The organism is Streptomyces sp. NPDC006140 (assembly GCF_040628815.1).
GTDB lineage: Bacteria > Actinomycetota > Actinomycetes > Streptomycetales > Streptomycetaceae > Streptomyces.
This window is the reverse complement of the sequence record NZ_JBEXTS010000006.1, coordinates 115151-172821: the sequence shown is the minus strand read 5'-3', so window position 1 is coordinate 172821 and position 57671 is coordinate 115151. Positions and strand designations below refer to the sequence as shown.

General features: G+C 72.2%; 46 protein-coding genes and 5 tRNA genes (2 of these 51 running past the window's edge). 21 read left to right on the top strand and 30 right to left on the bottom strand.

Annotation, left to right across the window (positions count from 1 at the left end):
* Positions 1-627: the 3' portion of an IclR family transcriptional regulator NdgR gene (gene ndgR, locus ABZ386_RS18235; RefSeq protein WP_010044585.1), read on the top strand. 90 nt of this gene lie to the left of the window's left edge; the window shows 627 of its 717 coding nt (coding positions 91-717); its start codon lies off the left edge, out of view; the stop codon is at positions 625-627.
* Between the two features lie 173 nt (positions 628-800).
* Here the strand turns inward: ndgR and ABZ386_RS18230 are convergent.
* The 10 genes from ABZ386_RS18230 to ABZ386_RS18185 form a co-directional block, all read right to left on the bottom strand.
* Positions 801-873 (bottom strand) — tRNA-Glu (locus ABZ386_RS18230).
* Between the two features lie 28 nt (positions 874-901).
* Positions 902-973 (bottom strand) — tRNA-Gln (locus ABZ386_RS18225).
* A gap of 20 nt (positions 974-993) precedes the next feature.
* Positions 994-1066 (bottom strand) — tRNA-Glu (locus ABZ386_RS18220).
* Between the two features lie 29 nt (positions 1067-1095).
* Positions 1096-1168 (bottom strand) — tRNA-Glu (locus tag ABZ386_RS18215).
* 21 nt (positions 1169-1189) lie between these two features.
* Positions 1190-1261, bottom strand: a tRNA-Gln gene (locus tag ABZ386_RS18210).
* Positions 1262-1352: 91 nt separating this feature from the next.
* On the bottom strand, positions 1353-2084 hold the full coding sequence (locus tag ABZ386_RS18205) for an HAD family hydrolase (RefSeq protein ID WP_358965089.1): 732 nt from the start codon (positions 2082-2084) through the stop codon (positions 1353-1355).
* Positions 2085-2113: 29 nt separating this feature from the next.
* Complete coding sequence (locus tag ABZ386_RS18200; protein ID WP_358965088.1) at positions 2114-4333, bottom strand: hypothetical protein; 2220 nt, start codon at positions 4331-4333, stop codon at positions 2114-2116.
* Between the two features lie 168 nt (positions 4334-4501).
* Positions 4502-5986 (bottom strand): glutamate--tRNA ligase, encoded by a 1485-nt coding sequence (gene gltX, locus ABZ386_RS18195; RefSeq protein ID WP_358965086.1) that lies wholly within the window; start codon positions 5984-5986, stop codon positions 4502-4504.
* Entirely contained in the window at positions 5970-6746 is a 777-nt protein-coding gene (locus tag ABZ386_RS18190) for a fumarylacetoacetate hydrolase family protein (RefSeq protein ID WP_351341171.1), read from the bottom strand. Before ABZ386_RS18190 ends, gltX begins: the two co-directional genes overlap by 17 nt.
* A 195-nt stretch (positions 6747-6941) precedes the next feature.
* The gene (locus ABZ386_RS18185; RefSeq protein WP_358965296.1) at positions 6942-7127 is read right to left on the bottom strand and encodes a hypothetical protein; all 186 of its coding nucleotides are present in this window, start codon (positions 7125-7127) and stop codon (positions 6942-6944) included.
* A gap of 607 nt (positions 7128-7734) precedes the next feature.
* On the opposite strand from ABZ386_RS18185, the gene ABZ386_RS18180 reads away from it, so the two are divergent.
* The 9 genes from ABZ386_RS18180 (at position 7735) to ABZ386_RS18140 (ending at position 21433) form a co-directional block, all read left to right on the top strand.
* Positions 7735-11496, top strand: coding sequence for a nitrate- and nitrite sensing domain-containing protein (locus tag ABZ386_RS18180; protein WP_356502117.1), 3762 nt, complete (start codon positions 7735-7737; stop codon positions 11494-11496).
* 9 nt (positions 11497-11505) lie between these two features.
* The gene (locus tag ABZ386_RS18175; protein ID WP_030851929.1) at positions 11506-11919 is read left to right on the top strand and encodes a roadblock/LC7 domain-containing protein; all 414 of its coding nucleotides are present in this window, start codon (positions 11506-11508) and stop codon (positions 11917-11919) included.
* A gap of 111 nt (positions 11920-12030) precedes the next feature.
* Positions 12031-12426 carry a DUF742 domain-containing protein gene (locus tag ABZ386_RS18170; protein ID WP_031121441.1) on the top strand — a complete coding sequence of 132 codons (396 nt, stop codon included), beginning with the start codon at positions 12031-12033 and terminating at the stop codon, positions 12424-12426.
* Positions 12407-12982: an ATP/GTP-binding protein gene (locus tag ABZ386_RS18165; protein WP_020271455.1), complete on the top strand. Its 576-nt coding sequence runs from the start codon at positions 12407-12409 to the stop codon at positions 12980-12982. Before ABZ386_RS18170 ends, ABZ386_RS18165 begins: the two co-directional genes overlap by 20 nt.
* Positions 12983-13360: 378 nt before the next feature.
* Positions 13361-16675, top strand: a complete 3315-nt coding sequence (locus tag ABZ386_RS18160; RefSeq protein WP_358965084.1) for a nitrate- and nitrite sensing domain-containing protein — start codon at positions 13361-13363, stop codon at positions 16673-16675.
* Positions 16676-16685: 10 nt separating this feature from the next.
* Entirely contained in the window at positions 16686-17099 is a 414-nt protein-coding gene (locus ABZ386_RS18155; RefSeq protein WP_004983065.1) for a roadblock/LC7 domain-containing protein, read from the top strand.
* A 94-nt stretch (positions 17100-17193) separates the two neighbouring features.
* A complete protein-coding gene (locus tag ABZ386_RS18150; RefSeq protein ID WP_114255510.1) occupies positions 17194-17772 on the top strand; it encodes a DUF742 domain-containing protein in 579 nt (192 codons plus the stop codon).
* Positions 17753-18334: an ATP/GTP-binding protein gene (locus ABZ386_RS18145; protein ID WP_114255509.1), complete on the top strand. Its 582-nt coding sequence runs from the start codon at positions 17753-17755 to the stop codon at positions 18332-18334. The genes ABZ386_RS18150 and ABZ386_RS18145 overlap by 20 nt, the downstream gene beginning before the upstream one ends.
* 78 nt (positions 18335-18412) lie before the next feature.
* Positions 18413-21433 (top strand): NACHT domain-containing protein, encoded by a 3021-nt coding sequence (locus tag ABZ386_RS18140; RefSeq protein ID WP_358965082.1) that lies wholly within the window; start codon positions 18413-18415, stop codon positions 21431-21433.
* A 55-nt stretch (positions 21434-21488) separates the two neighbouring features.
* Here ABZ386_RS18140 and ABZ386_RS18135 read toward each other — a convergent pair whose 3' ends face one another.
* The 4 genes from ABZ386_RS18135 to ABZ386_RS18120 all read right to left on the bottom strand — a co-directional run bounded on the left by ABZ386_RS18135 (position 21489) and on the right by ABZ386_RS18120 (position 27036).
* Positions 21489-21683: an acyl-CoA carboxylase epsilon subunit gene (locus ABZ386_RS18135; protein ID WP_114255508.1), complete on the bottom strand. Its 195-nt coding sequence runs from the start codon at positions 21681-21683 to the stop codon at positions 21489-21491.
* A gap of 35 nt (positions 21684-21718) precedes the next feature.
* Positions 21719-23302, bottom strand: a complete 1584-nt coding sequence (locus ABZ386_RS18130) for an acyl-CoA carboxylase subunit beta (protein ID WP_351341155.1) — start codon at positions 23300-23302, stop codon at positions 21719-21721.
* Positions 23303-23456: 154 nt separating this feature from the next.
* Complete coding sequence (locus ABZ386_RS18125) at positions 23457-25847, bottom strand: polysaccharide lyase 8 family protein (RefSeq protein ID WP_358965080.1); 2391 nt, start codon at positions 25845-25847, stop codon at positions 23457-23459.
* A 289-nt stretch (positions 25848-26136) separates the two neighbouring features.
* A complete protein-coding gene (locus ABZ386_RS18120; RefSeq protein ID WP_356502111.1) occupies positions 26137-27036 on the bottom strand; it encodes an SDR family NAD(P)-dependent oxidoreductase in 900 nt (299 codons plus the stop codon).
* A 330-nt stretch (positions 27037-27366) separates the two neighbouring features.
* Between ABZ386_RS18120 and hpnR the strand changes: the two genes are divergently transcribed.
* On the top strand, positions 27367-28866 hold the full coding sequence (gene hpnR / locus ABZ386_RS18115) for a hopanoid C-3 methylase HpnR (RefSeq protein ID WP_351341146.1): 1500 nt from the start codon (positions 27367-27369) through the stop codon (positions 28864-28866).
* A gap of 15 nt (positions 28867-28881) precedes the next feature.
* Positions 28882-29760 (top strand): DMT family transporter, encoded by an 879-nt coding sequence (locus ABZ386_RS18110; protein WP_358965079.1) that lies wholly within the window; start codon positions 28882-28884, stop codon positions 29758-29760.
* 330 nt (positions 29761-30090) lie between these two features.
* Here ABZ386_RS18110 and ABZ386_RS18105 read toward each other — a convergent pair whose 3' ends face one another.
* Positions 30091-31380, bottom strand: a complete 1290-nt coding sequence (locus ABZ386_RS18105) for a glycosyltransferase (protein ID WP_358965077.1) — start codon at positions 31378-31380, stop codon at positions 30091-30093.
* A 137-nt stretch (positions 31381-31517) separates the two neighbouring features.
* Between ABZ386_RS18105 and ABZ386_RS18100 the strand changes: the two genes are divergently transcribed.
* Together ABZ386_RS18100 and ABZ386_RS18095 are read left to right on the top strand one after the other, a co-directional pair.
* Complete coding sequence (locus ABZ386_RS18100) at positions 31518-32123, top strand: YceI family protein (protein WP_351341137.1); 606 nt, start codon at positions 31518-31520, stop codon at positions 32121-32123.
* Positions 32124-32259: 136 nt separating this feature from the next.
* Positions 32260-33045 (top strand): serine protease, encoded by a 786-nt coding sequence (locus tag ABZ386_RS18095; RefSeq protein WP_351341575.1) that lies wholly within the window; start codon positions 32260-32262, stop codon positions 33043-33045.
* Positions 33046-33129: 84 nt separating this feature from the next.
* Here ABZ386_RS18095 and ABZ386_RS18090 read toward each other — a convergent pair whose 3' ends face one another.
* Complete coding sequence (locus ABZ386_RS18090; RefSeq protein ID WP_356502107.1) at positions 33130-33708, bottom strand: YdeI/OmpD-associated family protein; 579 nt, start codon at positions 33706-33708, stop codon at positions 33130-33132.
* 39 nt (positions 33709-33747) lie between these two features.
* Positions 33748-34332: a TetR/AcrR family transcriptional regulator gene (locus tag ABZ386_RS18085; RefSeq protein ID WP_358965076.1), complete on the bottom strand. Its 585-nt coding sequence runs from the start codon at positions 34330-34332 to the stop codon at positions 33748-33750.
* 71 nt (positions 34333-34403) lie between these two features.
* Here ABZ386_RS18085 and ABZ386_RS18080 point away from each other — a divergent pair, with 71 nt between their 5' ends.
* The gene (locus ABZ386_RS18080) at positions 34404-35342 is read left to right on the top strand and encodes a DMT family transporter (RefSeq protein ID WP_358965074.1); all 939 of its coding nucleotides are present in this window, start codon (positions 34404-34406) and stop codon (positions 35340-35342) included.
* A gap of 174 nt (positions 35343-35516) precedes the next feature.
* Positions 35517-36692, top strand: coding sequence for a Cmx/CmrA family chloramphenicol efflux MFS transporter (locus ABZ386_RS18075; protein ID WP_358965072.1), 1176 nt, complete (start codon positions 35517-35519; stop codon positions 36690-36692).
* Positions 36693-36825: 133 nt separating this feature from the next.
* Here ABZ386_RS18075 and ABZ386_RS18070 read toward each other — a convergent pair whose 3' ends face one another.
* Entirely contained in the window at positions 36826-38184 is a 1359-nt protein-coding gene (locus tag ABZ386_RS18070; RefSeq protein WP_358965070.1) for a hypothetical protein, read from the bottom strand.
* Between the two features lie 149 nt (positions 38185-38333).
* Here ABZ386_RS18070 and ABZ386_RS18065 point away from each other — a divergent pair, with 149 nt between their 5' ends.
* Positions 38334-38993 carry an SLATT domain-containing protein gene (locus tag ABZ386_RS18065; protein ID WP_355718152.1) on the top strand — a complete coding sequence of 220 codons (660 nt, stop codon included), beginning with the start codon at positions 38334-38336 and terminating at the stop codon, positions 38991-38993.
* Between the two features lie 36 nt (positions 38994-39029).
* On the opposite strand, the gene cimA is transcribed toward ABZ386_RS18065, so the two are convergent.
* The 6 genes from cimA to ureA form a co-directional block, all read right to left on the bottom strand.
* On the bottom strand, positions 39030-40634 hold the full coding sequence (gene cimA, locus ABZ386_RS18060) for a citramalate synthase (RefSeq protein WP_351341116.1): 1605 nt from the start codon (positions 40632-40634) through the stop codon (positions 39030-39032).
* A 301-nt stretch (positions 40635-40935) separates the two neighbouring features.
* Positions 40936-42186: a hypothetical protein gene (locus tag ABZ386_RS18055; protein ID WP_358965069.1), complete on the bottom strand. Its 1251-nt coding sequence runs from the start codon at positions 42184-42186 to the stop codon at positions 40936-40938.
* A gap of 126 nt (positions 42187-42312) precedes the next feature.
* Positions 42313-42912, bottom strand: coding sequence for a TetR/AcrR family transcriptional regulator (locus ABZ386_RS18050; protein ID WP_356614691.1), 600 nt, complete (start codon positions 42910-42912; stop codon positions 42313-42315).
* Positions 42913-42920: 8 nt separating this feature from the next.
* Complete coding sequence (locus ABZ386_RS18045) at positions 42921-43997, bottom strand: agmatine deiminase family protein (protein WP_358965068.1); 1077 nt, start codon at positions 43995-43997, stop codon at positions 42921-42923.
* A gap of 9 nt (positions 43998-44006) precedes the next feature.
* Positions 44007-45719 carry an urease subunit alpha gene (locus ABZ386_RS18040; protein WP_351341104.1) on the bottom strand — a complete coding sequence of 571 codons (1713 nt, stop codon included), beginning with the start codon at positions 45717-45719 and terminating at the stop codon, positions 44007-44009.
* Positions 45716-46420, bottom strand: coding sequence for an urease subunit gamma (ureA, locus tag ABZ386_RS18035; protein WP_358965067.1), 705 nt, complete (start codon positions 46418-46420; stop codon positions 45716-45718). Before ureA ends, ABZ386_RS18040 begins: the two co-directional genes overlap by 4 nt.
* Before the next feature lie 115 nt (positions 46421-46535).
* Here ureA and ABZ386_RS18030 point away from each other — a divergent pair, with 115 nt between their 5' ends.
* Positions 46536-47987, top strand: a complete 1452-nt coding sequence (locus tag ABZ386_RS18030; RefSeq protein WP_358965066.1) for a cytosine permease — start codon at positions 46536-46538, stop codon at positions 47985-47987.
* A 41-nt stretch (positions 47988-48028) separates the two neighbouring features.
* Here the strand turns inward: ABZ386_RS18030 and ABZ386_RS18025 are convergent, their stop codons facing one another.
* The gene (locus ABZ386_RS18025) at positions 48029-49117 is read right to left on the bottom strand and encodes a branched-chain amino acid aminotransferase (RefSeq protein WP_351341095.1); all 1089 of its coding nucleotides are present in this window, start codon (positions 49115-49117) and stop codon (positions 48029-48031) included.
* A 240-nt stretch (positions 49118-49357) separates the two neighbouring features.
* Positions 49358-50401 carry a 3-isopropylmalate dehydrogenase gene (locus ABZ386_RS18020; protein ID WP_351341092.1) on the bottom strand — a complete coding sequence of 348 codons (1044 nt, stop codon included), beginning with the start codon at positions 50399-50401 and terminating at the stop codon, positions 49358-49360.
* A 143-nt stretch (positions 50402-50544) separates the two neighbouring features.
* Between ABZ386_RS18020 and ABZ386_RS18015 the strand changes: the two genes are divergently transcribed.
* Positions 50545-52122 (top strand): metallophosphoesterase family protein, encoded by a 1578-nt coding sequence (locus tag ABZ386_RS18015; RefSeq protein ID WP_358965065.1) that lies wholly within the window; start codon positions 50545-50547, stop codon positions 52120-52122.
* A 71-nt stretch (positions 52123-52193) separates the two neighbouring features.
* Here ABZ386_RS18015 and ABZ386_RS18010 read toward each other — a convergent pair whose 3' ends face one another.
* Both ABZ386_RS18010 and ABZ386_RS18005 read right to left on the bottom strand, forming a co-directional pair.
* On the bottom strand, positions 52194-52325 hold the full coding sequence (locus ABZ386_RS18010; protein ID WP_010048656.1) for a hypothetical protein: 132 nt from the start codon (positions 52323-52325) through the stop codon (positions 52194-52196).
* A 283-nt stretch (positions 52326-52608) separates the two neighbouring features.
* Entirely contained in the window at positions 52609-53151 is a 543-nt protein-coding gene (locus ABZ386_RS18005; protein WP_356614683.1) for a GNAT family N-acetyltransferase, read from the bottom strand.
* A gap of 84 nt (positions 53152-53235) precedes the next feature.
* Here ABZ386_RS18005 and ABZ386_RS18000 point away from each other — a divergent pair, with 84 nt between their 5' ends.
* Positions 53236-54183 carry an NADP-dependent oxidoreductase gene (locus tag ABZ386_RS18000; protein WP_355718122.1) on the top strand — a complete coding sequence of 316 codons (948 nt, stop codon included), beginning with the start codon at positions 53236-53238 and terminating at the stop codon, positions 54181-54183.
* 58 nt (positions 54184-54241) lie between these two features.
* Here ABZ386_RS18000 and pruA read toward each other — a convergent pair whose 3' ends face one another.
* Together pruA and ABZ386_RS17990 are read right to left on the bottom strand one after the other, a co-directional pair.
* Entirely contained in the window at positions 54242-55873 is a 1632-nt protein-coding gene (gene pruA / locus ABZ386_RS17995; RefSeq protein ID WP_358965064.1) for an L-glutamate gamma-semialdehyde dehydrogenase, read from the bottom strand.
* 53 nt (positions 55874-55926) lie between these two features.
* The gene (locus ABZ386_RS17990) at positions 55927-56853 is read right to left on the bottom strand and encodes a proline dehydrogenase family protein (RefSeq protein ID WP_356502089.1); all 927 of its coding nucleotides are present in this window, start codon (positions 56851-56853) and stop codon (positions 55927-55929) included.
* A 190-nt stretch (positions 56854-57043) separates the two neighbouring features.
* On the opposite strand from ABZ386_RS17990, the gene ABZ386_RS17985 reads away from it, so the two are divergent.
* Positions 57044-57671, top strand: partial view of a helix-turn-helix domain-containing protein gene (locus ABZ386_RS17985; protein WP_358965063.1) — the 5' end (the start) only. 1052 nt of this gene lie beyond the right edge of the window; 628 of the gene's 1680 nt are visible here — the first part of the coding sequence; its start codon is at positions 57044-57046; its stop codon lies beyond the right edge, outside the window.

Genomic DNA, 57671 nt, shown 5'->3' with positions numbered 1-57671 from the left:
GTCGGTGCCACCGGACTGGCACGACCCACGGCCCACCGCCTGGCCGTGGCGCTGGAACACCACCGCATGGTGGCGCGCGACATGCAGGGCCGTTTCATTCTCGGCCCGCGTCTGGCCGAGCTGGCCGCGGCCGCGGGTGAGGACCGTCTCCTCGCCACCGCGGGCCCGGTGCTCACGCATCTCCGTGACGTCACGGGCGAGAGCGCGCAGCTCTACCGCCGCCAGGGCGACATGCGCATCTGCGTCGCCGCGGCGGAGCGCCTGTCCGGTCTGCGGGACACGGTCCCGGTCGGCTCGACGCTCACGATGAAGGCCGGCTCCTCGGCGCAGATCCTGCTGGCCTGGGAGGAGCCGGAGCGGCTGCACCGCGGCCTGCAGGGGGCGCGCTTCACGGCGACGGCCCTGTCGGGCGTACGGCGCCGGGGCTGGGCCCAGTCGATCGGTGAGCGGGAGCCGGGCGTCGCGTCCGTCTCGGCGCCGGTGCGGGGTCCTTCCAACCGTGTGGTGGCCGCGGTGTCGGTGTCCGGGCCGATCGAGCGGCTGACGCGGCACCCTGGCCGGATGCATGCGCAGGCTGTGATCGATGCCGCGGGGCGCCTCTCCGAGGCACTTCGGCGTACGGGCTGAGCGTTTCGGGGGAGGTCGGTCTCAACGCCGCGGCAGGCCTTCCCCGACCAGGCGCCCCAGCCGGACCGGTTTCGTGTTGAGTGCCGGCCCGCCTGTGGCTGGTCGCGCAGTTCCCCGCGCCCCCAGCGCATACAGAAGAGGCCCTCCACCGAAGTGGAGGGCCTTTCACTGTGTACCCCCGACCGGATTCGAACCGGCGCTACCGCCTTGAGAGGGCGGCGTGCTAGGCCGCTACACAACGGGGGCGTGGACTCTGCGTTTCCGCAGGTCCGAGCTGGTCTACCTGGACTCGAACCAAGACTAACTGAACCAGAATCAGTCGTGCTGCCAATTACACCATAGACCAATGTGGTTTAGACCAGTCAGTACCCCCGACCGGATTCGAACCGGCGCTACCGCCTTGAGAGGGCGGCGTGCTAGGCCGCTACACAACGGGGGCCCTAGCGATCCCGACAAGATCGGAACCAGTACCCCCGACCGGATTCGAACCGGCGCTACTGCCTTGAGAGGGCAGCGTGCTAGGCCGCTACACAACGGGGGCTTTGCAGATGAGCTCTGCGAGCTGGCCTACCTGGACTCGAACCAAGACTAACTGAACCAGAATCAGTCGTGCTGCCAATTACACCATAGGCCACTGGAACGCAAGCCCCCGAGGGGGTTTTGTTCTAGTTCGCTCCCCCGGGCTCCGGCCTTTCGGCCCGCTCCCCGGCGGCGCAGGAAGAACATTACCCGAAGGTGGACGGGGCTCCAAAACGAGTATCCGCGCCGAGGAGCGAGGGCAGTTCGGCGAGGGAGGCGATGCGGTGCGGCCCGACGGGCGCCTCGATCGTGGCGTACAGGCCGCCGCGGTCGATCCACACCGACAGCAGCCCGGCGTCGGCGGCGCCCCGCCCGTCGATCTCCGGGTGGTCACCGACGTACGCGACCTGGTGCGGAGCGAGGGCGAGGGCCTCGCAGACGGCGTGGAAGGCTCCGGCCTCGGGTTTGGAGACGCCGAGTTCCGCCGCGCACAGGATGGTCTCGAAGCGGTCGTGGACGCCGAGGACGCGCAGTTTGCGGTCCTGGACGTGGAGGCTGGAGTTGGAGAGCACCGCGTGCCGGTGGCTGGCGGCGAGGGCGTCGAGGACGGGCAGGACGTCCGGGAACAGCGCCCAGACCGCCTCGTAGTGGGCGACGTACCGCTGGAACCAGGCGTCGGCCTCGGCGTCGGTCAGCTCCTGCCCGACGAACATCCGTACGCGGTCGCGGCGCTGGGCCTCGAAGGTGGCCTCTCCGGCGGCGAAGCGGGCCCACTGCAGGTCGGTGATCTCCCGCCAGCGGGTGATGGCCTGCTCGACGGTGCCGAAGTCGTCGAGCAGGCCCTCGGCCGCCAGGTGGGCGCGCATGCCGAGGCGGTCGGCGGTGGTGTAGTCGAAGAGGGTGTCGTCGACGTCCCAGACCACGGCTTGGATGCTCATGGTCCGACCGTACCCACCGCTGTCCGCTCTCAGCCCAGCGTCATGGTGCCGGAGAGGGTGAGGTCCGGGCCCTGGTCGTCGCGCGGGTGGGCGGTGAGCTTCCAGGTGTAGGTGCCGCCCGTGACGCCGCCGCCGTTGTCGGTGGTGCCGTCCCAGGCGGGGCGGACGGCGGCTCCGGTGGAGGCGCCAGTCAGGGTGCGCAGGACCGTGCCGGAGGCGGTGGCGAGGGTCAGGGTCCAGGTGGACGGCTTGTTCAGCTGCCACACCGGCGACCAGGGGAACGACCTGCCGATCACGGTCGGCGAGTAGACCTGGGCCTCCATCTGCGCGAGGGGCGAGGCGGGGACGCCGCTGGGGACGATCGACACCTCGCCGTAGGTGCCGTTGAGGTAGGCGATGTGTCCGCCGAAGCGGTCGACGGCCCAGCGGCCGTTGCTGCCGCCGGTGTTCTGGTCCGTGGCCGGCAGCTTCACCAGGGCGCGGGTGGTGGCGGTGCCGGTGTGGAAGTCGGTGAGCAGCAGGTCGTGGGTGGTGCGGTTCTCGCGGAGCAGGAAGCCGTCGGCGAGGCGGGCCGGGCCGTGGTCGGCCGGGACCGTGATCTTGCGGTGGGTGGCGCGGTCGTAGACGCCCGCGGTGCTGCCGCAGGACCAGTACAGCCAGGTGTTGACGGCCTGGATGTCGGTGGGAGTGCAGGGGGCGCCGGTGGCGATGGTGGTGGTCGTGCCGGTCTTGAGGTTGCGGCCGGTGACCGCGCCCTGGGTGCTGCCCGGGGCCCACAGGGTCTGGCCCCAGACGGCGGCGGCGGTGCGGTCGCGGGTGAGGGTGGCCGTGCCGCTCGTGGCGCCGCGCGGGAAGTCGATGATCCGCTGCTTGCCGGAGGCGCCGTTGTAGAGCACGTAGCGGCCGGTGCTGCCGGCGATGCGGCCGCCGGAGTCGCCGTCCGTGCGGCCGCTGACGGTGGTGGTGGCGTCGAGGCCGACGCCGAGGACGGATTCCTGGCCCGCGGAGTCGGTCCACAGGTGGGCGACCCGGCCGTCGCCCAGGGCCTCCAGCTGGGGGCAGGCGGCGTCGCCGGTGAGGCAGGTGGTCGGGCTCTGCGCGGGGCTGCGGCGCGTCTGGGGGCCGGCGGGCCGGCCCGTGGCGTCCAGCTGGAAGCCGCTGTAGCGGTACGAGGCGCCCGGCGTCGCGCCGTAGAGGAACAGCTCGCCGCCGGAGACGGCCAGTCCCTGCACCTGGGTCGCCGCGGCGGGGATGCGGGCCACCTTCTCGGTGGTGAGGCCGCCGGCGTCGTCGGGGGTGATCCGGTGGACGTTCCAGTCGAGGCTGGAGGCACCGGCCGTGGCCAGGGCACCGCCGTCCAGGGTCGGGCCGATCCCGCCGAACGACGAGGGGAGCACGGTGCTGACGGCGCCGGTGACCAGGGAGCGCGCGGACAGTGCGGCTTCGGTGCCGACCTGGACGAATCCCGGGTTGCCGATCAGGAGTTGATCACCGACGACGGCTTCCAGCCGGGCGTCGTGCCTGCTGAGCGCGGTGGGCTCGGTGCCGGGCTCGGCGTCCACCCGGATCGCCTGCCAGTCGGCGACGAGCCAGCGGTCGTTGAAGGCGACCTGCGGGACCGCGGTGTCCCCGGTGACGTAGCTGCGGAAGGTGCCGTCCGCGAGGTCGATCAGGCCGACGGACGTCTTGCCGTCCAGGGCGTAGACGACCGCGAGGCGGCGGACCGAGCCGCCGGTGAGGTACGCGGTGGGGCGGGCGCCGGCCGGCAGGCCGGTGACGGGGATGTCGGTGGCGAGGCCGTCGGCGACGGAGCGCAGGACGTGCAGGGCGCCGGTGCCGTCCATGGTCAGCACGCTCCAGCCCACGGCCCCCCGGAAGGTCTGGCCGGTGGGGATCGGCACGGTGGCGGTCGCGCCCGTGGAGCGGTGCTTCTGGGTGACCTTCTGGCCGTCGCGGGTGTTCACGACGTCGGTGCCGGTGGCCAGGTCGTCGGGGCCGGCGTGCGCGGGCGGGACGGTGTCCGGGTAGTCGACCGTGGTGACGGTGCCGCCGGTCGCCGGGCGCCACTGGAAGCCGGAGGCGCCGGCCCACGGGTAGTCGACCGTCACTCGCTGCTCCGTGACCAGCCGTACCGTGCCCACCGGCTCGTCGGCCTCCGGCGCCGCCTGCGCGGGTGCGGTCAGCACGCTGCAGGACAGGGCCACCACCCCGCCGACGGCCGCGTGGACGAGTCTTCGTGAACGGCTCATGTTTCCTCCCCCGGTACCGGGCGCACACGCGCACCGTGTGCAACAGGGGTATCCAACGTCTCCGCGGGAAGCGGCAGTTGGCCGGAAGGGTGAACTCCGGGTGACGGCTGGGCGGACACGGCGAGGGCGGCGCCCGAACCGGACGCCGCCCTCACGGGAACCGCGTCGTTACGCGGCCAGCTTCGCCAGCGCCGCGTCGATCCGGGCCAGGGTCTTCTCCTTGCCCAGGATCTCCAGGGACTCGAACAGCGGCAGGCCGACCGTGCGGCCGGTGACCGCGACGCGGACCGGGGCCTGGGCCTTGCCGAGCTTGAGGCCGTGGGCCTCGCCGGCGGCCAGGACGGCCTCCTTGAGCGACTCGGCGGAGGTCCAGTCGGCCGCCTGAAGCTTCTCGCGGGCCGTGCGCAGCAGGGCGTCGGAGCCCTCCTTCATGGCCTTGTTCCAGGAGGCCTCGTCCTCCACCGGCTCCGGCAGGAAGAGGAAGTCGACGTTGTCGGTGATCTCGGAGAGGACCTTGAGGCGGGTCTGCGCGTGCGGGGCGATGGCCTGCCACTTGGCCTCGTCGAAGGCCTCCGGGGCCCAGGGGGCGAAGGGCGCCTGGAGCCACGGGCGGCAGCGCTCCGTGAAGTCCTTCACGTCCAGCAGGCGGATGTGGTCGCCGTTGATGGCCTCGCACTTCTTGAGGTCGAAGCGGGCCGGGTTCGGGTTCACGTCGGAGATGTCGAACGCCGCGATCATCTCGTCGATCCCGAAGACGTCCTGGTCGGCCGAGAGGGACCAGCCGAGCAGCGAGAGGTAGTTGAGCAGGCCCTCGGGGAGGAAGCCGCGCTCCCGGTACAGGTTGAGCGAGGACTGCGGGTCGCGCTTGGAGAGCTTCTTGTTGCCCTCGCCCATCACGTACGGCAGGTGGCCGAACTCGGGGATGCCCTTGGCGATGCCCAGCTCGATCAGCGCCTTGTACAGGGCGATCTGGCGGGGGGTGGAGGAGAGCAGGTCCTCGCCGCGCAGGACGTGGGTGATCTCCATCAGGGCGTCGTCGACCGGGTTGACCAGCGTGTACAGCGGGGCGCCGTTGGCGCGGACGATGCCGTAGTCCGGGACGTTCTCCGGGGTGAAGGTCAGCTCGCCGCGGACCAGGTCGGTGAAGGTGATCGTCTCGTCGGGCATGCGGAAGCGGACGATCGGCTCGCGCCCCTGGGCCTGGTACTCCTCGACCTGGGCGGCGGTCAGCTCGCGGCAGTGGCCGTCGTAGCCGGAGGGCTTGCCGGCGGCGCGGGCGGCCTCGCGGCGGGTGTCCAGCTCCTCCTGGGAGCAGTAGCAGCGGTAGGCGTAGCCGCCGTCCAGGAGCTTCTGCGCGACGTCCTTGTACAGGTCCATGCGCTGCGACTGGCGGTACGGCGCGTGCGGGCCGCCGACCTCGGGGCCCTCGTCCCAGTCGAAGCCCAGCCAGCGCATCGAGTCGAGCAGCTGGGTGTAGGACTCCTCGGAGTCGCGGGCCGCGTCGGTGTCCTCGATGCGGAAGACCAGGGTGCCCTGGTGGTGCTTGGCGAACGCCCAGTTGAACAGGGCGGTGCGCACCAGGCCCACATGGGGGTTACCGGTGGGCGACGGGCAGAAACGAACGCGTACGGGTGCGCTAGCCACGCTTGACAACCTTGTTGGTGAGAGTGCCGATGCCTTCGATGGTGACGGCGACCTCGTCGCCGACGTTGAGGGGGCCGACCCCAGCCGGGGTGCCCGTGAGGATCACGTCGCCGGGGAGCAGCGTCATGGCCTCGGAGATGTTGACGATCAGGTCCTCGATGGAGTGGATCATCTCGCTGGTGCGGCCGAGCTGGCGCTGCTGGCCGTTGACCGTGAGCTGGATGGTCAGGTCGGAGGGGTCGAGGTCGGTCTCCACCCAGGGGCCGAGCGGGCAGGAGCTGTCGAAGCCCTTGGCCCGGGCCCACTGCTTCTCGCGCTTCTGGACGTCGCGGGCGGTGATGTCGTTGGCGCAGGTGTAGCCGAAGATCACGTCCTTGACGCGCTCGCGCGGGACCTCGCGGCACATCCGGCCGATGACCACGGCCAGCTCGGCCTCGTGGTGCACCTCGGAGGAGAAGGAGGGGTACTGGATGTCGTCGCCGGGGCCGATCACCGAGGTGGACGGCTTGAAGAAGGCGAAGGGGGCCTCGGGGACCTCGTTGCCCAGCTCCCGGGCGTGGTCGGCGTAGTTGCGGCCGAAGGCCACGACCTTGTTGGGCAGCACCGGGGGCAGCAGCCTGACCTTGGCGACCGGCACCTTCGTGCCGGAGAGCTCGTAGTCCGCGAACGGGATGCCCTTGATGATGTCCAGGACGAGCTCGTCCTGCTTCTCGCCCTCGATGGCGCCGAAGGCGACGTTCCCGTCGATGGAGAATCTGGCGATGCGCACGGGATGCTTGGCCCCTTGACTGAAGCGGCTGGAGTCTGACGCTCCAGGCTAACGCGGGGAGGGGTCCCGGCCGCGCGCATGACGAAGTGCCCGCCGCGCGCATGACGAAGGGGCGCCCCGTCGCCGGGGGCGCCCCTCGAAGTTCGTATCCCGCCGCCGTGAGCATTCGGCGGCCGGCACGCGTACTGCCTGGTGTCACTCCGCGGCCGCGGTGGCCGCGACGGGGATCTCCATGAGGACGGTGCGCTTGGGGTTGGCGGTCTGGGCCGGAAGTTCGACGGGGTGCTCCGGCAGTTCCGGCGTCTGCAGTTCGTCGGCGCCGTCGAGGTGCGCCAGCGTCGTGCGTCGCGGGTTGGCGATCTTGTGGAACATCGTCGTCATCTTCACTGTTTACTTGACCCTGTCCTGTGACGGGCGCCCCGAGGGTGCGAGACCCCCGCGGGGGCGCGGGTTGTCGGTTTTGCCATCTCTGTAAAGCGTCAGGCTAAACACGGGATTCCCGGCGCAGTCGGCAAGGGTCCATGATCAGCATGTGAGTTTTGTCACGGATCAGGGGTCGAATCGGTCAATCCGGACTCGCGAGTAGCCCCAACGAAACGGACATTGGCTCACTGAAGCCCTCATTCCGCTCCTGATCATGGCGACTGGGACACCCGTCACGGCTCGGCGACTCGCGGGCATACGCCCGAAATGGACGAACTCACCTTCTACGTCCGGTGATTCCCCACTCACGCGGTGTCACCTATGTCACGGCCTGGCCTACGGGCCTTGTTGGAGATCCTGTGCTGTGCTGGAATCTCACGGACCGCCGCAGGATCGAGCCGGCGCACAGGGGGCGCACAGACGCGCCGAGTGGCGGCGAGAAGGGGGAGCCAGCGCCGGTCACCCAACGACCACCACGGGGGCGTACTCAGGGCGTCCCCAGAACGCCGACACCGTGCTCCGCCGTTCTGACGACGGGGTGCCTGGTCCAGAGGTTGCGACGCTAGTGCAGGGACGTTTCAAGAGGGATGGCAACGCTTCGGCGGAGCCGGAGCCGCACGGCGGGACTGGCCCCATGAATGGCGGCCCCTCGCCCCAGCACGCCCAGAACCCGGGCCCGGCCGGTGACGGCGGTGAGCGCCCGGGGCGCCCCGGTGCGTCGGCCCCCTCCGGGCCCGCGGGCCCGGCCCCGGCCCTGAAGCCGCCGGCCGGTCCGACCGGCCCCGGGCCGCGAATAGCCCTGCGCAACTGGCGCATCTCCACCCGACTGGTGTCGCTGCTCGCGCTCCCGGTGGTCGCGGCCACCTCGCTGGGCGCGCTGCGCATCAACCAGTCCATGGACGACATCCAGCAGCTCGACAACATGAAGCTGCTGACGGACATGACCAAGCAGGCCACCGAGCTGTCCGCCGCCCTCCAGGAGGAGCGCGACCAGTCGGCGGGCCCGCTCGCGCACGGCGGCAAGGCGACCGACTTCACGGTCAAAGGTCTTCGGGAAAAGACCGACCGGGCGCGCAAGAACTTCCTCGACGCGTCCGAGGAGATCGACACCGCCAGCAAGGACGGCAACCTCAAGGGCGTCCGCGAGTACCTCATCCAGATCGCCGGTGAGCTGGGCGACCTGGAGCAGATCCGCAAGGGCGCCTACGCCTCCGAGGGCAACTCCACGCAGACGATCGAGGCGTACCACCGTCTGATCGAGAGCCTGATCGACCTCTCCCAGGACATGGCCGAGGCGACCAGCAACCCGGACATGATCCAGCGCACGCGTGCGCTGGCCGCGTTCTCCTCCGCCAAGGAGTACTCGTCGATCCAGCGCGCGGCCCTCGCCGCGGCGCTGCCCGCGAGCAACACCACCACCGGCAGGCTCTCCCCGAACGACCGGCTCTACGCCCAGTCGGCCCTGGAGAGCCAGAAGTCCGAGATCCGCAGCTTCAAGAGCATCTACGGCGAGGACGCCGCCGCCGAGCTGCTGAAGCCGATCGAGGACGGCGGCAACTCCACGATCAAGGCGACCGACACCTACGCGGGCCGCGCCCTGGTCTCCGCGAGCGGTCTCGCCCAGCAGGACAAGCGGTCCTACCGCGACTGGCTGGACGACAGCTCCACCAAGATCCAGCAGATGAAGAACATCGAGCACACCCTGCTCGAGCAGATGGAACAGAAGGCCCGCGAGCTGCGCAGCGCCACCGAGCGCGACGCGATCATCTCCGGTGCGCTGATCCTGCTCGTGCTCGGTGTGTCGCTGGTCGGCGCCTTCGTCGTGGCCCGCTCCATGATCCGCTCGCTGCGCCGCCTGGAGGAGACCGCGACCAAGGTCGCCTCCGACCGGCTGCCCGAGCTGGTCAAGCAGCTGTCCGAGTCCGACCCGCAGGACGTCGACACGTCCGTGGAGTCGGTCGGTGTGCACTCCCGGGACGAGATCGGCCGGGTGGCCGCGGCCTTCGACGACGTGCACCGCGAGGCGGTCCGCCTCGCCGCCGAGCAGGCCCTGCTGCGGGGCAACGTCAACGCGATGTTCACCAACCTCTCGCGCCGCTCCCAGGGCCTCATCCAGCGTCAGCTGTCGCTCATCTCCGAACTGGAGTCCCGCGAGGCCGACCCGGACCAGCTGTCCTCGCTGTTCAAGCTCGACCACCTCGCGACGCGTATGCGCCGTAACGGTGAGAACCTGCTGGTTCTCGCGGGTGAGGAGCCCGGTCGCCGGTGGACCCGCCCGGTCCCGCTGGTCGACGTGCTCCGCGCCGCCGCCTCCGAGGTGGAGCAGTACGAGCGCATCGAGCTGGCCTCCGTGCCGACCACCGAAGTGGCCGGCCGGGTCGTCAACGACCTCGTGCACCTGCTCGCCGAGCTGCTGGAGAACGCGACCTCGTTCTCCTCGCCGCAGACCAAGGTCAAGGTCACCGGTCACGCCCTGCCCGACGGCCGGGTGCTGATCGAGATCCACGACACCGGCATCGGCCTCTCCCCCGAGGACCTCGCGGCGATCAACGAGCGGCTCGCCTCTCCCCCGACGGTGGACGTCTCCGTCTCCCGCCGCATGGGTCTGTTCGTGGTCGGCCGCCTGTCCCAGCGCCACGGCATCCGCATCCAGCTCCGCCCGTCCGACTCCGGTGGTACGACCGCGCTGGTCATGCTGCCCGTCGACGTCGCCCAGGGCGGCAAGAAGCCCCAGCCCAAGCAGGGCGGCCAGCCGCCGGTCGGCGGTGGCGGTCCGGCCGCCGCGCAGGCCGCCGCGGGTGCGGCCGCGGCCCGGCGGGCCGCCGGTGCCGGCCAGGGCGGCGGTGCCCTCGGGGCCGGCCCGTCCGGTGGCGGTGCCTTCGGCGGCGGTGGCCGGCTCGGCCAGGGCCAGGGCCCGCGCGCCGCACTGCCCGGCCGCGACGGAGACGGTGGCCGTCCGGGAGCCCCGGGCGGAGCGCGCGGACCCCAGGGCCCCGGCAACTCGTCCTTCGAACAGGGCGGTCCCGCGCAGGGCCGGCCCGCTCCGGCCGGCGCCGGGTTCGGGCAGGCGCCGGGTGCGCCGCAGGGCCTTCAGGCCGCGGGCACCAACGGGCCGCAGGGCCAGGACGCCTTCGGCGGTGGCCGGGGCCGGCAGCAGGGCGGCAACACCGAGCAGGGCCAGGGCCGTCGGCCGCAGCTGCCGCCGCGCGGTGGCCCGCGCGCCGAGCTGCCCGGCGGCGACCCGCAGCCGCGCGTGCCGAGCTGGAGCGACGAGAACGCCCAGCCGCCGGTGCCGCGTGCCTCGCTGGACACCCCGCGCGGGCATGAGGAGCCGGACGTCTCCCGTACGTCGGCCATGCCGCGGATCGACGACCGCCAGGGCCCCGGCTCGACGGCGGAGATCCCGGCCGTGCCGGGCGAGGACTTCGGCGGCCCGCAGCAGTCGGACCCGTTCGCCGACCCCGGCGCGAACGGCCAGCAGGGCTCGTTCGTCCGCCCGGACGTCTTCGGCGCCCCGAACGGCCGCCGGGACACCTCGCCCACGACCGGCCAGTACCCGGCACCGCAGAGCCCGCAGTCCTACGACAACGGCTCCACGGGCCAGTACCCGGCGCCCCGCCAGGACAACGGCTCGACCGGCCAGTACCCGGCGCCCCGCCAGGACGGCAACTCCACCGGCTACGCCCCGCCGCGTCAGGACAACGGCTCCGGCCGGCCCACCCTGCCCGGTCCGGCCACCCCGGCCGACCCGGCGGGCACGGGCCGGTTCGAGCGGCCGCAGACGGGCGGCACCCGGGGCGGGTCCGACTTCGGCGCCCCGCGCCCGCCCGCCCCGCAGGCCCGGCCCGCCCGGCAGGAGCCCGAGGCCCTGCCGCCGGCGTCCGGCCCGGGCGACGGTCGTACGCCGCTGTACGACACGCTCGAGACCAACTGGTTCCACGGCCAGCAGGAGCAGCAGCAGCCGCAGAGCAACGGCTCGGCTCCGGCCCCGCAGCAGCCGCAGGGACCCACCGGTCCCCAGCGGTCCGCCCCCGCAGGCTGGCGTACCTCGCCGAACGACGACCTCGTCCGCCAGGCCGAGCGCGTCCGCCAGCCCGCCGCGGGCGGTGTCACCACCTCCGGCCTGCCTCGCCGGGTGCCCCGGGCGAACCTCGTTCCGGGCACGGCTCAGCAGCAATCGCACCAGAGCGGTCCTCAGGTCTCGCGCGCCCCCGATGACGTGCGCGGCCGGCTGACCAATCTCCGTCGGGGTATCGCACAGGGTCGTCAGGCCGGCTCCACCCAGACCGGCAGCTTCCCACGGCCCACTCACCAGCAGGAGCGTTAGTTGAGTCCGATGAGCCAGGCGGCACAGAACCTCAACTGGTTGATCACCAACTTCGTGGACAACACCCCCGGGGTGTCCCACACCGTCGTCGTGTCCGCCGACGGCCTCCTCCTGGCGATGTCGGAGGGCTTCCCGCGCGACCGTGCGGACCAGCTCGCGGCCGTCGCCTCGGGCCTGACGTCCCTGACGGCGGGCGCCTCCCGGATCTTCGAGGGCGGTGAGGTGGCGCAGACGGTCGTGGAGATGGAGCGGGGATTCCTCTTCCTGATGTCCGTCTCGGACGGCTCGTCCCTCGCGGTTCTCGCCCATCCCGAGTGCGACATCGGCCTCGTCGGCTACGAGATGGCTCTCCTGGTCGACCGCGCGGGCGCGGTCCTGACCCCCGACCTGCGAGCTGAGCTCCAAGGCAGTCTGCTCCATTGATCGGCCCCGGCACCACCCGTCTCACCACATCACCGTCCGGCCGCCACACACCCCACACAGGCCTCGTCAGACGGCTCGACTGACCGACTTGCTGTCCCGCCCGGAGGACTCATGACCCCGCCCACCGCCTCTCATGATCCGTACGCGGAGCCGTACGAGGACGAGGGCGACCAGCCGCTGGTACGGCCGTATGCCATGACCGGCGGCCGGACCCGGCCGCGCTACCAGCTGGCCATCGAGGCACTGATCAGTACGACCGCCGACCCGGCGGCGCTCATGGGACTGCTCCCGGAGCACCAGCGCATCTGCCACCTGTGCCGTGAGGTGAAGTCGGTGGCCGAGGTCTCGGCGCTGCTCAACATGCCGCTCGGTGTGGCCCGGATCCTGGTCGCGGACCTCGCCGAGGCCGGTCTCGTCGCGATCCACCAGCCGGGCGGCGACGAGGCCACCGGTGCGCCGGACGTGACACTGCTCGAAAGGGTGCTCAGTGGACTTCGCAAGCTCTGACGCGGGTCGTTCCACCACCTCCGCGAAGATCGTGGTGGCGGGCGGCTTCGGCGTGGGCAAGACCACGTTCGTCGGCGCCGTCTCGGAGATCAACCCGCTGCGGACCGAGGCCGTGATGACCTCGGCGAGCGCGGGCATCGACGACCTGACGCACACCGGGGACAAGACCACCACCACGGTGGCCATGGACTTCGGCCGTATCACCCTGGACCAGGACCTGATCCTGTACCTGTTCGGTACGCCGGGTCAGGACCGGTTCTGGTTCATGTGGGACGACCTGGTGCGCGGCGCCATCGGTGCCGTGGTCCTGGTGGACACCCGCCGTCTGGCCGACTGCTTCCCCGCCGTCGACTACTTCGAGAACAGCGGCCTGCCGTTCGTCATCGCCCTCAACGGCTTCGACGGGCAGCAGCCGTACACGCCGGACGAGGTGCGCGAGGCGCTGCAGATCGGCCCCGACACCCCGATCATCACGACGGACGCCCGGCATCGGGCCGATGCGAAGAGCGCCCTGATCACGCTGGTCGAGCACGCTTTGATGGCACGGCTGAGGTAGCACCCAATTCAGAAGCGCCATACGGCAGTTGTCGTAGATGCTCCGGAGCTGGCTGTGTCCTTTGACACGGTCGGCCAAGGTGTTCATAACGTTTCGGCAGAGGAATCGGGTGGTACGGCCACGCGTCGCGCACATCCGGTCTCGCTGCGCGCACGATCGCCCCGCCTTTTGGCGGGGCTCGTTCTTTATGACCGTTTTATCTGGGGCTTACACCCTCCCGTATCCCTGCCCTCGACTGTTTGGAAGAGCGCAGGTCGTCGTGCTGGAATGCCTGAACTGCCCAATAGTCAATGACGTACTCGTCCATCGAGGACGTGGTTGGGCTCTGAGACACTGCGGCACAACGTTGGTGCCGACCGCCGAGAGGTTGTTGGTCGAGTGAGGCGAAGCAAGAACAGTCCCGAGCCGTCGGCCCGGGGCAACTTCACCCCGCCGCCGCGCACAGCGGCGCCCGCCCCCGTGCCCGGTTCGGAGCCGACGGCCGCACCCGCTCAGAGCGGTGGCCGTCTCTCCCCGCGCAACTGGCGCGTGGCGACCAGGCTCAACGCGATCCTGCTCATACCCGTGCTCGTCGGCCTCGTCATGGGCGGCTTCCAGGTCAAGAGCTCGATCGACACCTGGCAGGAGGCCGAGGACGCGGAGAACACCGCCCGCCTGGTCCGCGCCTCCCTGCTCTACGCCAACGCCCTCTACAACGAGCGCGACACCTCCGCCGCACCCCTGCTGAAGGGCAGCGCCCAGACCGCCCAGGACAAGGCGACCGTCGCCCAGGTCCGCAAGGCCACCGACGAGGCCGCCGACGCCTTCGACGCCGCCGCCCAGAACATGCCGGCCAAGCCCGGCCTGGAGCGCCGGCTGAAGCTGTTCCGCGAGGCGGAGCCGAAGCTGGCCACCCTGCGCCAGGTCGCGTACACCTCCAAGCTCAAGGGCGTCCAGACCGAAGAGGGCTACGTCGAGGTGGCCCACCCGCTGACCGAGTTCGCCAACGAACTCGGCCTCGGCACCGGCAACATCACCAGCTACGGCCGGACCGTGTACGCCATCGAGCTCACCAAGGCGGCCCTGTCGCTGCAGCGCTCCATCGGCATGCACATCCTGATCAAGCCGGGCCCGGACGACGGCAACCTGGCCAGCCAGCGCATCGCCCTGTCCTCGTACGCCTACCTCGAGCGCATCGCCGTCGAGGAGTACATCGGCGGCGGTACCGAGGAGGACGCGGCCAAGCTCAAGGCGGCCGAGGCGAAGCTGAAGACCGACGGCGCCGCGCTGGCCCGGGAGGCCAAGGCCAAGAACCCGGACTACGTGCCGCCGCCCTCGAAGCCGGAGACGATGGTCTCGGCCCTCGCGACGCTGCAGAGCACGGACCCGAGCGCCCGCGCCGCCCTCGCCGAGCGGGGCATCACCGCCGAGAACTGGTGGACGGTCAACACCCTCAAGTTCAACGCCTACGAGAAGATCGAGGCGGACATGGCGGACAAGGCGGTGAGCGAGGCCTCCGACATCGCCGACGCCGCCCAGCGCGACGCCTACATCACCGGTGCCGCCGTCGTCGTCGCCCTGCTCCTCGCCTTCATCCTGGCCGGTGCGGTCGCCCGCCAGATGAGCCGCTCGATGCGCCAGCTGCGCAACGCCGCCTTCGGCATCGCCGAGCAGCGCCTGCCGATGCTGGTCGACCAGCTCTCGCGCACCGACCCCGGACGCGTCGACACCCGCGTGCAGGCCATCCCGATCACCACCACGGACGAGATCGGCGAGGTCGCCCGTGCCTTCGACCAGGTCCACCGCGAGGCCGTCCGGCTCGCCGCCGAGCAGGCCCTGCTGCGGGGCAACATCAACGCGATCTTCACCAACCTCTCGCGCCGCAACCAGTCGCTGATCGAGGGCCAGCTGACCCTGATCACCGACCTGGAGAACAACGAGGCCGACCCGGACCAGCTGGAGAACCTCTTCAAGCTGGACCACCTCGCGACCCGCATGCGCCGCAACGGCGAGAACCTCCTCGTCCTCGCCGGCGAGGAGCCCGGCCGCCGCTGGGACCAGCCGGTCCCGCTGGTCGACGTGCTGCGCGCCGCCTCCTCCGAGGTGGAGCAGTACGAGCGCATCGAGCTGTCCGGCGTCCCCGAGGCCGAGATCCACGGCCGGGCCGTGACCGACCTCGTGCACCTGCTCGCCGAGCTGCTGGAGAACGCCACGACGTTCTCCTCCCCGCAGACCAAGGTCCGCGTCACCGCGACCCGGCTGCCCGACGGCCGCGTGATGATCGAGATCCACGACAAGGGCATCGGCCTGACCGCCGAGGACTTCGCGGACATCAACCACAAGCTGGCCAACCCGCCGACCGTGGACGCCGCGATCTCGCAGCGCATGGGCCTGTTCGTGGTCGGCCGGCTGTCCGACCGGCACGGCATCCGCGTCCAGCTGCGCCCCTCGGGCGAGCAGGCCGGCACCACCTCGCTGGTCATGCTGCCCGACGCGATCACCCACGGCGGTGGCGGCGAGCAGCACGTGGACCGCGACGAGTTCACCGTCTCGCAGATCATCCCGGAGCAGAACTTCGGCGGCGAGAACTTCAACCAGCAGCCCATGCGCACGGCCGCGGAGCTCGGCTTCGACGACAGCCGCTACTCCGACGTCCCCGACGACATACGCGAGCTGGACCCCGTCGGCCGCTCCCTGATGCGCGAGGAGCGCCGGGCGGCCCTGGAGGCCCAGGCGCACCAGCAGCCCGCCCTGCCCGGACAGAACGCCCAGGAGCAGGCCGAGACGCCCGCGTACCAGGACGAGTACAACGCGCAGCACGGCTACGACGCCGGCCAGGCCTACGACACCGGCCAGACCGGCTACCCCGAGCAGCAGCCCTCCGCGTACGACCGTCAGGCGCCGTACGAGGAGCAGCGGCAGACGGCGTACGAGGAGCAGCGGCAGACGGCGTACGAGGAGCAGCAGCGGCAGTCGTACGAGGAGCAGTACTACGCGCCGAACGGCGGCCTGCCGCAGAACGACACCTTCTCGCCGAACGGCGGCTACCCGGAGCCCTCCTATGCGGAGCCGGCCCAGGAGGAGCCCGCGGCGCCGGGTGCGGGCGTGCCCGACAGCTTCCCCGCCTTCGAGCAGCGGCGCTACCAGGATGACTGGCCGCAGCAGGACGGTTACCAGAACGGCTACCCGAACCAGTACCCTTCTCAGACCCCGGAAACGGAATCTGCGCAGGCCGCTGACGCGGGTGAGCAGGACCGCGTAGGCTTCGACCGTCCGGGACCGGCCCACTCCGCCGCACCCTCGCTGACCGACGCCGGGCTTCCCCGCCGCGGGTCCGCCGCGAGCGGTGCGAACGGCGCGGGCGGCGCCCGGCACGCGAGCCAGGAGCCTCCGGCCTCCACCCCGGAGAGCAACGGCGACAGCGACTGGCGTTCGGCGAACGACGAGCGGTGGCAGCAGGCCTCGCAGCTCCGGAAGCCGAAGGCGGGCGGGGTCACCTCCTCCGGCCTGCCGAGGCGGGTACCCAAGGCCAACCTGATCGAGGGTTCCGCCGAGAGCACTCCCCAGGGAGGCCCACAGGTCTCCCGTGCCCCGGAGGACGTCCGGGGCAGGCTGAGCAACCTGCGCCGGGGTGTCCAACGCGGACGCAGCGCAGGCAGTGAAACGAACGGCCAGGGCTTCGGTCCTGACAGCACCTACAACCAGGAGCGTTAGTGTGAGCCCGATGAGCCAGGCGGCACAGAACCTGAACTGGTTGATCACCAACTTCGTGGACAACACCCCGGGGGTGTCCCACACGGTGGTGGTCTCCGCCGACGGACTCCTTCTGGCGATGTCCGAAGGCTTTCCCCGCGACCGCGCCGACCAGCTCGCGGCCGTCGCCTCCGGTCTGACGTCTCTGACGGCAGGCGCCTCCCGGATCTTCGAGGGTGGCAGCGTGAACCAGACGGTTGTGGAGATGGAGCGGGGATTCCTCTTCATCATGTCCATCTCCGACGGCTCGTCTCTCGCGGTTCTCGCACATCCGGAGGCGGACATCGGCCTCATCGGGTACGAGATGGCGCTGCTCGTGGACCGAGCCGGTACGGTCCTGACCCCGGACCTTCGTGCGGAGCTCCAGGGGAGCCTGCTCAACTAACAGACGGACGGTGCGTTGTGGCGTCCCGTAGCCGTAAGGTTTCGGGACGCGGCTCCACAGCGATGGGTGCCAGGCACAGTCGGAGGAGGAGAAAGTGGCAACACCCCCAGGCGGTTCGTCTTCGGGCAACTGGTCGTACGGCCCTGCCCAGGGTCAGGGCGACGGTGGTCAGAACCCGAACCGTTACAACTTCCCCTCCGCACCGAGCCACCGGCAGCCGTACGCGCCACAGGGCCCCGGCCCGTCGCCGTACGACCAGCCGTCGGCCCCGCGCATCCAGCCCGTGCAGCCGCAGCGCCGCACCCCCGAGCCGGCGCCCGCCGGGGCGTCGAACAACCCGTTGGTGCGTCCGTACGCCATGACCGGCGGCCGGACCCGCCCGCGCTACCAGCTCGCCATCGAGGCGCTGGTGCACACCACTGCGCAGCCGCACCAGATGCAGGGCCAGTTGCCCGAGCATCAGCGGATCTGCAACCTCTGCCGGGAAATCAAGTCGGTCGCCGAGATCTCGGCGCTCCTCACGATCCCTCTCGGCGTGGCCAGGATCCTCGTCGCCGACTTGGCGGAGGCGGGACTGGTCGCCATCCATCAGCCCGGCGGCGACGAGAACGCCGGCGGCCAGCCAGACGTGACACTGCTCGAAAGGGTGCTCAGTGGACTTCGCAAGCTCTAGCGGAGGGCCTTCCCGCTCCACCACGTCCGCGAAGATCGTGGTGGCTGGCGGCTTCGGCGTGGGCAAGACCACGTTCGTCGGCGCCGTCTCGGAGATCAATCCGCTGCGCACAGAGGCCGTCATGACGTCCGCTTCGGCGGGGATCGACGACCTCACCCACACCGGCGACAAGACCACCACCACGGTGGCCATGGACTTCGGCCGTATCACCCTGGACCAGGACCTGATCCTGTACCTGTTCGGTACGCCGGGTCAGGACCGGTTCTGGTTCATGTGGGACGACCTGGTGCGCGGCGCCATCGGCGCCGTGGTCCTCGTCGACACGAGGAGGCTCGCCGACTGCTTCCCCGCCGTCGACTACTTCGAGAACTCGGGCCTGCCGTTCGTCATCGCCCTCAACGGCTTCGACGGGCAGCAGCCGTACACGCCCGACGAGGTGCGCGAGGCGCTGCAGATCGGCCCCGACACCCCGATCATCACGACGGACGCCCGCCATCGCGCGGACGCGAAGTCGACGCTGATCACGCTGGTCGAGCATGCGCTGATGGCGCGGCTGCGGTAATCGGCACGTTCGTCTTGCGGCCCTCGTTCCTCCTGTGGGAGGAGTGGGGGCCGCAGGTGTTTTCCGAAAGGGGGCGCGATGAGTGCGGAGGCGGCGGCGTTACGGCTGGGCACGACCGTGGCGAAGACGGCGGCCGACCTGTGGCTGGGCGGCAAGCGGCGGCAGCAGGAGCGGCATCTGTCGCTGGCGGAGCTGGTGCGGGTACGGGTGCCCGGGCTGCGGTTGCAGCGGAGTGTGGAGCGGCAGTTCGGGCAGGTCACCGACGCCGTGTTCGACCGGCTGGAGCCGTATCTGGAGCACGAGTTCCGAGGGCTGGACGAAGCCGGCCGGCAGGCCGTGATCGACGCGGTGTGCGACACGTTCGCGCGGGCGGACCTCTCCGACGAGGCCGTGCTCGCGGCGGATGCCAACGCCGCTGAGCTGATCCGCCGTATCACCACGTCGGTGCCGCCGCCGGTGGGCCTGAACGAGGCGGAGTCCCGGCTGTACGAGGTGCTGTTCGCCGAGTGCGTCGAGTACTACGTGCGGATCGTGCGGAGCCTGCCCGTCTTCGAGGAACGGGCGGCGACAGAGCTGCTGGCCCGGACGGCCACGCTCGGCGCCGAGGTGGCCCGGCTCCTGGAGCGGCTGCCGGACCGCTCCCTGCTCGCGCCGGACGGCACGGACCGGGACACGGCGTTCCGGCGCCGGTACCTGGAACTGGTGAGCCGGGATCTGGACGAGGTGGAGCTGTTCCGGCGTACGTCGGACCGGGCGGCGGGGCCCCGGGTGCGTTTGTCGGTGGCCTACGTGAGCCTTCGGGCCACCGGGGACGACGGGACCCGGCGGCGCGCCGCCCGGCCCTTCTCCGGGCTGCGGCCCGGCATGAGCGACTGGGAGGAGGCCGGAGGCGAGAGTTCCGGGATGCGGGTCGAGGCCGGGCTCAGCGGGGCCTCGCGGGTGCTGCTGCGGGGTGAGGCGGGTTCGGGCAAGACGACCCTGCTGCGATGGCTGGCCGTGACGGCGGCGCGCGGCGCCTTCTCCGGAGAGCTGGCCGACTGGAACGGCCTGACGCCCGTCTTCGTCAAGCTGCGGGAGTACAGCGGCCGTACGCCGCCGAACCCGGACGCGATGCTCGACGGGGTCGCCGGGCCGATCACCGGCATCATGCCCAAGGGCTGGGTGGAGCGGCAGCTCGACTCGGGCCGGGCCCTGCTGCTGATCGACGGCGTGGACGAACTGCTCGACCGGGAGCGCCGGGCGGTCCGGGACTGGCTGCGCAAGCTGCTCGTGGCGTACGACGGGGTGCGGGTGGTCGTCACCTCCCGCCCCGCGGCGGCCGGGGTGGACTGGCTGCGCGCGGAGCACTTCACCGCGATGCACCTGGACCGCATGAGCCCACCCGACCTGGCGGCGTTCGTACGGCAGTGGCACCAGGCGGTGCGGGAGCTGGGCGAGGACCTGCCCTGTCCCGTGGACGACCTGCCGCTGTACGAGCAGTCCCTGCTGACCAGCCTGAAGGACCGCCCACACCTGCAGTCCCTGGCGGGCACTCCTCTGCTGGCGGCGATGCTGTGCGCCATGCACCTCAACCGGGGGCGGCAACTGCCCCGGGACCGCATGGAGTTGTACCGGAACGCGCTGCACACGCTGGTCCACGACCGGGACGCCGACCGGAACGTGCCGAGCGCGGTGGACAGCAAGCTGAGCCTCAGCGACAAGCTGGTGATCCTTCGGGACCTGGCCTGGCGGCTGTCGGACAACAACCGCAGCGAGATCTCCGTGGAGCGGGCCGCCGTGCACGTGGGCCGCAAGCTGCGGGCGATGCGGCACCTGGACGGCCTGGAGGGTGGCCAGGTCCTCGACCAGCTCCGGCATCGCTCGGGCATCCTCCGCTCCCCCGCCGAGGCCCGCCTGGACTTCGTGCACCGGACGTTCCAGGAGTACCTGGCCTCCGCCGAGGCGGCGGAGGAGGACCGGATGGGCAACCTCGTGGAGCGGGCGCACCTGGACCTGTGGCGGGAGACGGTCATCATGGCGGCGGGCCATGCGAACGCCCGCCAGCGGGAGGAGTTGCTGGGCGGCATCCTCGACCGGGCGGACCGGGAGCCGCGGCACGCGCGTGTCCTGCGACTGCTGGCGGCGTCCTGCCAGGAGACGTTGCCGGAGGTCTCCGACGGGTTGGCCGGCCGGCTGGAGGAGGCGGTGTCGCGGCTGTTGCCGGCGCGGCGGCAGACGGATCCGCCTGCGTTGGCGGCGGTGGGGACGAGTCTGCTGCGGAGGTTGCCGAGGTCGTTGGGGGAGCTGACGGAGAAGGCTGCGGCACAGACGGTGCGGACGGTGGCGTTGATCGGTGGGGCGGAGGCGCTGGCGTTGTTGGCGCGCTACGCCGATGACGACCGGGACGAGGTGGTCGAGGCGCTCATCGAGGCGTGGGGGTATTTCGACGCCGATGCCTATGCCGACGAGATTCTGGCGAGGTTGCCGCTCGCGGGCCGACAGGTCAGGCTGACCCACTCCGGCCAGTGGCCGGCAGTCAGCCGCCTCGGTTCCATCGACAACGTGTGGATCACTCATTCCGTCACTGATCTCACGGTCCTCACCGAACTCCGCCCCTTCAGACAAGTCGCCTTTGTCGCACTTCTCGGCGAGGTGGATTTGTCGCCACTCGTGACACAAACGTCGCTGGTGCAACTGGTGCTGACCGGCCGTGCGTCGCTGAAGAACATCGATGTCCTAGGGGAACCCCCCGCACTGGAGATCCTGCACCTCGGCTACCGCTGCCTGCCCGACCTGGGCGAGCTGCGTTTGGGCGCGAACTTGCAGTTCCTGAGTCTGCACAACTTCGACGCGTCCCTGGATCTCGCTCTCCTCAGGCACGACCCGATCAGATGGCTGGGGCTGTATGCCAATGACATCTGTCTGCCCCGGAGTGTCCATGCCTTGTCCGCCCTGCCCCGGCTGACAAACCTGCGCCTCAGCCGCATCGATATTGCCGCTTGGTTGGAGGCCGGGCCGTTCCCTCCGCCCACCGTGACAGACCTGTCCCTGTGGGACTGCGCCCTCCCTGACGATCCCGCCGCGCTCGAACTCCCCGGGGTGAACATCACCGTCGACTGACACCGACGGCCCCGTTCCTCGCGAGGAAGAACGGGGCCGTCGGCAGGTGCGGGGGTCAGCGCCAGCTGTGCGGGGCGCGGAAGCCCGGTTCGCGTTCCAGGCGGCGCCAGCCGGCCTTGACGCGGCCGCGGTGGGCCGGGGCCGGGTCCGTGGGGCGGGCGGCGGCGCGGGCCAGGAGGATCGCCGTGAGGGCGGCGACTTCCTCGGGCTCGGCGTGGCCCTTCTCGACGCGGATATCAGGAATGTCCATGGGTGTCAGTCTCCGTGAGAGAGATGTCCGCCGGGTTACTGCGGAGGGTTGCCGTGCTTGCGGGAAGGCAGGTCGGCGTGCTTGGTCTGCAGCATCGCCAGGGACTTGATCAGCACCTCGCGGGTCTCGGCGGGGTCGATGACGTCGTCGACCAGGCCGCGCTCCGCCGCGTAGTACGGGTGCATCAGCTCGGACTTGTACTCCTTGACCATCTTCTGCCGCATCGCCTCGGGGTCCTCGGCCTCGGCGATCTGGCGGCGGAAGATGACGTTGGCCGCGCCCTCGGCGCCCATGACGGCGATCTCGTTCGTCGGCCAGGCGTAGGTGAGGTCCGCACCGATGGACTGGCTGTCCATGACGATGTACGCACCTCCGTAGGCCTTGCGCAGGATCAGCGAGATCCTCGGCACGGTCGCGTTGCAGTAGGCGTAGAGCAGCTTCGCGCCGTGGCGGATGATGCCACCGTGCTCCTGGTCGACGCCCGGGAGGAAGCCGGGGACGTCCAGAAGGGTGATGATCGGGATGTTGAAGGCGTCGCACATCTGGACGAAGCGGGCCGCCTTCTCGGAGGCCTCGATGTCCAGGACGCCCGCCAGCACCTGGGGCTGGTTGGCGATGATGCCGACGACCTGGCCGTCCATCCGGCCCAGCGCGCAGATGATGTTGCGGGCCCAGCGCTCGTGGACCTCGAGGTAGTCGCCGTCGTCGACGATCTCCTCGATGACCTTGGTCATGTCGTAGGGCCGGTTGCCGTCCGCCGGGACCAGGTCCAGCAGGACGTCCGAGCGGCGGTCGACCGGGTCGGAGGCCTCGGCGCGGGGCGGGTTCTCGCGGTTGTTCTGCGGCAGCAGCGACAGGAGGTAGCGGACCTCCGCGATGCAGGTCTCCTCGTCGTCGTAGGCGAAGTGGCAGACGCCGCTCGTCTCGGCGTGGACGTCCGCGCCGCCGAGGCCGTTCTGCGTGATCTCCTCGCCGGTGACCGCCTTGACGACGTCCGGGCCGGTGATGAACATCTGCGAGGTCTCGCGGACCATGAACACGAAGTCCGTCAGGGCCGGGCTGTAGGCCGCTCCGCCCGCGCACGGGCCGAGCATCACCGAGATCTGCGGGATGACGCCGGAGGCCTTGGTGTTGCGCTGGAAGATGCCGCCGTAGCCCGCGAGGGCCGAGACGCCTTCCTGGATGCGGGCGCCGGCGCCGTCGTTGAGGGAGACCAGCGGGGCACCGGCCGCGATGGCCATGTCCATGATCTTGTGGATCTTCGTGGCGTGGGCCTCGCCCAGCGCGCCGCCGAAGATGCGGAAGTCGTGGGCGTAGACGAAGACCGTCCGGCCCTCCACCGTGCCCCAGCCGGTGATCACACCGTCGGTGTACGGCTTCTTGGCCTCCAGGCCGAAGCCCGTGGCCCGGTGCCGGCGCAGCTGCTCGACCTCGCGGAAGGAACCGGGGTCGAGGAGCAGCTCGATGCGTTCCCGCGCGGTCAGCTTGCCCTTGGCGTGCTGCGCCTGGGTCGCCTTCTCGCTCGGTCCGGCCACCGCCTGCGCGCGGATCTCGTGCAGTTCGGCCACGCGTCCACGCGCGTCGGTCGGCTCACCCGGCGCCTCATCCAAAACGGTCATGTAGCGACCTTACGAAGCCGACCGAGGATTCCGGGCCGTCGACTCCTCACAGTCTCCGGCGTGTTTTCCTGGTACCCCTGAACAGAACCAGGGCGGGGTTCAGCCTTTTCGACTGTTCAGGGGTCGTTCGGCTTGTAGGGGTCGGACAAGGGCCTCAGCCGAGCGTCATCTCACATCGGTGGGTGGCGCAGGCCTTCCCGGGGGTGACGCGCAGGCGCAGCCGGCGGCCGGTCGCGAGCACCTCTACCGTCTCGTCGGCGCGGACGACCCGGCGGACCGGGCGGTCCCAGGTGATCTCCAGCGGTTCGCCCGTGCGGGGCGGCTCGCTCACGCAGAGGGTAGCGGTACGGCCCCGGCGGACGGCCAGCAGGCTCGCCCCGGCGGAGGCGGTGAAGGGGCCCGCCGTGCCGGGCTGCCAGAAGTTCGCGGCCGTGAGGCCGAGGGAGGGCACGGCGACCGCCTGGCGGGAGGCGTCGTTGGCGAGGACCGACAGCCAAGTGCGGTCGGCGGCGCGGCGCGCGACCGCGCGGGCGGACGCGCCGGGCATCAGGACGTAGGCGTACGTGGCGTCCACCGGGTCCGTGCCGTGGTCGATCCAGAGGGTCTGCCAGCGGCGGGTGCGGCGCTCCGGTGTGCCGCCGGTGTTGATGTCGGACCAGGCGCCGGTGCGGTCCCCGCGCAGGGCCTTCGGGGTGCCGTCGAGGAGGACCCAGCCTCCGTGGTCCTCCAGGTGGGCCCAGTCAGCGCCCCGGACGAAGCGCTGGGTGCCGTTCTCGCCGAGGTTGCGGTTGTCGACGATCGTCTCGACGGGGACACCGTCGGAGCAGGTGATCCCCGCGCCGAGGCAGATCACCGCTTCGGCGGCGCAGAACCAGGACTTGCGGGCCTGGAGGGTGGAGCCGAGGCCCTTGAGGTGCTGACCGAGGGCCGCGTAGGTGCCGTCGGTGGTGCCGCCGACCCAGCGGGCGTCCGGGCGGGCCGTGCCCCACTCGCCGCCCTCCCGGTCGGCGAGCCGTCTGGTGGAGACGGTGGTGCCGGGCAGGCGGTACCAGTCGACGGTCGGCCAAAACCAGTCCGTGTACTGGTCGCTCGTGCCCGCCCACCAGCTGACCATGCCGGCGCCGGTGTGCCAGCCGCGCGGGTTCTCGCCGTTGCCGCACTCGTAGTGGGCGATGCGGTCGCTGGCCATGGCGATGTTCACGGTGAGGCCGGGGCGGCGGTGGACGGCGCGGTCCATGGCGGCGAAGAGGTGGTGACCGGTGGGTTCGGGCGCGGCCGGGACGGGCGCGGCGGCGATCGCGTGCAGCCGGGCGAGGTCGGCGACGCCGAACTGGGGTGCCGTCAGGAGCGGTGTCACGTTGTCGCGTTCGATCCAGCCCTTGATGCGGGCGTGCCAGCGGTCGCGTTCCGCCGGGCTCGCCGCCGTCGCGAGGAGGGCGATGGCGGCGATGAGCTGCCCGCCGTGGAAGTGGTCGCCGCGCAGGATCCGGCGGTCGTCGGAGGTGAGGTACCCGCGGCTGATGGCGCGGCCGTTGACGCTGTCCATGACCAGCCCGTCGTGGATGAGCGGGGCGTAGGCGCGTTCGACACTGTCGAGGATGATCTGCCGGTTCGGGTCGGTGACCTCCCAGTCGGACCCGGCGAGCAGGGCGAACAGCCGGCCGAGGCCGTCGAGCATGACCTGGCCGTACGTGCCCGAGTAGGCGACCCAGGTGTGCTGGACGAAGGAGCCGTCGGCGTAGAGGCCGTCGCCGCGGGTGACGTACGGGAAGACCGGGGAGAGCGCGTCGCGGGCGAGGGCGATCTTGGCCGGGGCGCGGCCGAGGATGCCGCGCAGGGCGACGGAGCGGCACAGGTCGACGCGGTTGGCGCCGGTGGAGGTGCCGGAGTAGTCGCCGAGGGCCGTGTCGGGGACGAAGTGGTCGACGGCGGCGCAGGCGGCCTGGACGCGGGCGTCGCCCAGCTCGTCGTACAGGGCGGCCGTGATGTCCATGAGGTGGCGGGGGCTGCCGATCTGCCACTCCCACCAGTTGCCGTAGCGGGGGGTGGTGGGGTTGTAGACGGTGGCGGAGAGGTGGTCGAGGCCGCGCAGGACGGCGGTGAGGAGGCCGGGGTCGGCGGTCGAGCCGGTGCCCTGCTGGACGTAGGCCTGGGTCATGGTCCACAGGCGGCCGTAGCTGCGGGTGATGCCGGCCGGCGGGTCGAAGGGGTGCCCCGGCCACAGGGAGTTCGCCGTCGGGGCCATGGTGCCGGCCAGGGCGCGGGCGAGTTCGCCGGTCTCGGCGAGACGGGCGGCGTACGGCTGTGCGGTGGGGTCGTAGCCGGTGCCGAGGGCGATGCCGAGCCAGCGCAGGCGGAGGGCTCGGTACGGGTCGGGGTCGGGGCCTGGGTCGGCATCACCGGGAGCACCGGCGACCCGGGCCGCGGGCGTCGCACCGCCGGTCGCCGCCAGGGCCGCGGCCGCCAGCAGCAGCGCGCGCCGGCTGGGACGGGGCACGGCGGCCCGGGCGGTGCGACGGGGCAGGACGCGACGCTGGGGAGTCATGCCCATGCCCTACCACGGGGAGGCGCTCACCTGAACGGAGGATCCGGCCGCAGTGACCGGAACGGCGGAACGGATGGCTGTGACGCCGGGTCAGCCGAAGCGGTCGGGCAGGCGGCGCCGGGGCCGGGGGTGTTGCCGCGCACCTGGGCGGCCGGAGCGGGGCGGAGCAGGGGCCGGACGGGAGCCCGGGGCCACGACCGGGGCCGCCTGTCGGCGGAAGGCGGCCCACCTGGGCCCGGGACCTGGCCGGGAGGGACCGCGAGGGCGGAACGGCTGGCGGTGAGGCCGGTCAGCCGAAGCGGTCGAGGAGGTGGCGGTAGAGCCTTGGAGCCAGGCCGCGGATGCGGCCGGGGAGGGTCAGCCAGGTGGGGACGTGGACCACGTCGCGCTCCTGGCGGACGGCCTCCCAGATCGCGCCGGCGACACGGCCGGGCGAGGTGGGCCGGGGGTGGGAGCGGTCGTAGGGCCTGCCGCGGCGGGTGTAGAACGCCGTGTCGACGGGGCCGGGTACGACGAGGGTCACGCCCACGCCCGTGCCGCGCAGTTCCTGGCGCAGCGCCTCGGCGAAGGCGGCGAGCCCGGCCTTGGCGGCGGAGTACACCGCCTCTTCCCGGACGCCCACGCTGCCCGCGATCGAGCCGAGCAGCACCACGCGGCCCCGCCCGGCCGTGATCATGGAGGGCAGGACCTCGCGCACGAGGTGGAGCGTGGCGTTGAGGTCCAGGGTCAGCACCCGGTCGATGTCGGTGTGCGGCATGGCGGCGAACGGGCCCGCCCAGCCGATGCCCGCCCCGGCGACCAGGACGTCGATCCGGCCGGTGGTGTGGAGCGCGGACCGGGCCAGCAGGCGGGGGCCGTCCGGGGCGGCGAGGTCGGCGGGCAGCACGACGGCCGAGGTGCCGGCGGCGGTCTGCTCCAGGCGGTGCCGGTCGCGTCCGCTGAGGAGCAGGTGCCAGCCGTCCATGGCGAAGCGCCGTGCCGTGGCCGCCCCGATGCCCGAGGAGGCCCCGGTGACCAGGGCCACGCGCCGGTCCAGACGCGGGGGCGGCCCGTACGCGCGCACCCGGGAGGGGACGGGGGCCGTGGCGCGGCGCGGGGTGGCGCCCGCCGGTGGGGCGTCGGCCGTCGCGCGGCGCGGGGTGGCGCCCGCCGGTGGGTCGTGGGCCGAGCCGGAGCCGGTGAGTGTCACGAGTCGGTCTCCCTGCGCTGTGCGTCCGCCGTGGTCTCGTCTGTCTCCTGCGGTCCCTTGAAACGGAACCTCCTCTTCCAGGACACCGCCACCGAGGTGCCCCGCGCCAGCGCTGGGGCCGGTCCCACGGACCGGGCTCACCCGGTCCGACGCGCCCCTGCCGTGGGCGGTCTGCGGGCCGCGCCCGTTCCGCACCGGATCCGGCAGGACCACCCCTGCGGGCCGCCCGGTGCCGCCAGGCGGCGGTATGGGCGGTACGCGCCACGCCCCCTTCGGGTTACGTGGAAGGCACCCCTCCGTGTCCGTACGGCTCCCCGTGGCGAGGTGACCATGCGTGTGCTGCTCGTCCACCCCAGCGCCCTGATGTACTCCGAGATCTTCCTGCGGCTGGAGCCGCTGGGACTCGAACGGGTCGCGGGCGCCGCCCGCGAGGCCGGCCACGAGGTGCGGGTCGTGGACCTCCAGGTGCTGAGCCGGCGCCGGCTGCGCGCCGAGGTGCGCTCCTTCCGGCCGGAGGCCCTCGGCATCTCGCTGAACTACCTGGCGAACATCCCGGAGGCCATCGAGCTGGCCGCCGAGGTGAAGCGGGCCGTGCCGGGCTGCTTCGTTTTCCTGGGCGGGCACAGCGTCTCCTTCGTCGCCGAGGACGTACTGGAGCAGGCCGGGGGCGCGGTGGACGCGGTGGTGCGCGGCGAGGGCGAACCGGCGGTCGCGCCCCTGCTGGACGCGGTCCGCGACGGCGGCGTGGACGGCGTGCCCGGGATCGTCACGGCGGCCGGGCGGGGACCGGCTCCGCTGATGCTGCACGGCATCGACGCGCCACTGCCCGCGCGCGACCTGATGCGCGGCCGCCGGCGCTACTTCATCGGCGAGCTGGACCCGTGCGCGTCCATCGAGTTCACCCGCGGCTGCCCGTGGGACTGCTCGTTCTGCTCGGCATGGACGTTCTACGGCCGCAGCTACCGCAAGGCCTCCCCCGAGGCGGCGGCCGAGGACCTGGCGAGGATCCGGGAGCCGAACGTCTTCATCGTCGACGACGTGGCCTTCATCCGGCCCGAGCACGGGGACGCCATCGCCGCGGAGGTGGAGCGGCGCGGCATCCGCAAGCGCTACTACCTGGAGACCCGCAGCGATGTGCTGCTGCGCCACCCCGAGGTCTTCGAACGGTGGGCCCGGCTGGGGCTGAAGTACATGTTCCTCGGGATGGAGGCCATCGACGCGGAGGGCCTCGACCTGTACCGCAAGCGGGTGAGCCCCGACGAGAACTTCCGCGCCCTGGAGAAGGCCCGCCGGCTCGGCATCAAGGTCGCCATCAACCTCATCGTCGATCCGGCCTGGGACGAGGAACGCTTCCGGGTGGTACGGGACTTCGCGCTGGCGGTGCCGGAGATCGTGCACTTCACGGTGATGACGCCGTACCCGGGCACGGAGATCTGGCACACCGAGTCGCGGCGCCTGACCACCCGCGACTACCGGCTCTTCGACATCCAGCACGCGGTCGTGCCCACCACGCTGCCCCTGGAGCGCTTCTACGAGGAACTGGTGCGCACCCAGGCCGTCATCAACCGCAAGCACCTGGGGCTGCGCACCGCCGTCGGCGCGGCGCGCGCCCTCGGCCGCAACCTGCTGCACGGGCAGACGAACTTCGCGCGGATGCTGTGGAAGTTCAACCAGGTCTACAACCCGCGCCGGCAGTTCGCCGACCACGGCAGGCCGGTGCGCTACGAACTGCCCCTGCCGCAGCACCTCGACGTCGGCGACCGGCGGAAGCTGTACGTCCACACCCGGGGCGCGACACAGGGCGCGCCGTCCCGCCGGACCACCGACTGACCGCCCGAACCCGGCATGCCGATCGCGGTCCTGGCCTCCCTCGCCGCCGGTGTCTGCTTCGCCGTGGCCGGTGTGCTCCAGCAGTGGGCCGCGGGCGGGCGCCCGGACGCGGAGGCGCTGTCGCCGCGGCTGCTGGCCCGGCTGGTCCGGGACCGGGTGTGGCTGGGCGGCATCGGGCTGGCCGTGCTGGCCTACGGTTTCCAGTCGCTGGCGCTGGCGTACGGGCCGCTCAGTCTGGTGCAGCCGCTGATCGTGGCCGAACTGGTCTTCGCCGTGCCGCTGTCGGCGCGGCTGCACCGGATGCGGCTGGGGCCCCGGGAGTGGTTCGGGACGCTGGCGGTGGCGGCCGGGCTGGTGCTGGCCCTGGTCTCGGCCCGGCCGCACGGGGGCCGGCCGGACGCGGCGGACCTGCTCTCCTGGCTGTTGGTGCTGGGCGCGACCGCCGCGCTCGTGGGGTGCGCGCTGGCGGCGGCGCGGCTGCTGTCCGGGCCGTGGCGGGCCTCGGCGACGGCCCTGGCGGCCGGGGCGGTCATGGGCACGCAGTCCGTCCTGCTCGCGGCGACGGTGGACCGCCTCCGCCACGGCCTGCTCGCGGCGCTCTCCGCCTGGCAGACCTACGCCCTCGTCCTCGCCAGCGTCGGCGGCCTGCTCCTGATCCAGAGCGCCTTCCAGCAGGGACCGCTGGCGTCGAGCATGACGGTCCTGGACGCGATGGAGCCGGTGGTCGCCGTGACCGTGGGTACGGCGGTCTTCGGCGAGACGATCCACACGGGCTGGCCGGTGACGGCGGTGACGGCGGCCGGGCTGGCGCTGGTCGGGGCGGGCGTCGCGAGCCTGGACTCGTCACCGGTGATCGCGGCGTTGCGGGGGCGGGGGGCGGCGGAGGGGCGGTGAGGGGTTGGGATGGGGGTCTGCCCGGAGTGGCTGGGCCCGGCGGGGGCCGCGTCCGTCGGGGGCGGGGGCTGCGAGGCATCTGCCGGGGGTGGCTGAGTCCAGCGGGGTCGGGCCCGGCAGGAGGCTGGGTCCGGCAAAGGGCAGCTGGATCCGGCGGGGGCCGGGGGCGGCGGAGGGGCGGTGAGAGGCGGCTTGCGGGCGGCCTGGGCGTCTGGCGGAGGGTGTGGCCGAGTCCGGCGGGGCCGGCGGGTGGCGAGCCCTCCCGGGCGGATACCGAGCCACACCCGACCGAGCGGCAACCTCCGGCGGAGTCGGTGCCCGCGCCGCCGGTCAAGCCGCTCGGGGGCGGGCGCGGTTGCGGGACGGCGGGCGGGTGAGCCAGACGGGGAGGAGGTCCTCGGTCAGGACGCGGTCCCAGGTGGGGTGGGTGCCGCGGGCCGTGCCCGTCGCGCGGTGCCGTACCGCCGACAGCAGGGGCGGGCGGTCGAGGAGCCCGGCCAGGGCGTCCGCCCAGTCCCCTGGAGTGTCGCGGTGGACGACGACGCCGTCGCGGCCCGGCGCCAGGAGCCACTCCGTGGTGCGCGCGCCCTCGGGCAGCACGACCGCGAGGCCGCTGGCCATCGCCTCGGCGACGACGTTGCCGCAGGTCTCCGTGCGCGACGGGAACGCGAAGACGTCGCAGCCGGCGTACACCCGCGCCAGCCGGTCCTGCGGGAGGGTGCCGAGGAGGCTGACGTCGGCGCCGAGGGCCTGCCGGACGGGCCCCGCCTCCACGCCGGAGCCGGCCATGACGAGGTGCACGGCCCGGCCCCGCTCCCGCAGCAGCCGCACGCTCTCGGTCAGCAGCGGCACGCCCTTGGACGCGTCCAGCCGCCCCGCGAACAGCACCAGCGGACGGTCGGCCGGCACGCCGTACTCCCGGACGAGCCGGGCCCTGGCCGCCGGGTCGGGGCGGAAGCGCTCGTGGTCGACGCCCCGGCGGAGCAGGGCGACCCGGTGCGGCCCGAGGACGCGGCCGAGTTCCGCCCGGCCCGCGGGGGTCGGGACCAGTACCCGTTCACAGCTGTCCAGCAGCCGGTCCCGCCGCCGGCGCAGCAAGGTCTCGGCCCGGTCGGCGAGGAACGCGCCCGGCCCGGGGCGGTCGCCGGGCAGCCACCGGCCGGCCAGGTAGCGGGCGTAGACCGAGGCGAGCAGCGGGACGTCGGTGTGCACGGAGGCGAGCAGCCGGGGTGCCGGCCCGCCGCCGCGGGCGGCGCGCCGGGCGAGGCGCACGGCGGTGGCGGCGTAGGCGAAGCTGTGCGTGAGGTGCCAGACGTCGTGGCGCGGCAGCAGGGCCGCGAGCCGCGGGTGGTACGGGGCGAGGTCGGTGACGTCCTCGGCGCCGTCGGCCGACATCAGCGCGGCCGTGCCGAACAGCGGGCGGAGCGTGACGAGGCGTACCCGGGGCGAGAGGGCCTCGACGTGTTCGCGTTCACCGAGGAAGTAGACGGTCAGGTCGAGGCCGGAAAGGGTGCCGTCGGGCAGGCGGGCGGCGCTCTGCGCGAACCGCTCCCAGCACTTCACATGGCCGCCCGACGTGCCGCTGCGCACCAGCTCGACCAGGACCGCGACCGAGGACATGATCACTGGGTACCACTCGGGCCACGGATCCAATCAGGACACCCCGCCCGATGATGTTGAACCTTGAACGGAATAGGTCTACGGTGGGGCGCGTTGAGTAGTTCAACGTTCAACATAAGTCGCAGGAGGCGTACTCCATGAGCATCTTCAGCCGCACCGACACCGAGACCGCAGCCGCCACGGGCGCCGCCGTGACCCCGGACCTCGCCGCCCTGACCGGCGACTACACGATCGACCCCGCGCACTCGACGATCGGCTTCGTCGCCCGGCACGCCATGGTCACCAACGTCAAGGGCAGCTTCCAGGACTTCACCGGCACGCTCCACCTCGACGGCACCGACCCCTCGCGGTCCACGGCCTCCCTCGACGTCGTGATGGACAGCATCGAGACGGGCAACGCCGACCGCGACGGACACCTCAAGAGCGCGGACTTCTTCAAGGCGGACGAGTTCCCGACCATGACGTTCCGCTCCACGAAGGCGGAGGCCCTCGGCGGCGACGAGTACCGCATCACCGGCGACCTGACGATCCTCGGCACGACCCGGCCCCTCAGCATCGACCTGGAGTTCAACGGCGCCGCGAAGGACCCCTTCGGCAACGAGCGCGTCGGCTTCGAGGGCAAGGCGGAGATCCTGCGCTCCGAGTGGGGCCTGACCTGGAACGCCGCACTGGAGACCGGTGGCGTCCTGGTCTCCGACAAGATCAAGCTGAACTTCGACATCTCGGCGATCAGGAACGCGTGAGCCCCCTTCGACCGGCCCGGCGGCCTACCGCCGGGCCGGTTCTGGCTGGATCGCACCTTTCACTATTGTCATGAACTCGTCAATCTGATGCTTCGGTTGCACATCCCCAGGTCAACCCCCCACGAAAGGCATCACGTTGAAGAGACTTCTCACGGCCCTCAAGAGATGCGCGGTCCTCGGCGCGGCCGCCCTCGCGATCGCCAGTCTCCAGCCCGTCTCCGCCGCGCAGGCCGCCCCGTCGCCCGTCGTCGGCGGAACCCGTGCCGCGCAGGGCGAGTTCCCGTTCATGGTCCGGCTCTCCATGGGCTGCGGCGGCGCGCTCTACACCCAGCAGATCGTGCTCACGGCCGCGCACTGCGTGAGCGGTTCCGGCAACAACACCAGCATCACCGCCACCGCCGGCGTCGCGGACCTGCAGTCCACCAGCGGCCGGGTCCAGGTCCGCTCCACCAAGGTGCTGCGCGCCCCCGGCTACAACGGCACCGGCAAGGACTGGGCGCTCATCAAGCTCGCCCAGCCCATCAACCTGCCGACCCTGAAGATCGCCACGACCGCGCAGTACAACACCGGTGACTTCACCGTCGCGGGCTGGGGCGCGAACCGTGAGGGCGGCTCCCAGCAGCGCTACCTGCTGAAGGCGACCGTGCCGTTCGTCAGCGACGCCGCCTGCAAGGCCTACGGCGGCCTGTACAGCGGCCTCGTCGCGAACGAGGAGATCTGCGCCGGCTTCGACGCGGGCGGCGTCGACACCTGCCAGGGCGACTCCGGCGGCCCCATGTTCCGCAGGGACAACGCCGGCGGCTGGATCCAGGTCGGCATCGTCAGCTGGGGCGAGGGCTGCGCCCGGCCCGAGGCCCCCGGCGTCTACACGGAGGTCTCGACCTTCGCCTCCGCCATCGCCTCGGCGGCGTCCTCGCTCTGACCCGGCTTCCCTCCGACAGCCCGCGGGCCCGGTGCCGTTCGGTGCCGGGCCCGTCCCGTGCGGGGCGACGGCCTCCCGCGCGCCTCAGCGGTCCGGCCGTGCGGACTCCAGCCTCCGGACCGCCGCCGCCACCTGAGCAGCCCGGCCGCGCGCCGTCCGGGCGCGGAGCACGCCGAGCATCACGAGGTAGCGGTCCGTCCGCCCGAGCGCCTCGAAGGCCGCGGCGGCCCGGGGACTCCGCTCCAGCGCTGCCGCCAGGTCCTCGGGGACCGCGGCCTCCTTCTGGGACGCGTACGCCGCCTCCCAGCGCCCGTCCGCCCGCGCGGCCGCCACCTCCGCGAGCCCGCCGGGCCGCATCCGTCCGGCCGCGGTCAGTTCCTCGACCCGCCGGACGTTGACCAGGGACCAGAGGCTGCCGGGCCTCCGCGGGGTGATCCGCTGCAGGTACCAGGACGCGTCGAGCCCCTTGCGCTGCCCGGTGATCCACCCGTGGCACAGCGCCACGTCGTTGACGTCGGCGGCGCTGACGGAGGGGATGCCCGAGCCCTTCTTCGCGACCTTGACCCAGAGGCCGGCATGCCGGGCGGCGTGGGCGGTCAGCCAGGAGTCCAGGGCTGCCGCGGACGCGAAGGAGACGAGGTCCGTGCCGTCGGAGGCGGTCATGCCACCACCGTAGGGAGGAAGTAGGACAGGTGCCGTCCGCTAAGGGAGCAGCGCGCGGGCCTGTTCGCGGGCGTGCGTGACGGGGTCCGGGAAGACCGACAGCCCGTGGGCGACGAGGGCGCCCTCGTGCAGGAGCATCAGCGTCCGGGCCAGGGAGTCCGCCCTCTCGGGTGCGAGGTCAGCGGCGAGGCGCGTGAACAGGGCGAGCATCCACTGCTTCTGGCCGGTGATGATCGGGTGGGCCGGATGGGCGGGGTCGCTGATCTCCGCGTGGGCGTTGACCATGCTGCACCCCTTGGGGCTCGACTCCTCGGCCCAGGCGCGGGTGGCGTCGAACACCGCGAGGACGCGCTCGCGCGGGTCCGGGCCCGCCGCGTCGAGGCGTTCGGCGAGGAAGGCCCGCCAGCGCTCGTCGCGGTCCGCGAGGTACTCCACGACGATCTGCTCCTTGGAGCCGAACCGGTCGTAGAGGGTCTTCTTGGTCACCCCGGCCTCGGCGGCGATGAGGTCGACCCCGACCGCGTGGATGCCGCGCTCGTAGAACAGCCGGGCGGCGGCCTCCAGGGCGCGGCGGGCGGCGGGCGTCATCGGGATGCGGCGGGGGTGCGGTGCGGGGGTACCCATGACACCGACTATACCGTTCTGTATAGTGGACGGGGAACGGGTATACCGATCTGTCTACTGGTTGTGATGTCGTGAACATCCTCCTGTCCCTCGCCTTCGTCCTGTGCTGGAGTTCCGGGTTCATCGGGGCCAAGCTCGGTGCGGGCAGCGCCTCCGCGCTCACGGTCCTGATGTGGCGGTTCCTGCCGCTGGCCGTCGTCCTCGTAGCCGTCGCCGTCGTCCTGCGGAGCGCGTGGCGGGGGCTCACCGCCCGGGACGTGACCCGGCAGGCCGTGATCGGCGTGCTGTCGCAGAGCGGCTATCTGCTCAGCGTCTACTACGCCATCCAGCTCGGCGTCTCCAGCGGCACGACGGCCCTGATCGACGGGGTGCAGCCCCTGGTCGCCGGGGCCCTCGCGGGACCGCTGCTGGGCCAGTACGTCTCGGGGCGTCAGTGGGCCGGACTCGGCCTGGGGCTGGCAGGCGTCGCCGTCGTCACCTCGGCCGACGCGGCGGCCGGAACCGGCGTGGCCTGGTGGGCGTACGCCGTGCCGCTGCTCGGCATGCTGTCCCTGGTCGCGGCGACGTTCCTGGAGAGCCGGTCCCGCGCGCGGGTCGCCCCCTCCGTGTCGCTGACCGTCCACTGCGTCACCAGTGCCGTCCTGTTCACTGCCCTGGCCTTGGGCACCGGTGCCGCGGCGCCGCCCGCCGGGGCCGGCTTCTGGGTGGCGGTCGCGTGGCTCGTGGGCCTGTCCACGTTCGGCGGGTACGGGCTGTACTGGCTGATCCTGAAGCGCTCCGGCGTCACGAAGGTCAACACGCTGATGTTCCTCATGGCCCCGGTCACGGCCGTCTGGGGCGCGCTGATGTTCGGTGAGCCGTTCGGCCTGCAGACCGCGCTCGGGCTGGCCGTCTGCCTCGCGGCCGTCGTCGTGGTCCACCGCGGTGACGGGCGTCGGGGCACGGCCCGGACCGCCGCCCGGGGAGAGGGGGCGGAAAACCGGTGGACCCGGTCCGCCGACTCCGCCTAACGTGCCGTCCATGTCCAGCCCCGAGGCGTCCAGAGTGCGGCCACCGGTTCTCCGGTGGCTGTGTCCGTGACGCCGATGCCGGGCCGCCGGGCCCGCTGAAGCAGCCCGCTCCGCCGCCGGTGTGCCGTCCGACGTGTCGTGTCCGTCGTCGACTTCCGGGTGCGGAGTTTCTTCATGCCATTCGCTCTTCTTCTGCTGGGCCTTGCCGTGTTCGCGCAAGGCACGTCCGAGTTCATGCTGTCCGGGCTGGTGCCGGACATCGCGCGGGATCTGGGGGTGTCCGTTCCCGCGGCGGGGGCGCTGACCTCCGCCTTCGCGGCGGGGATGGTCGTCGGGGCGCCGCTGGTGGCGGGGCTCGCGCGGCGCTGGCCGCGGCGGGGTGCGCTGCTGGCGTTCCTCGGCGTCTTCCTCGCCGTCCACGTCGTCGGTGCGCTCACCGACAGTTTCGCGGTACTGCTCGCCACGCGGGTCGTGGGGGCGTTCGCCAACGCCGGGTTCCTCGCCGTCGCCCTCGTGGCCGCCGTGGGCATGGTCCCCGCCGACGCCAAGGGGCGGGCCACGTCGATGCTGCTCGGAGGGGTGACGCTGGCCTGCGTGGCCGGGGTGCCCGCCGGGGCCGTGCTGGGCGAACTGTGGGGGTGGCGTACGGCGTTCTGGGCCGTGGCGCTGGTGTCGGTGCCCGCGCTGGCGGCCGTGGCGCGGTCCGTGCCCGGGGGCAGGGCCGGAGGCGAGCCGCCCGCGCTGCGGGGTGAGCTGCGGTCGCTGCGCAGCCCCCGGCTGGTGGTCACGCTGCTGCTGGGCGCCCTGGTGAACGGGGCGACGTTCTGCACCTTCACCTATCTCGCGCCGCTGGTCACCGAGGTGACGGGGCTGGGCAGCGGCTGGGTGCCCGGGGTGCTGGCGCTGTTCGGGGCCGGGTCGTTCGCAGGGGTCAGCGCGGCGGGACGCTTCGCCGACCGGCGTCCGGTGCCGGTGCTCGTCGGCGGGGGCGTCGCGGTGTGCGCGGGCTGGTGCGCGCTGGCCCTCGGGGCGGGGCATCCGGTCCTGGCGCTCGGGCTGGTCTTCGTGCAGGGGGCGCTGTCCTTCGGCGTCGGCTCCACACTGATCTCCCAGGCGCTGTACGCGGCCCCGGGCGCGCCGACCCTGGCCGGCGGTTTCGCCACGGCCGCGTTCAACGTGGGTGCCACGCTGGGCCCCTGGGCCGGCGGCACGGCCATCGGCGCCGGGCTCGGGTACCGCTCGCCGGTGTGGGTCAGCGCGGGGCTGGTCGTGCTGGCGGGGGTCGTGGCCGGGGTGGCGTGGCGGCAGCGGGGGCGCCGGGGTGCGACCCCGGAGACGGTACGGAGCTGAGCCCCCGCTCAGGCGTGCGGGCGCGGGCTACGGGCCGCTGGACGGGCCACCGGACGGCAACGCAACGACGCTCCGTCGCCCGGACAGCAGCCGGGTCGGGGACCGGGGACGGACGTCCCTGTCTCCGGCCCGGTCAGAACCCGCCGCCGAAGTCGCCGCCCCCGCCACCGAAGTCGCCGCCGCCACCGAAGTCGCCTCCGCCGAAACCCCCTCCGAAGTCGCCGGTGTCGAAGTCCGCGCCGGAGACGTCGCCGCCCTCGTGGCCGCCGAAGTCTCCGTAGCCGGAGCCGTAGTCGGCCGCGTAGGCGGGGCCGGCCATCATGCTGCCGAGCATGGTGCCGATGAGGAGGCCGGGCAGGATGCCGCCGCCGAAGTAGCCGCCGGCCCAGGGGCCGTACGCCGGGCCCGCCTCCCAGTACGGGCGGCGGCCGTAGTCGGTGTCGACCTCGCGGATCACCGGGTCGCGGCCCTCGGCGAGACGCGTGCGGTCGGCCGCGCAGACCGGCACCTCGCGCGCGGCGCCGCCCGGGGGCGTCCAGCCCGCGTCGGCGACCGAGGGGCCGTGGCGCGGGTCGAAGAAGCAGGGCGGGCGGCGCTCCGGCAGCGGGGCGCCCTCGCGGCGGGCCGCGAGCCGCGCCAGGGAGAAGCGGCCGTCCTCCACGGCCTGGGTGACGGCTCGCACGTCCTCCGGCTTGGTCGCGGCGGCCATCAGCGACTTCGCCTGCTCGTAGGCGTCCAGCGCGTGCTCGTAGTCGGCGCGCATCGCGTCGTCGGCGCCGGGCTCGGCGGGGTGGAAGTCGAGGCGGTCGAGCTCCTCGCCGAAGGCGGTGATGTCCTCGTCGACGACCACCCGCAGCTTCTCCAGCGCGGCCCGCTGCTCCTCCTCGTGGCGGCGCCGGTTGCGCCGCACCAGGGCGTAGGCGCCCGCGCCGCCGGCCGCGAGAAGGGCGCCGACCGTGACCAGCCCGCCGACCGGCACGTCGCTGCCCGAGCCGTCGCTCCAGCTGCTCGGCGCCGAGCCGCCCACGTTGCGCAGGGCGTCGTCGACGAAGTCGTTCAGCTGCGCCTTGGCGTCGCCCGCGCCCTGGACGGCCGTGACCAGGTTGGACACGCCCTGGCGGCTCAGCACCGCGCTGTCGGCCCGGGCGTCGAACTCGTCGCCGACGCGGATGCCGTACAGGCCGGTGACGCCGGTCTCGGTGCGCAGGTTCCGGAACAGGTCCTGCGTGGGGTAGCCGTCCGGGAGGACCGCCACGAAGACGGGCTTGTCCGCGTCCTTGATCTTGTCGGCGAGGGCCTCCGCGTCCGACGCGGCCAACTGGTCCGAGGCGGCCGGATCGACGTAGACCGGGTTCTCGCGCAGCTCCTGGGCGACCTTGGAGAGGTCGGTGGCCGCGTGCGCGCCCGGCGCACCGGCCAGCAGCACCGCCAGTACGGCGGCGACCGGCACGATCAGCAGACGTACGAGGGTACGCACCAGTGCGGCCTTCATATGTTCGAAGCTACCCGAAATCACCCATAAAGGGTTATCCGTCGAGGCAGGGATTTATGGCCTCGGCTGGGCCTAGGATGCCCTCTGGCCGTGGGCCATCCAGGAGGGGCGGTAACAGGGGCATGTTCGGAAGACGCAGGGTTGCGGACATGACGGTGTCCGAACTGACCGAGCTGGACCGCTCGCGTACGCGGGCCGATCTGCTGTGGGAGCTGTTCCGGCATGCCGAGGCGGAGGTGACGTCGGCGATCGGCTGGTATCTGGCGCGGCGCCGGGGACCGTCGCTGTGGTCGCGCTCGCTGCGGGCGCTCGCCACCCTGCTGGGCATCGTCGGCACGCTCACGCCGCTGGTGCACGCGGCCGCGCCCACGGCCGTGCAGCCCGAGTGGGGCTTCGTGTTCCTGGCCGGCGGGGCGGGCTGCGTGCTCTTCGACCGGATCTTCGGGTTCTCGGCGTCCTGGACCCGCTACATCCGAGCGGAGATGGCGCTGCAGCAGATTCTCAAGAAGGCGCAGTCCGACTGGGCGCAGGCGTTCCTGCGGACCACCGACTCCCCCAGCGACAAGGAGCAGGCCGCCCTGCTCGGGGTGATCGAGCGGCTGCGCGCCGACGCCCAGCGGATCATCGAGGACGAGGGCACGGCGTGGGTCGGCTATCTGGCCGACGGCGTCGAGGAGCTGACCCGCTCCACGACCAACGCCACCGGCCAGCGCCCCCACACGGCGGGCCTCTTCCGCCTCGACCGGACCCCCGGCCGCGAGCGCGGCGGCGAGGTCCCGGTCCCGCGGTCCCGGGACACGGCGATGTGACACGCGCCCCGGGCACCCGGCCAGCCCGGCCCGCGGCTACTCCGCCGGTACGACCCCCGCCCGCAGCAACCCGTACGCGTACGCGTCCTCCAGGGCCTGCCAGCTCGCCGCGATGACGTTGTCGGCGACGCCCACCGTCGACCACTCCCCCGCACCGTCGGAGGTGGAGATCAGGACGCGGGTCGTGGACTGGGTGCCGTGCACGCCCTCCAGGATGCGGACCTTGTAGTCCACCAGGTCCAGCTTGGCGAGCTGGGGGTAGATCTTCTCCAGGCCCACGCGCAGGGCCCGGTCCAGGGCGTTGACCGGGCCGTTGCCCTCGGCCGTGGCGACGATGCGCTCGCCCTTGGCCCAGAGCTTGACGGTGGCCTCGTTGGCGTGGGTGCCGTCGGGGCGGTCCTCGACGATGGCCCGCCAGGACTCGACCTCGAAGTAGCGCAGGGGCCTGCCCTGGACCTCGGAGCGCAGCAGGAGTTCGAAGGAGGCGTCGGCCGCCTCGTACGTGTAGCCCTTGAGCTCGCGCTCCTTCACCCGCTCGACGACCCGGCCGACCAGCTCGCGGTCGCCGCCGAGGTCGATGCCCAGTTCCTTGCCCTTGAGCTCGATGGAGGCGCGGCCGGCCATGTCGGAGACGAGCATCCGCATGGTGTTGCCGACCAGCTCGGGGTCGATGTGCTGGTACAGGTCCGGGTCGACCTTGATCGCGGAGGCGTGCAGGCCCGCCTTGTGCGCGAAGGCGGAGACACCGACGTAGGGCTGGTGCGTGGAGGGGGTGAGGTTCACGACCTCGGCGATGGCGTGCGAGATGCGGGTCATCTCGCGCAGGTGGCCGTCGGGCAGGACCTTCTTGCCGTACTTGAGCTCCAGGGCGGCCACGACCGGGAAGAGGTTGGCGTTGCCGACGCGCTCGCCGTAGCCGTTGGCCGTGCACTGCACGTGCGTGGCGCCCGCGTCGACTGCGGCCAGCGTGTTCGCCACGGCGCAGCCCGTGTCGTCCTGGGCGTGGATGCCGAGCCGGGCGCCGGTGTCGGCGAGGACCGTGGAGACGACGGCCTGGATCTGCGCCGGGAGCATGCCGCCGTTGGTGTCGCACAGGACGACGACGTCCGCGCCGGCCTCGGACGCCGTGCGGACGACCTCCTTGGCGTACTCCGGGTTCGCGCGGTAGCCGTCGAAGAAGTGCTCGCAGTCGACGAAGACGCGGCGGCCCTGCTCCCTCAGGAAGGAGACCGTGTCCCGGACCATCTCCAGGTTCTCGTCGAGGGTCGTGCGCAGCGCGAGTTCGACGTGGCGGTCGTGCGACTTGGCGACCAGCGTGATCACCTGGGCGCCGGACTCCAGCAACGCCCTGACCTGCGGGTCCTGTGCGGCCGTGGTGCCGGCGCGGCGGGTGGAGCCGAACGCGACCAGCTGGGCGTGCCGGAAGTCGATCTCCTGCCGGGCGCGGGCGAAGAACTCGGTGTCCCGGGGGTTCGCGCCGGGCCAGCCGCCCTCGATGAAGCCCACGCCGAAGTCGTCCAGGTGTCGTGCGATGGCCAGCTTGTCCGCGACGGTGAGGTTGATGCCCTCCCGCTGGGCGCCGTCGCGCAGGGTGGTGTCGAAGACGTGGAACGAATCGTCGAGCTCGCTGGTAGCGGTCATGGTGTCAAGGCTCCTGAGGATGGGATCTCGGTCGTACCGGAATGACCGGCTCCACCGCCCTCACATACTCCCTCGCGCTCTCGCTCCTGACTGCGGGTGGGCCAGAAAAGCGAAAAACCTCTCGCGGGTGCGAGAGGTCTGCGCGCGGGTCGAGGACGACGGTGTCCGCCCGTACCTGGTCGTACGTGGCGGTCACTGCGGACCGGCGCGCCTGCTGCCAATAATCATGGCGAACGAGAGCACGGGGGCAGTCTGGCACAACCCCCGTGCCGCGCTCACGGTTGTCTCAGGATGCGGTCGGTCACCTCAGGTGGCGGACGTAGACGTGCGAGGTGTCGTACGTGTCGCCGGGCACGAGGTCGGGCGAGTAGCTGCTGAAGGCGACCGTGCGGCCGTGCCGGTCGATCACCGGGGCGGTCACGCTCTGGTCGTTCGGGCCGCCGGCGGTGTCCGGGCTGGCGAGGGTGGTGCGGCCGGTGCGCAGGTCGCGGACGTACGCGCGAGTGGTGCGGTCGGGGTCGCCCGGGTCGGCCGAGACGAACGCCAGGTGGCGGCTGTCGGCGCTGAGCTGCGGGGAGGCGGTGAAGGCGGCCGGGTCGGCGGCGTCGATCCGGCGCAGGCCCCCGGTCTTCAGGTCGCGGACGAAGACGTTGTGCCCCTGGTTGGTGTCGCCCGGGGTGAGCCGCGAGTCCCGCGAGTTGAAGACGACGTGGCGGCCGTCGGCGCTGATCTGCGGGGACTCCGTCTGCCCGTCGGACTTCTCGCCGTCCGGCGCCCGGTCGGCGTGGAACAGCCCGCCGCTCGGCACGTCCCGGACATAGGCGTCGCTCCAGTCGCCCGAGGAGGGGTGCGGGATGAAGAACTGGTAGCCGACGCGCTTGCCGTCGGCGCTGATGGACGGGTGGGTGGCGGCGGTCTTGCGGTCTCCGGCTGCGGGCTTGTGGCTGACGCGGACGGCCTCGCCGCCGGTGCGGTCGACGCGGTAGACGCGGCCCCAGCGGTCCTCACCCTCCCCGGCACCGGACTGCTGGGCGACGAAGGCGACGTAGCGGCCGTCGGCGCTGATGGCGGGCTGCCGGCCGGTGTCGTAGCCCGCGTCGACGGTGTCCGCGATGCGCTGGAGGGCGCCGCTCTTCAGGTCCTTGACCCAGATGTGGCTGCGGCCGTCGGCGGCGTCGGTGGCGCTGAAGGCCAGGTAGCGGCCGTTGCCGCTGAGGGCGACGTCGTCGACGGAGCCACCGTCCCCCGCGGTGCTCGCCAGGCGGGTCGTGCCGGTCTTCAGGTCGCGGACGAAGGCGTCGGCGGTGCCGTCGGTGTCGCCGGCGACGAGGTTGTCGGCGCTGGAGACGAAGGCCAGATGGCGGCCGTCGGCGCTGAGGCCCGGCCCGCCGGAGGGGCCGTTGCCCTCGGTGCCGTCCGGGGCGATGCTCGCCTTCTCGGTCCGCGGCGCCGGCGCGGGCGCGGCGGTCGCGGGCAGCGCGGCGATACCGCCGAGCGTGACGGCCAGGGCCACGCCGAGCGCGACGGACGTGGCCCTCTTGGTGCTGGTCATTGCTGTTCCCCCTGTGTTCCCCGTTGACGCTGCTCCCCCGGCCCCGCGCCGAGGGCTCCCCCGAAGCCAACAGCACCACGGACCACACGGTCAATCCGTCGTATTGAGTACAACCCGGGCGTACGTTCAGGCGTCCGCGAGGAGGCTGTCGGCGAGGAAGTCGCGCACGTGGGCGAGGACTTGGGCCCGGTCGGTGCCGCGCAGGCCGATCGCCACGTGGATGGAGAAGCCGTCCAGCAGCGCCCGCAGACGGGCCGCGAAGCGGTCCGGGTCCACGCGGCGGAACTCACCCCGCGAGATGCCCTCGGCCAGCAGGGCGACCAGATCGCGGTGCCAGGCGCCCTCGATGGCGGCCTGCCGGTCGCGGGCGTTCGTGTCGGCGTTCTGCGAGCGGTTCCAGACCTCCAGCCACAGCGTCCAGTGCGGGTCGCGGTGACCGTCCGGGACGTACAGGTCGACGTAGGCGTCGAGGCGTTCCCGGGCGGTCGCGGCCCGGGTCAGCAGCCGTCCGCGCTCGGCGCCGAGCCGGCCCTCGCTCCACTCCAGGGTCCGCAGCAGCAGTTCGTCCTTGGAGCCGAAGTAGTAGAGGAGGTGCCCGCTGCTCATCCCGACCTCGCGGCCGAGCGCCGCCATGGTGAGCTTCTCCAGTCCGCGCTCGGCGATCATCTCCATGGCGGCGGCGAGGACGTTCTCGCGGGGCGGGGCCTGCCTTCGCCCACCGGCCATGTGTGCTCCTAGGTCCTCGGTTGCTGCTGGGTGATGCAGTGGATGCCGCCACCGCCCGCGAAGATCGTACGGGCGTCCACCAGTGTCACGGTCCGCCCGGGGAACAGCCGGCGGAAGATGCCGGCCGCGATCTCGTCGCGCGGGTCGTCGAAGCCGCACAGGACGACGCCGCCGTTGCAGAGGTAGTGGTTGATGTAGGAGTAGTCGGCCCAGTGGCCGTCGGCCTCCAGGACGGTCGGGGCGGGGACCTCGACGACCTCCAGGCGGCGGCCGCGCGCGTCGGTCTGCGCCTTCAGCAGGCCGATGACCTCCTTGGTGATCTCGTGGTCGGGGTGCGCCGGGTCCGGCTGCGCGTGCGCCACGACGACGCCCGGGCGGGCGAAGGCCGCGACGATGTCGACGTGTCCGAGCGTGCCGAAGCCGTGGTGGGGGTACCCCCTGCTCGAGCGAAGCCGAGAGCTTGGGGGAGGATAGTCGCCGGTCAGGCCGCGGGGCAGCCAGATCGCCTTGCGGGTGCCGAGCTGGGCGTGGATCTCGGCCTCGACCTGCTCCCGGCTCCAGTCCGGGTTGCGCTCGGGGCCGAGCTGGACGGTCTCGGTCAGCAGGACCGTGCCCTCGCCGTCGACATGGATCGCCCCGCCCTCGTTGACGAGCCGGGAGGTGTACGTCCGTGCCCCGGCGAGGTCCGCCACATGCGCGGCGATCTTCGCGTCGTGCTCCCAGCGGGCCCACTCCTGGGCGCCCCAGCCGTTGAACGTCCAGTCCACGGCGGCCAGTCCGCCCTTGCCGTCGGTGAGGAAGGTCGGGCCGACGTCCCGCATCCAGGCGTCGTCGAGGTCCCGTTCGACGGTCTCGATCCCCGCGCCCAGCAGCGCACGCGCCTCGCCGGACTGCCCCGGGCCGCACACCACCGTCACCGGCTCGAAGCGGCGGACGGCCCGGGCGACCGCGGCCCAGGCGGCACGGGCGGCGGCCAGCTCGCCGGGGTCGTCGAAGGTCGGGTTCGGGCCCGGCCAGGCCATCCAGGTGCGCTCGTGCGGAGCCCATTCGGCGGGCATGCGGAAGCCGTCGGCGGCTGCGGACATCGGTGATCCTCAGAGGAAGTAGAGACGGTTGAGGGAGACGGAGTCGGCGGGTGCGGAGCGCAGCGGCTCGCCGTCGAGGGTGACCAGACCGGTGCGCTGGTCGACGTCGACGGCGCCGGTACGGGAGTTGCGGCGCAGGTCGGCCGGGCCGATGCCGCGTGTGCCGCGCACGGCGACCCGGCGGCGGCGGGTGGGCAGCAGGTCGTGGCCCTGGTCGAGGGCGGCCCGCGCGACGAACGCCACCGAGATCTCGGCCGGTGTCGCCCCGTGCGCGCCGAACTGCGGTCCGAGGACGAGGGGTTCGCAGGTGTCGGTGGCCGCGTTCGGGTCGCCGGTCACGCCGTAGGCGGGGAAGCCGGCCTTGAGCACCAGTTGCGGTTTGGCGCCGAAGTACTCAGGGCGCCACAGCACGATGTCGGCGAGCTTGCCCACCTCCAGCGACCCCACCTCGTGCGCCAGGCCGTGCGCGATGGCCGGGTTGATGGTCAGCTTGGCCATGTAGCGCAGGACGCGGTCGTTGTCGTGCTCGGCGTCGGGGGCGCCGAACTCGGTCTTCATCTTCCCGGCCATGGCGAGGGTCCGGCGGACGGTCTCGCCCGCGCGGCCCATGCCCTGCGCGTCCGAGGAGGTGATGCCGATGGCGCCCAGGTCGTGCAGGACGTCCTCGGCGCCCATGGTCCCGGCGCGGATCCGGTCGCGGGCCATGGCGGCGTCGCCGGGCAGGTCGGTCTTGAGGTCGTGGACGGAGACGATCATGCCGTAGTGCTCGGCGACGGCGTCCCGGCCGAAGGGCAGGGTGGGGTTGGTGGACGAGCCGATGACGTTCGGGACGCCCGCCATCTTCAGCACGTTGGGGACGTGGCCGCCGCCGCAGCCCTCGATGTGGAAGGCGTGGATGGTCCGGCCCTCCAGCACGCGCAGGGTGTCCTCCACGGAGAGGCACTCGTTCAATCCGTCGCTGTGCAGGGCGACTTGGACGTCGTGTTCCTCGGCGACGCGCAGGGCGGTGTCCAGGGCCCTGGTGTGGGCGCCCATGTCCTCGTGCACCTTGAACCCGGAGGCACCGCCCTCGGCGAGGGCCTCGACGAGGGGCGCCTCGTGCGAGGAGGAACCCCGGCCGAGGAAGCCGATGTTGACCGGCCAGGCGTCGAACGCGCCGAACGCGTGCCGCAGCGCCCAGGGCGAGTTGACGCCGACGCCCCACACGGGCCCGAACTCCTGCCCGATGAGCGTGGTCACGCCGGAGGCGAGCGAGGCCTCCATGACGCGCGGCGACAGCAGGTGGACGTGGGTGTCGACGGCCCCGGCGGTGGCGATGAGCCCCTCGCCGGAGACGATCGAGGTGCCCGTGCCGACGACGACGTCCACCCCGTCGAGGGTGTCGGGGTTCCCGGCCCGCCCGATGGCGTGGATCCGGCCCTCGCGGATGCCGATGGAGACCTTGCGGACGCCCTGCACGGCGTCGATCACGACGACGTTGCTGATGACGACGTCGCAGGTGTCCCGGACGGCGGCGGCTTTGAGGTGCAGTCCGTCGCGGGCGGTCTTGCCGAACCCGGCGAGGAACTCGTCGCCGTACCGCTGGGAGTCGGACTCGACGCGGACGGTCAGCCCGGAGTCGCCGAGGCGGATGCGGTCGCCGGCCCGGGGGCCGTGGGTGGCGGCGTACTCGTACGGGGTGAGGCGGCGGGCCTCGGCGGGGTGGCCTCCTGGGCGGCTCATCGCTCGACCTCCTGCTCGGGTGTGTCCGGTACGCCGAGGTAGCCGCAGGCGGCGGCGCGGCGCAGTGCCTCCTCGCGGGCGCCGGGGGCGTCCAGCGGCCCGTCGACCAGCCCGGCGAAGCCGATCGCGATCCGGTCGCCCCCGATCGGCACCACCCCGACCTCGGCGCTCTCCCCCGGCCCGAACCGCACGGAGGACCCGGCGGGCACGGCGAGCCGCATGCCGTAGGCCCGCTCGCGGGCGAAGTCGAGGCGCGGGTTGGCCTCGAAGAAGTGGAAGTGGGAGGTGACGGAGACCGGCACGGCGGCGGTGTTGGTGACCGTCAGCCGTACCTCCGGCTCCGGCTCGGTGTGCTCCGGCCCGGGCAGCAGCGCGCCGGGCGCGTCCGGGCCCGAGCCGCCGCCGAGGGGGGCGGTGACGACCGCGAGCCGCGAGCCGTCGTCGAAGACCGCCTCGACGTGCACCTCGGTGACGACGTCGGCCACCCCGGGCAGCACGTCGTCGGGCCCGAGGACGTACCGGGCGGCCTCGACGGCCTCCGCGAGCCGCTTCCCGTCCCGGGCGGCCTCGCACACCGTGTCGGCGATGAGCGCGGTCGCCTCGGGGACGTTCAGCCGCAGCCCCCTGGCCCTGCGGGCGCGGGCCAGCTCGGCCGCGCCGAACAGCAGCAGCCGGTCGCGTTCGGTCGGGGTCAGCCGCATGTCACTCCCTCCGTTTAGAGCACCACTCTAAACATGAATTCCCCTTGACCGAAAGGTTGACGGCGGACCATCGCACACATCACATTGAACGTCGCTCTAACCGAGGGAGACAAGCATGCCGATAGAACAACGCGGAGTCGACACCATCCCGGACGAGGAGCGCACCAGCGGGCCGCGCGACCTCGTCTCGATCCTGCTCGGCTCCAACCTGTGCCTGGGCGTGATCGTCTTCGGCTGGCTGCCGCCGTCCTTCGGCCTGGACTGGTGGTCGTCGGTCAGCGCGGTCGTGGCCGGCACGGTGGTGGGCGTGGTGTTCACGGCACCCCTCGCGCTGGTGTCACTGCGCACGGGCACCAACCTGTCGACGTCCTCCGGCGCCCAGTTCGGCGTCCGGGGCCGCCTGGTCGGCTCGGTGGTCGGCCTGCTCCTGGCCCTCGGCTACACCGCGCTGACCGTGTGGATCGGCGGGGACGTGATGGTGGGCGTGCTGGGCAGGCTCGCCGGACTCCCGCAGGGCGGCACGTCGTACGGGATCGTCTACGGGCTGCTCGCGGCGGCCACCGTCGCCGGCGCGGTGTACGGCTACCGGGTGCTGCTGGCGATGTCCCGGGTCCTCACCTTCGGCATGACGGCCCTGCTGGTGCTCGGGCTGGTCGCCTACGCCCCGCACTTCACCACCGCCGCGCTGCCGGAGACCGGCGGTTACCTGCTGGGCGGCTTCTGGCCGACCTGGCTGCTCGCGGCCGTGGCGGCCGGACTGTCCGGCCCGGTCGCCTTCATCACCCTGCTCGGCGACTACACCCGCTACATCTCCCCGGCCCGCCACTCCTCCCGCCGGGTGCTGCACGCGACCTGGCTGGGCCTGCTGCTGGGCCTGCTGGTGCCGCAGCTGTTCGGCACGTTCACCGCGTACGCGGCCGGGGCGGCCCTCGACTACGCGGGCCCGCTGGTCGCCGCGGCCCCCGCCTGGTACCTCCTCCCGCTGCTGCTGGCGGCCTCGGCGGGCTCGGTCGGCAACGCGGGTCTGATGCTGTACTCGATGGGCCTCGACCTGGACGCCATCCTGCCGCGCGCCTCACGGGCCCGGGCGACGTACGCGGTCGCGGTCGTGGCCACGGCCGCGGTCTTCGCCGGGCACTGGTTCTCGACCGCGCAGGACGCGATGACGTCCTTCGTCCTGCTCCTGACCGCGATCGGCACGCCGTGGGCGGTCATCACCCTGATCGGCTTCGCCCGCTGCGGCGGGGTGTACGACGCGGACGCCCTGCAGGTCTTCAACCGCCGCGCACGGGGCGGGGTCTACTGGTACCGCGCCGGCTGGCACGTCCCGGCGACCCTCTCCTGGGCAGCCGGAGCGACGGTGGGCGTCCTGGCGGTGTCCCTGCCGTCGTACGAGGGCCCGCTGCTGGCGCTGACCGGCGGGGTGGACGTGAGCTTCCTGCTGTCGGGCGTGGTGGGTGGGGTGGCTTATGTGCTGTCGACCCCGGGGGCCGGGTCGATGGAGCCCGGGGTCGAGGAGGCGACCAGCACTTCTTGTCCGACCGCGTCGGGCGGCGGGCGGGCATAGGCCGGGGGCCGGGGGCGGAGCCCCCGGTGGCCCGGGCGGACTCAGCCCAGCTGGTGCATCCAGCCGTGCGTGTCCTCGGCCGTACCCCGCTGGATGTCCAGCAGCGCCTGGCGCAGCCGCAGCGTGACCTCGCCCGGCTCTCCCCCGCTCTGCTTCCACTCCGCCCCGGCCCGCTTCACCGTCCCGACCGGTGTGATCACCGCGGCCGTACCGCAGGCGAACACCTCGGTGAGCGTCCCGTTCTCCGAGTCCCGCTGCCACTGCTCGACCGAGATCTTGCCCTCCTCGGCCTCGTAGCCGAGGTCACGCGCGACGGTGAGCAGGGAGTCACGCGTGACGCCCTCCAGGATCGAGCCGGTGAGGGACGGCGTGACGATCTTGTCGCCGTAGACGAAGTACAGGTTCATGCCGCCGAGCTCCTCGACCCAGGTGTGCTCCACGGCGTCGAGGTAGCAGACCTGGTCGCAGCCCTTCGTCGCGGCCTCGGCCTGCGCGAGCAGGGACGCCGCGTAGTTGCCGCCGGTCTTCGCGTCGCCCATGCCGCCGGGGACGGCGCGGACGCGGTCCTCGGAGACCCAGATGGAGACGGGCTTGACGCCGCCCGGGAAGTACGCGCCGGCCGGCGAGGCGATCACCAGGAACAGGTACTCGTTGGCCGGCTTCACGCCCAGCCCGACCTCGGTCGCGATCATGAACGGGCGCAGGTAGAGGGACTCCTCGCCGCCGTGCGCCGGCACCCACGCCTTGTCCTGCCTGACCAGCGCGTCGCACGCCTCGATGAACGTCTCGACCGGCAGCTCCGGCATCGCCAGCCGCCGCGCGGACCGCTGGAAGCGCTCGGCGTTCTTCTCCGGCCGGAACGTGGCGACCGAGCCGTCGGGGCGGCGGTAGGCCTTCAGGCCCTCGAAGATCTCCTGCGCGTAGTGCAGGACCGTCGTCGCGGGGTCGAGGGAGATCGGCGCGTACGGCACGAGCTGACCGTCGTGCCAGCCGCGGCCCTCCGTCCACTTGATCGTCACCATGTGATCGGTGAAGTGGCGGCCGAACCCGGGGTTGGCCAGGATCGCCTCGCGCTCTGCGGCGGAGAGCGGGTTGGCGGACGGCTTGAGCTCGATCGTGGGCGTCGTCATGGGTTGATGTCCTTCACCGGTTGTAGTGACGGGCCGCGCTCGGTACTGCGCTGATGGTGACCAGTGCTAGGACGTCCGAGCATTCCCTCGTTCCGCGGCCTCGCGTTCGATTATCGCCCGGGGGCGGCGGCGGAAGGAACGGGGTGAATGCGGCCCGGTGGTCGATGGTGGCACCCGGCGGGAACATGCGGAAGCCGCCGGGTGCGGATGCGACCCGGCGGCTTGGTGGAGCGCGGCGGGTCAGCCGGCTACGCGTACGGCGAGCGCGTCGCCGATCTCCGAGGTGGAGCGGGCGGGCTTGCCGGTGCGCTCCGACAGGTCGGCGGCGACCGCCTCGTCGATGCGGGCGGCCTCGGCCTCGTAGCCGAGGTGGCGCAGGAGCAGGGCGACGGACAGCACGGTGGCGGTCGGGTCGGCCTTGCCCTGGCCGGCGATGTCCGGGGCCGAGCCGTGCACGGGCTCGAACATGGACGGGAACTCTCCGGACGGGTTGATGTTGCCGGAGGCCGCCACGCCGATGCCGCCGGAGACGGCCGCGGCGAGGTCGGTGACGATGTCGCCGAAGAGGTTGTCGGTGACGATGACGTCGAAGCGCTCGGGCTGGGTGACCAGGTAGATGGTCGCCGCGTCGACGTGCATGTACTCGGTGGTGACCTCGGGGAACTCCTCGGCCACCTTGTTGAAGATGTTCGTCCACAGGTGACCCGCGAAGGTCAGCACGTTGTTCTTGTGGATCAGCGCCAGCTTCTTGCGCGGGCGGGCCTGGGCCCGGGCGAAGGCGTCCCGGACCACGCGCTCGACACCGAAGGCCGTGTTCACGGAGACCTCGGTGGCGACCTCGTGCTCGGTGCCCTTGCGGATGGTGCCGCCGTTGCCGGTGTACGGGCCCTCGGTGCCCTCGCGGACCACGACGAAGTCGATGGCCGGCTCGCCCTTGAGGGGCGTGTCCACACCCGGCAGGAGCTTCGACGGGCGCAGGTTGACGTGGTGGTCGAAGGCGAAGCGGAGCTTGAGCAGGAAGCCGCGCTCCAGGACGCCGGACGGCACGGAGGGGTCGCCGATCGCGCCGAGCAGGATGGCGTCGTGCTGCTTCAGGGCGTCGAGGTCGGCGTCGGTGAGGGTCTCACCGGTGGCGTGGTAGCGCCGGGCGCCGAAGTCGTACTCCTTGGTCTCCAGCTTCACATCCTGCGGAAGGACGGCGGAGAGGACCTTGAGACCTTCGGCCACGACCTCCTGGCCGATGCCGTCACCCGGGATCACTGCGAGATTGATGCTGCGAGACATGCGGGCACCCTACTCCTCGTCCCATGGGATGACACGGGGTGTCCGTGATACGGACACCCGCCCGGGTGAGCGCACGCGGCCGTCGACCGCCGTTCACCCGTACGTGGTGCGGTTGTTGGCCTCCGCTGGGAAGTTCACTGGACATGGAGATCCCCCACTTCGGCATTCCGCCCGAGCTCGCCCGCCGGATGAGCATGGCCGAGCAGCACGAGTACCTGCGCACCCGGCTGTCGCGGCGGCGCACGCTGGTGACCGCGGGCGCGGTGGCGAGCGGCCTGCTGACCGGCTGCGGCTCGGGCTCGGGCTCGGGGCAGGGCGGCGCCACGGCGACCCGGAGCCCGTCGCCGAGCACGTCGAAGGCCCCCGGCTCCTTCATCACGCCGTTCGGCCGCCATCTCGCCTTCGGCGCCGATCCGAAGACGCAGCTGCGGATCTCCTGGCAGGTGCCGCTCGCGGTGCGCAAGCCCTACGTCCGGGTCGGCCTGCGCCCCGACGACCTCGGCCGCAGGATCGAGGCGGAGCTGCGCGATCTGCACACCCCGGAGCTGAAGGGCGTGCGGGCGGCGGTCGACCAGTACTACCTGCACGCGGCGCTGGACGGCCTGCGCCCCGGCACGACGTACTACTACGGCGTCGGCCACGAGGGCTTCGACCCGGCCTCCCCGGAGCACCGGTCGACCATCACGTCCTTCCGCACGGCACCCGCGAGTCCGCCCGAGCGGTTCGTGTTCACCGCGTTCGGCGACCAGGGCGTGGGTGAGGAGGCGGCCCTCAACGACCGTACGCTGCTGCGCCGGAAGCCCGCCTTCCATCTCCACGCGGGGGACATCTGCTACGCCGACCCGATCGGCAAGGGCAAGGAGTCGGACGTCTTCGACGCGAGCCAGTGGGACCGGTTCCTCAAGCAGACCGAGCCGGTGGCCAGGTCGGTGCCGTGGATGGTGACGACCGGCAACCACGACATGGAGGCCTGGTACTCGCCGGACGGCTACGGCGGTCAACTCGCCCGGTTCTCCCTGCCGGACAGCGGCTTCGACGCGCGCACGGCACCGGGCGTGTACGCCTTCACGTACGGCAACGTCGGCGTGGTGGCGCTGGACGCGAACGACGTGTCGTACGAGATCCCCGCCAACTACGGCTACACGGAGGGCCGTCAGACGAAGTGGCTGGACAGGAAGCTCGAAGAGCTGAGGTCCGCCGAGGACGTCGACTTCATCGTCGTCTTCTTCCACCACTGCGCGTACTCGACGTCGACGCACGCCTCCGACGGCGGGGTGCGCGCCGAGTGGCTGCCGCTGTTCGCCCGGCACCAGGTGGACCTGGTGATCAACGGGCACAACCACGTCTACGAGCGGACCGACGCCATCCGCAACGGCGAGGTGGGCAGGCCGGTACCGGTCGGCGGGACGACGGACCCGCGACGGGACGGGATCGTCTACGTCACCGCGGGCGGCGGCGGCAAGGAGTTGTACGGATTCCCGGACGGCGTGAAGGAGAGCTACGAGGGGAACACCGCCGACCGGGAGTCGGTCGCCACGTTCCGGTGGGCCAAGTCCCGGGACACCAGGGCGGAGTCGGTCGAGTGGTCGCGGGTGCGCTACCGCGGTTTCTCGTTCCTCTCGGTGGAGGCGGTGAGCGGCGCCGCGCCGCGGCTGGAGGTGTCGGCGCTGGCGTCGAGCGGTGAGCGGATCGACCATTTCGAGGTGCGGCGCGGGGCGTGAGGCCCCGCACCGCGCCTCGATCGGGTGCGGCTCCCGGTCCTGATGCGGCCCTGATGCGGTCCTGGCGCGGCTCAGTGGCCGGTGGACCCGCCGTTGTCCCTGCGGTCGAGGGCGCGCTGGAGCGCGGCGGCGGCGTTCTTGCGGTCGGACTCGCTCGTACGGGAGACGTGACGGACTCGGCGGCGGACGGTCGTCTCGGCCATGGGAAATCGACTCCTTCGATACAGCACGGAGTGCGGAAAAAGGGGTTACGAGACTCCCCCACTGCCTAATGGGCGTGGGCGGTGCCCCCAGATGGGGCGGGGAGCGGTGCCGCAGGGGTTGCCTGCACGGGGCCCGGCTCACGACCGCCATTCGCTTGGTCGAGCGAGACGTTCGGCTCCTACAAAGCTAAGGGAGTCCGGAGCGTCTGTCTCCACAATTACTCGGACTTCCTACTATCTGAGACGGTGGACTGGGTCACACCCCTCTGACCTGCGGTGATTCCTAGAGCACCTCGCCGTCCCGCCAGTCGAAGAGCAGTTCGCGCGCCGGATCGAGAGGGCCGGCGAGGGCGGCGCGGACGTAGGTGCTGCCCTCCTCCTCCGGCAGGCGCACGATGCCGTCCTCAGGGCTGAGGGCGTGCACCTCGCCCGGCCACAGCCGCCAGCCGCGGGCGGTGTAGAGGCGGGCGCCGTCGTCGCTGGCGGAGAGCGCGCCGAGGTCGTAGGCGCGGTCGACGACGCGTTCCAGCTCGGCCATGACCCGCCCGCCGAGGCCGGTGCGGCGGACGTCGGCGCGTACGGCGACGTTCTCGACGTACCCGGTGCGCAGCCACCGGCCGCGGTGCCGCACCCGGCGCATCACGACGGCCCCGTGGGCGGCGAGCCCGGCGGCGTCGTAGGCGAGGGCGTGCAGGCCGCCGAGGCCGTGGTCCCAGTCGTCGTCGCCGAAGTCGCCGTCGAAGGCGGCGTCCAGCAGGGCCCGTACGGCGTCGAGTTCGGCGGGGGCGAGGTCGGCGGTGTGGGCGGTGCGCAGGCGGATGGTCATCGGCCCAGTATGCGAACGGGCCGGGTGGCTCTCGACCCGATATACGAGCACGATGGAAGGGTCCGGCTCCGGAAGGGAGACCCGATGACGACGGCAGAGCCGCGCGCACAGGTGATCACCCAGCACCGCTTCGGCGGCCCGGACGTCCTGGAGATCGAGGAGCGGCCACGGCCCGAGCCCGGCCCCGGCGAGGTGCTGCTCCGGGTGCACGCGGCCGGGGTCAACCCGGCGGACCGGCTGGCCCGTTCCGGGGCCGCCCCGCTGTTCGGGGAGCCGCCGTTCACGCTCGGGCAGGACGTGTCGGGGGAGATCGAGGAGGTGGGGGCCGGGGTCACCCGCTTCCGGCCCGGGGACGAGGTGTTCGGCCGGATCGACGGCGGCGGCCACGCCACCCACGTGACCGCGCCGGCCGGTCACTTCGCCGCGAAACCCGCCGGTCTCGACCACGCGCACGCGGCCGCCGCCCCGACGGCCGCGCTCACCGCCTGGCACGCCCTGATCGACATCGCCCGGGTCGGCCCGGGCAGCCGTGTGCTGGTCCGGGCGGCGGCCGGCGGGGCCGGGCACGTGGCGGTGCAGCTGGCCAAGGCGGAGGGCGCCCACGTCGTGGGCGTGGCACGCGCCGAGGACCACGACTTCCTGCGCGACCTGGGCGCCGACGAACTCGTCGACGACACGGCCGGCGACTTCACGGAGTCCGTCCACGACATCGACGCCGCCCTCGACCTGGTCGGCGGCGACCACGCCCTGCCCACCCTCGACACCCTGCGCCCGAACGGCATCCTGCTCTGCGCGGTCCCCGAGGACCTGGGCCTCGCCCCCGAGGACGCGGAGGCCCGGGGCCTGCGCTTCGCCCTCGTGCGCACCGACCCGTCGGGCGACCTGTTGGAGAGGACCGCCCCGCTCCTGGCCGACCGCCGCGTCCGCGTCCACGTGACGACGACCCTGCCGCTGACGGAGGCCGCCAAGGCCCACGAACTGGGCGAGGAAGGCCAGGCCCGGGGCGGGATCGTGCTGGTGCCGCACCCCTGAGCCCGGCTACGCCGACGGGCCGGGTCCCGTGACCCGGCCCGTCGGTGCGCTCAAGGGCTCAGCCCATGTGCGGGTACGTGTAGTCGGTCGGCGGGACCAGCGTCTCCTTGATGGCGCGGGTCAGGGTCCAGCGCATCAGGTTCTGCGGGGCGCCGGCCTTGTCGTTGGTGCCGGAGGCCCGGCCGCCGCCGAAGGGCTGCTGGCCGACGACGGCGCCGGTCGACTTGTCGTTGATGTAGAAGTTGCCGGCCGCGTAGCGCAGCTTGTCCGCCGTGTACGCCGCCGCCGCGCGGTCGTTGGCGATGACCGAGCCGGTCAGGGCGTAGTCGGAGACGGACTCCATCTGCGTCAGCATCGCGTCGTACTGGTCGTCCTCGTAGACGTGCACGGCGACGATCGGGCCGAAGTACTCGGTGCGGAAGACCTCGTTCTCCGGGTCCGTGCACTCGATGACGGTCGGGCGGACGAAGTACCCCTCGGAGTCGTCGTAGGTGCCGCCCGCGACGATCGTGCAGGAGGGGTCCTCCTTGGCGCGGTCGATGGCGGCCTTGTTCTTGGCGAAGGCCCGCTCGTCGATGACGGCGCCGATGAAGTTCGACAGGTCGGTGACGTCACCCATCTTGATGCCGTCGACCTCGGCGGCGAACTCCTCCTTGAAGCCGGAGTTCCAGATCGAGGCGGGGATGTACGCCCGGGAGGTGGCGCTGCACTTCTGGCCCTGGTACTCGAAGGCACCCCGGGTCAGGGCGGTCTTCAGGATCGCCGGGTCGGCCGAGGGGTGGGCGACGAGGAAGTCCTTGCCGCCGGTCTCGCCGACCAGGCGCGGGTAGGTGCGGTACTTCTCGATGTTGTTGCCGACCGTCTTCCACAGGTACTGGAAGGTCCTGGTCGAGCCGGTGAAGTGGATGCCGGCGAGGTCGCGGTGCTCCAGGGCGACCTTGGAGACCTCGATGCCGTCACCGGTGACGAGGTTGATGACCCCCTTGGGCAGGCCGGCTTCCTCCAGCAGCCGCATCAGCAGCACGGCGGCGTGGGTCTGCGTCGGGGACGGCTTCCAGACGACGACGTTGCCCATCAGGGCCGGGGCCGTCGGCAGGTTGCCCGCGATCGCCGTGAAGTTGAAGGGCGTGATCGCGTAGACGAAGCCCTCCAGCGGGCGGTGGTCCAGCCGGTTCCACACGCCCGGGGCGTTCGCCGGGGGCTGTTCGGCGAGCAGCTTGCGGGCGTAGGAGACGTTGAACCGCCAGAAGTCGATCAGCTCGCAGGGCGTGTCGATCTCGGCCTGCTGGGCGGTCTTGGACTGGCCGAGCATGGTGGAGGCGGCGAGCGTCTCGCGCCAGGGGCCGGACAGCAGCTCGGCGGCGCGCAGGATGATCGCCGCGCGGTCGTCGAAGGACATCGCGCGCCAGGCCGGGGCGGCGGCGAGGGCCGCGTCGATGGCGTCCTGGGCGTCCGCTTGCGTGGCGTTGCGGTACGTGCCGAGCACGGCCCGGTGGTTGTGCGGCTGGACGACCTGGAAGGCCTCGCCGCCGCCCATGCGCTGCTCGCCGCCGATGGTGCAGGGCAGGTCGATCGGGTTGTCGGCCAGCTCCTTCAGCTTGGCCTCCAGCCGGGCCCGCTCGGGCGAGCCGGGGGCGTAGCCGTGCACCGGCTCGTTGACGGGGGTGGGGACCTGGGTCACAGCGTCCATGTTTTCCGTAACTCCTTACTGAGCGGTGTGTCGGTCTCAGCCCTGGAGGGCTGTCAGCCCTTGGTGATCATGCTGCGGGCGAAGAAGCGCAGGTTCGCCGGCTTCTCCGCAAGTCGGCGCATGAAGTAGCCGTACCAGTCGGTGCCGTACGCGGTGTAGACGCGCATCCGGTGGCCCTCGGCGGCCAGCCGCAGGTGCTCCTCGGTGCGGATGCCGTAGAGCATCTGGAACTCGTAGTCGCCGGGCTTTCGTCCGGCGCGGTGGGCGAGTTCCTGGGCGATGGCGATCAGGCGCGGGTCGTGGGATCCGATCATCGGGTACCCCTCCCCCTCCATCAACGTCCGGAGGATACGAACGTATGCCCGATCGATCTCGTGTTTGTCCTGGTACGCGACCGAGGCGGGCTCCTTGTACGCGCCCTTGACCAGGCGGACCCGGCTGCCGCTCGCGGAGAGGCGGCGGGCGTCGGCCTCGGTGCGGAAGAGGTACGCCTGGATGACGCAGCCGGTCTGCGGGAAGTCCTTCCGCAGCTCCTCGTGGATGGCGAACATCGAGTCCAGGGTGGTGTGGTCCTCCGCGTCCAGGGTGACCGTGGTGCCGATCTCGGCCGCGGCCTCGACGACCGGGCGGACGTTCTTCAGCGCCAGTTCGTGGCCGTCCTCCAGCGCCTGCCCGAACATCGACAGCTTCACCGACATCTCGGCGCGGGTGCCGAGCTCCAGCGGCTTGAGGCGGTCGACCAGCTCCAGGTAGGCGTCGCGGGCGGCGGCGGCCTGCGCGGGGTGGGTGATGTCCTCGCCGACGACGTCCATCGTCAGCTCCAGGCCCCGGTCGGCGAGGTCCCGGACGACCGGGACGATGTCGTCGACGTCCTCGCCCGGGATGAAGCGGTCGACGACCTGCTTGGTCACCGGGGCGGCCGAGATCAGGCGTCGCATCCGGTCGCTGCGTGACGCGGCGAGAATCACGGGACCCAGCACGGGGCACCTCCAGAGCACAAGCAACGTGAGGCCGGACCCCGCGCGGACGACGCGTCGGGTACGGCACGGAGAACCACCGTGAAACCTAAGGATCCCTCCGATCGTCGGCCATCGACAGCTGTCACGCATCCGTGCCGCAGATCTCAGACAGATGTATGAAGGGGTCCTTGGAGTGCGGGACAATGCCCGGATGACGTCGGAACACAGGGGCGACTACGAGGAGCTGGTCGACGAGATCTCGGAGCTGCTCGGCGCGCCCGCCACGCTGGAGAACCGGGACTTCGAGCTGATCGCCTTCGGCGCGTACGACAGCGAGGGCGACCTCGATCCGTCGGCCCTGGACCCGGTGCGCACCCGCTCGATCCTCACCCGCCGCTCGACGGCGGCCGTGCGGGCCTGGTTCGAGGGCTTCGGCATCACGCGGGCGACCGGCCCGGTCCGTATCCCGCCGACCCCGGAGGCCGGCGTCTACCGGGGACGGATCTGCCTCCCCGTCCGCCACCGGGGCGTGGTCCACGGCTACGTCTGGCTCCTCGACGACGATCCCGGGCCGAGCGAGCGGCAGCTGTCCGCCGCGATGCGGGTCACGGCCCGGATCGGCGCCCTGCTCGCGGACGAGGCCCAGCACGGCGCCGACCTCAGCCGCGAGCTGCGGGCGGTGCTCACCGCCGAGCGCGGCTGGCAGAGCGACATGGCCATCGCCGAGTTCCGCACGGCCCTCGGCCCGCGCGCCGACGGCCCGCACACCGTGGTGTGCGTCGCGCCCTGGCCGTCGGCCGACCCCGACGACGCCCCGTCGGTCCGCGGCATGCCGGGCG

Bases quoted from the DNA above. Each gene is read 5' to 3' on its own strand.
- ABZ386_RS18205 (WP_358965089.1), bottom strand. From the start codon at position 2,084: ATGAGCATCCAAGCCGTGGTCTGGGACGTCGACGACACCCTCTTCGAC.
- ABZ386_RS18200 (WP_358965088.1), bottom strand. From the start codon at position 4,333: ATGAGCCGTTCACGAAGACTCGTCCACGCGGCCGTCGGCGGGGTGGTG.
- ABZ386_RS18185 (WP_358965296.1), bottom strand. From the start codon at position 7,127: ATGACGACGATGTTCCACAAGATCGCCAACCCGCGACGCACGACGCTG.
- ABZ386_RS18175 (WP_030851929.1), top strand. From the start codon at position 11,506: ATGAGCCAGGCGGCACAGAACCTCAACTGGTTGATCACCAACTTCGTG.
- ABZ386_RS18170 (WP_031121441.1), top strand. From the start codon at position 12,031: ATGACCCCGCCCACCGCCTCTCATGATCCGTACGCGGAGCCGTACGAG.
- ABZ386_RS18155 (WP_004983065.1), top strand. From the start codon at position 16,686: ATGAGCCAGGCGGCACAGAACCTGAACTGGTTGATCACCAACTTCGTG.
- ABZ386_RS18140 (WP_358965082.1), top strand. From the start codon at position 18,413: ATGAGTGCGGAGGCGGCGGCGTTACGGCTGGGCACGACCGTGGCGAAG.
- ABZ386_RS18135 (WP_114255508.1), bottom strand. From the start codon at position 21,683: ATGGACATTCCTGATATCCGCGTCGAGAAGGGCCACGCCGAGCCCGAG.
- ABZ386_RS18130 (WP_351341155.1), bottom strand. From the start codon at position 23,302: ATGACCGTTTTGGATGAGGCGCCGGGTGAGCCGACCGACGCGCGTGGA.
- ABZ386_RS18125 (WP_358965080.1), bottom strand. From the start codon at position 25,847: ATGACTCCCCAGCGTCGCGTCCTGCCCCGTCGCACCGCCCGGGCCGCC.
- hpnR (WP_351341146.1), top strand. From the start codon at position 27,367: ATGCGTGTGCTGCTCGTCCACCCCAGCGCCCTGATGTACTCCGAGATC.
- ABZ386_RS18110 (WP_358965079.1), top strand. From the start codon at position 28,882: ATGCCGATCGCGGTCCTGGCCTCCCTCGCCGCCGGTGTCTGCTTCGCC.
- ABZ386_RS18105 (WP_358965077.1), bottom strand. From the start codon at position 31,380: ATGTCCTCGGTCGCGGTCCTGGTCGAGCTGGTGCGCAGCGGCACGTCG.
- ABZ386_RS18100 (WP_351341137.1), top strand. From the start codon at position 31,518: ATGAGCATCTTCAGCCGCACCGACACCGAGACCGCAGCCGCCACGGGC.
- ABZ386_RS18090 (WP_356502107.1), bottom strand. From the start codon at position 33,708: ATGACCGCCTCCGACGGCACGGACCTCGTCTCCTTCGCGTCCGCGGCA.
- ABZ386_RS18085 (WP_358965076.1), bottom strand. From the start codon at position 34,332: ATGGGTACCCCCGCACCGCACCCCCGCCGCATCCCGATGACGCCCGCC.
- ABZ386_RS18075 (WP_358965072.1), top strand. From the start codon at position 35,517: ATGCCATTCGCTCTTCTTCTGCTGGGCCTTGCCGTGTTCGCGCAAGGC.
- ABZ386_RS18070 (WP_358965070.1), bottom strand. From the start codon at position 38,184: ATGAAGGCCGCACTGGTGCGTACCCTCGTACGTCTGCTGATCGTGCCG.
- ABZ386_RS18065 (WP_355718152.1), top strand. From the start codon at position 38,334: ATGACGGTGTCCGAACTGACCGAGCTGGACCGCTCGCGTACGCGGGCC.
- cimA (WP_351341116.1), bottom strand. From the start codon at position 40,634: ATGACCGCTACCAGCGAGCTCGACGATTCGTTCCACGTCTTCGACACC.
- ABZ386_RS18055 (WP_358965069.1), bottom strand. From the start codon at position 42,186: ATGACCAGCACCAAGAGGGCCACGTCCGTCGCGCTCGGCGTGGCCCTG.
- ABZ386_RS18050 (WP_356614691.1), bottom strand. From the start codon at position 42,912: ATGGCCGGTGGGCGAAGGCAGGCCCCGCCCCGCGAGAACGTCCTCGCC.
- ABZ386_RS18045 (WP_358965068.1), bottom strand. From the start codon at position 43,997: ATGTCCGCAGCCGCCGACGGCTTCCGCATGCCCGCCGAATGGGCTCCG.
- ABZ386_RS18040 (WP_351341104.1), bottom strand. From the start codon at position 45,719: ATGAGCCGCCCAGGAGGCCACCCCGCCGAGGCCCGCCGCCTCACCCCG.
- ureA (WP_358965067.1), bottom strand. From the start codon at position 46,420: ATGCGGCTGACCCCGACCGAACGCGACCGGCTGCTGCTGTTCGGCGCG.
- ABZ386_RS18030 (WP_358965066.1), top strand. From the start codon at position 46,536: ATGCCGATAGAACAACGCGGAGTCGACACCATCCCGGACGAGGAGCGC.
- ABZ386_RS18025 (WP_351341095.1), bottom strand. From the start codon at position 49,117: ATGACGACGCCCACGATCGAGCTCAAGCCGTCCGCCAACCCGCTCTCC.
- ABZ386_RS18020 (WP_351341092.1), bottom strand. From the start codon at position 50,401: ATGTCTCGCAGCATCAATCTCGCAGTGATCCCGGGTGACGGCATCGGC.
- ABZ386_RS18015 (WP_358965065.1), top strand. From the start codon at position 50,545: ATGGAGATCCCCCACTTCGGCATTCCGCCCGAGCTCGCCCGCCGGATG.
- ABZ386_RS18010 (WP_010048656.1), bottom strand. From the start codon at position 52,325: ATGGCCGAGACGACCGTCCGCCGCCGAGTCCGTCACGTCTCCCGTACG.
- ABZ386_RS18005 (WP_356614683.1), bottom strand. From the start codon at position 53,151: ATGACCATCCGCCTGCGCACCGCCCACACCGCCGACCTCGCCCCCGCC.
- ABZ386_RS18000 (WP_355718122.1), top strand. From the start codon at position 53,236: ATGACGACGGCAGAGCCGCGCGCACAGGTGATCACCCAGCACCGCTTC.
- pruA (WP_358965064.1), bottom strand. From the start codon at position 55,873: ATGGACGCTGTGACCCAGGTCCCCACCCCCGTCAACGAGCCGGTGCAC.